Below are 56,280 nucleotides of genomic sequence, written 5' to 3' on the forward strand. Positions count from 1 at the left end.
ATCCGACTGTTCATCGAACGATGTTTGCTGGATCTCGCCAGTCAGGCGCTGGGCCAGCTGGGCGGCCCGCACCTGCTGCACCGGATCCACCGCCTGGGGAGCCTGATTGATCAACAGCCCCAGGATGCCGGTCAGCGCCACCGCCAGCAGCACTATGCCGACGATCAGCTCGATCAGGGTAAAACCGCGCTCAGGGGCTCTCATGGATATAGCCCTCGGACTCTATCTTGAGGCGGCCGGTTTCCCGGCCATCGCTCACCAGCAGGGTACAACCCGTGGCACAGCTGCCGAGCGGCCTGCCCATCTGATCAAAGCGGATCACGAAACTGCTGACGTTATTGAGGGAGACCGCCATACCGGTGGAAGGGGTCACAAGGCGGCCACGGGTGCGCTGATTGTCGCTCCAGCCGGTCATGGGGCCGGGAGCCGGGCATGCCGTACCGGCAACCGCCAGCGTGATATGGGCAAAACGGGACGCCTCCACCACCAGCTGGGTACAGCGGTCGGCGGGTTCATGCATGTTGATGGTCTGCACCAGCCGCAGCCGGGTCAGCAGCTCATCACGAAGGGTTTGGGTTTCAAAGCCACCTTTGCCCAGCAATTTGGGCATGGCAAAGGTGGCCAGAATCCCTAGCAACAGGATCACGATAACCAGTTCAATCAGGGTAAAGCCCTTGGTTGTGGGCATGGGGGTTCTCATCAAGGAAAAGAGAAAGCGAGGCCTAAGCCTCGCTCATCAACACAACATTACTTACAGTTTTTCAACTCGACTTTAAACGGTACGGTTTCCGAAGTCGCTGCGGTATAACTCACGTAGCACTCGTTGCCCTTGGTATTCTCTGGATAGAAATTAGAAGAAGTAGCTGATGCACCAGACACCTTCCAACCATCCAAGGTAAGAGCAGCAGAAACGGTATCAGCAGTTGGATAACCGTAAATGACTTTAACTCCAGCCATTCCGGTCAGTGCGGTACCACCCGCAGCAGATGCTTGTTCCTGACCTTCCAAAGCAGCCTTGCTGTACACCAGATTGGCAGCACTTTGCAGTGCAGATTGAACACCTTGCGCAGCAGACTTACGCGCATCATCCTGCAGATTCAGGAACTTGGGAGCAGCGGTCACTGCCAGGATACCCAGAATGATGATCACGATGACCAGTTCGATCAGGGTAAAACCCGCCTGTTTTTTCATATTACTTTCCTCTGTCAATTGATATTGGTGGTCACCTGACCGGAAGCCGGACGGTAACTGAAACTCATGAATGCATCAGTACTACCTTGCGGATCCTGATACTTGCCATCACTACCCTTACTCAAACTATTGACCAGATAGTAGCGGCAGACCGAGTCCAGGCCGTTATTGGTCACACTGACATAGTATTTCAGGTCATTGCCGCTACCACGCACCTCGCTGAAGCTGGCGGTAGCCTTGGGTGGATTCTGCAGCAGACCCTCCCAAATCTTGAGACAGCGCGGGGCCGTCAGGTTGGCCGGATCCACGTCGATACCGCCACCGGCCGAGGTATCCATGGGATAGCCGGGCGACAGCTCGCCGTTGCTGACCTGGGTGTCGGTCGGCGTGGTCAGATAAAAGCGTGAACCGTCATAGAGCACGGTGTTGAGGCTGTCCTGCTTGGCGCGCCCTTCGGCCTCCCATTGAGCCCGCACCAGCGACACGCCGGTGGCAAACCCGCCGGAAACCCCCTCCACGCTGGCTTTCTTGGCTTCGTCCGTGACATCGAGAAAACGGGGCAAGGCGGTGACCGCCAGGATCCCCAGGATGACGATGACGATCACCAGCTCGATCAACGAGAAACCCTCCGCCCGATGGGGACTCGCCACACCGGAATATCTTGGTACCAGTCGCGTTGTTGTCATGGACCCTCCGTAATAACCCACATTATTTCATGCAGATATAAAAAAATCATTTAGCTGAATCGCAAAACAAGCCTCATTCAGGGCTTTTGGTGCACTCTGCCGTCAGAAAATTGATAAATCAGCCAATTATTCTCCCAGCCGAACTGGCACCCTTCACCATCCAGGCTCGCCAAGGCCTGCACCGGCGGCTGGGTCGACGCTGCGGTACCGATGAGTTGCTCCCACAGCCAGCGGCAGTTTTCCGACGGCGTCATCACTGTGCCGGCACCCAGTGGCCAGCCCCGCTCATCAAACTGCCAGGCCATTCCATCGGCATGCAGCACGGCGGGACGCCGCTGATCGAGCCAGAGCCCATGCAACCTTTGTGCGCGCTCGGCAAATTGCTCCCCCAGCAGGGTCAGGCTGACGGCCAGCGCCTCCTCCCGGTGGACAAGATAGCTTCGGGCCAGGGTCGCCACCATGATCAGCAACAGGATCCCCACGGCCAGCCGCCGATAGCTCCCCAGCCAGTGCTCATCCTGTTGTGACTGTCGACTCACCCATCTCGCTCCACACTCTGCCGCTTATCCACACCGCCCGTATCATATTCCGCCTCGTTGACCGGTTATTTGCCACGCACCGCACGCATCATGTCCCACATCGGCGTAAAGATACCCAGCGCCAGGATCAATACCATGACCGCCACGATCCCGATCAGGATCGGCTCGATCCGGGCGGTGAGGCTCTTGAGGTCATAGTCCACCTCCCGCTCGTAATACTCGGCCGCCTCGTGCAGCAGATCATCGACCTGGCCGGTCTCTTCCCCCACCGCGATCATCTGCATCACCAGCGGGGTGAACAGGCCGCTGCTGCCGGCGGTGCGCAGCAGGCTCTCGCCCCGCTCGATGCCGGCCCGCATGTCGCGGATCCGGCCCGCCATCCAGGCGTTGTCCACCGCATCGGCCACCAGGCTCAGCGCAGTGTTGAGCGGCACCCCGGCCTTGAGCATCATGGAGAAGCTGCGGGCGAAACGTGCCAGCAGGGAGCGCTCTATGATGGTGCCGACGATAGGCAACTTGAGCTGCCATCTGTGCCAGGTCAGCTTGCCCTTGACCGTGTTCACCCAACGCCGCCAGCCAAACACCATGGCCAGCAACACGCCGAGCATCACCCACCAGTAGTGCACGAAGAAGTGGGAGGTGGCGAGCAGGATCCGGGTCGCCAGCGGCAGCTCGACGCCAAATTTGGCGAACATGCCGGCAAAGACCGGGATCACCATGATGTTGAGGATCACCATGGCGATGCCGATGGCAATCAGCACGAAGCTGGGGTAGCGCATGGCGGTCTTGATCCGCTTGCGGGTTTCCAGCTCCAGCTCGAAATAGTTGGCAAGCTGCAAGAACGCCTCTTCCAGCTGACCCGTGTTCTCCCCCACGTGGATGATGGCCACAAACAGGCTGCTGAACACCCTGGGGTGGGCCTGCATTGAGCTCGACAGCGGCCGACCGTTGCCCAGATCCTCTCCCAGCGCGTGCAGCGCCCGCTTGAGCGGCTTGCTGTGGGCGCTCTCCTCCAGCCCGGCGATGGCGCGCAGGATGGGGATGCCGGCCCGGGTCAGGGCATACATCTGGCGGCTGAACACCACCAGCTCGTCCAGCCGCACGCCCCGCTCCAGCAAGAGCGACCAGTCGAGGGCGGCCGCCTTCGCCTTGCCGGGCTTCAACTCGGTCGGCATCACGCCGCGGCGCATCAGCTGCTCGGCCGCGGCCATCTCGGTGGCCGCGTCCACCACCCCGCTGACGGCATTGCCCTGGCTGTCGCGCCCCTTGTAGGCGAAGCTGCTCATGGGGTGCCTCGCGCCAGCCGGCCGCGTTCATTGCCGATGAAGTTGGTCATCACTTACCCCAGGTCCTCAGCCAGCCGCAGCACCTCATCCACCGAGGTGATCCCCTGGCGGGCGTAATCGAGTGCGGTCAGCGCCAGCGGCCGGTAGTGCGGGTGCTGGCGGGCCGCCTTGGCGAACCCTTCGGCGTCGTTGCGGCGCAGGGAGTCCATCATGGGCTGATCCAGCTCCAGCAGCTCGTACACCCCGATCCGGCCGGCATAACCGGTGAAGTTGCAGCTCTGGCAGCCGCGCCCCTTGTGATAGACGTGCTGGCCCGGTGCTTCGCCGGAGAGCACGGTCAGCCAGGTGGCCTGGCCTTCATCCGGCGCCTTTTCCTCGACACAGTGCTCGCACACCCGCCGCACCAGCCGCTGGGCTACCACCGCCCGCAGCGCGCTCGCCACCAGATAGCCGGGAGCCCCCATGTCAATGAGGCGCAGGGCGCTGGTGACCGCATCGTTGGTGTGCAGCGTGGTCAGCACCAAGTGACCTGTGATGGCGCCGCGTAGGCCGATCTCCACCGTTTCGTTGTCCCGCATCTCGCCCACCAGCAGGATGTCGGGGTCCTGACGCAGGGTGGAGCGCAGCACATGGGAGAAGGTGAGCCCGATCTTGGGATTGACCTGTACCTGATTGACCCTGGGCAGCCGGTATTCCACCGGATCTTCCACCGTGATGATCTTCTGGCTGGCCTGGTTGAGCTCGGAGAGGGCGCCATAGAGGGTGGTGGTCTTGCCGCTGCCGGTCGGGCCCGTCACCAGGATCATGCCGTGGGGCCGCTTGAGCTGGCGCCGGAAGCGGGTCAGGATCTCCGGCGGCATGCCGGTCTCGGTCAGCGACAGAATGCCGGAGGATTGGTCCAGCAGCCGCATCACCACGGATTCGCCGTACTGCACCGGCATCGTCGACATCCGCACATCCACGTCGCGGCCGCGCACCTTCATGTTGAAGCGGCCATCCTGCGGCAGACGCTTCTCGGAGATATCGAGGCCGGCCACCAGCTTGAGACGCAGTACCAGCGCCTGGGCGATACGCACCTCGCTCAGGATGTTCTCGTGCAGGATGCCGTCGATACGCTGGCGAATGCGCAGCACTTTCTCGTCCGGCTCGATGTGAATATCGGAAGCCCCCACCTGCACCGCATCCTCGAACAGGGAGCGCAGCAGCTTGGCCACCGTCGCCTCCCCCTCGTCACCGGCCCCCAGATTGCTGGAGCCCAGCTCGAAGCCAGCGTCCTGATACTCCTCGTGCAGCTGTTCGGCGAAGCTCTCGATCTCGCGGGTGCGGCGATAGAGGCGGTCGAAATACTCCAGCAACTGGCCTTCCCGCGCCACCGCCAGCCCCATCTCCCGCGGGCGCAGCAGCGCCGCGATGGCATCGAGGGCGCTCAAATCGGCCGGATCCGACATGGCCACCGTCACCTTGTTGTCGGTGAGGTTGACCGCCAGCGCGCGATAGCGGCGCGCCTGCACTTCCGGCAGCAGCGGCACCGCCGACGCATCTATGGTGAGGTTGTTGAGATCGAAGAAGGGCACGTCCAGCTGACGGGCGAGGAACTGCAGCAGTTGCACCTCGCTGATGAAGCCGAGATCGATCAGGGTGGTGCCCAGCTTGCGACCGGTCTGACGCTGCTGCTGCAGGGCAAGCTGCAGCTGATCATCCGAGATGATCTGCTCTTGTACCAGCAGGTCGCCGAGGCGCATTTTCAGTCTGGGTTGTGCCATGCAAACTCCAAAAAAGTGATCCCGGCCGCCCGTCAGGGGGCAAGCTGGGCAATCCGCTGTTCGAGCCAGCTGGTCGAAGCCTCGCCCAGATTGCCGTGCAACTGGGCATTGCGATAGGCATCCAGCGCCCGCTGGCTGTGGCCCTGGCCATCTTCGGCCACGCCGAGTCCGAGCCACCAGCGGCCCTGATCCGGCTGCTGGCGCAATAATTTCACGTAAAGATCCGCCGCCTCGGCATGCTGACCCAGCTCCTGGCTGAGCCCGGCCCAGGTGGCGTAATAATCCAGATTGCTGGCCAGATCCGGTCGATGGCCGCTCAGCCAGCCGAGCGCCTTGAGCTGATCGCCGCCGCTGATGGCGAGCCGCGCCAGCAGCAGCCGGAAATCGGCCTGTTCGGGATCGAATCTGAGCCCCTCTTCCAGCAACTGGCTCGCCTCGCTCAGCCGACCCTCGCCGTACAGCAGGCCCGCCAGCTGTTCGCGCGCCCCCTGATTGCGCGGGTCGTGGGCCAGCACCTGATAGTAGTTGTCCTGGGCATCGCGCAGCTGCCCCTTGGCCATGGCGGTGGTGGCCTTGCGCTCGGCCAGGGTGGCCAGTTCGGCCTCGGAGAGGTTGACCGTCTCTATCTTGAGCACGCCAGGCTTGCGCGGCGCGGCCGCGGGGGCCTCCTGCTCCGCCGCGAGCTCGGCATAGAGGTCAGGTTGCAGCTCCTCGTCGCTCGGCCCCTCCTCATCGATGACGGCCACGTCGGCGTCATCGGCTGCGCGCTCCTGCGCCTGCTGCGGCTCGGCGGCAGGCGGGGCGGCAAGGTGGCGCGGGGTTGGCAGCGCCACCACCTGATCCACCGGCTCTTGTTCTGCACTGGCCGGCACCGCTGCGGGAACCGCGCGGGCGATGGCATCCGGTGTGAGCTCGCCGGCCGCCTGCAGCTGACGGGCCTCGACGACCCGCTGGCTCTGCTGCCAGTAGATCCAGGTACGCCAACCCAGAATGCCGAGCGCCAGCCCGCAGATCAGGGTCAACAGCAACATCCACCAACCCTGCTGGCGCACGGGTGGCACATAGACGGCCCCCTCGCCCCCCTGCTGGCGCTGCTCCAGATCCTTGAGCATCTGATTGATCACGCTCATTGCCAGACTCCATAGGCGAGGGCACAACCCAGCAGCAGCACGAGTGGCCACCAGCGTCGCGGCACGAAGCGGCGGGCATCGTCGGTGTCGCGCACGGCCAGCCGCACCAGCCGGCTGTCGATCTGGCGCGCCCCCTGGCCATAGGCCAGCATCAGGCACTTCTGTGCCAGTATGTTGATGAGTCGCGGAATGCCGCGCGACGCGCGCCACAGCAGGCGCAGCGCCCGGCCGCCAAACAGCGGGGCCCCGCGATAACCGGAAATCTGCAATCTGTGCTCCAGGTAGGCCCGGGTTTCATCGAAACGCAGCGGCCGCAGGCAGTAGGAGAAGCCGATCCGCTGGCGCAGCTGGCGCAGATGGGGCTTGGCCAGCCTGGCATCCAGCTCCGGCTGGCCGAACAGCACGATCTGCAGCAGCTTGCTCGATTCGGTCTCCAGGTTGCCGAACAGCCGGATCGCCTCCAGCGTCTCGTCCGGCAGTGCCTGCGCCTCGTCGATCAGCACCACCACCCGGCTCCCCTGCTGATGCAAGGCGATCAGGTGGCGATGGATGCGATCGGTCAGGTCCAGCTCGCTCTGATCCCGCACCGCCAGTCCCAGCTCCAGCGCCAGGGCGATACGCAGCTCGGCCGGGTTGAGATGGGGGTTGGGCAGCCAGGCCAGACGCACCGGCCGCTCCTCGGAGCCCAGTTCGCTCAGCAGCTTGCGGCAGAGCAGGGTCTTGCCGGTGCCGACCTCGCCGGTCACCTTGATGAAGCCCTCCCCCTGCGCCAGCGCCCAGTTGAGCACCTGCAGCGCCTCCTCGTGCGGGGGCAGCCCGTAATAGAAACCGGTGTTGGGGGTGAGGCCGAAGGGCGCCTCCTGCAAACCAAAGTGGTTCAGGTACATGGGCAATCCCCTGCCCTCTCTGCCAGGGAGCCCGTGATGGCCCCCGGCACGTGGTCAAACCGGTCCAGGATCATGACTCAGCCCTTGGGCGGATACCATTTGTCGAGCAGCTCGGAGGAGCGCTGCAGTTCGTTCTGCCAGGTGTCCTTCTCCACCACGGTCGGCTTGAGCAGGATCACCAGTTCCACCTTCTTGGTGCTTTCGCGACGGTTGGTGAAGGCCTCGCCGACCCAGGGAATGTCCCCCAGCAGCGGCACCTTGCTGACGATCTCCTGCTTGTCGGTCTTCATAAGGCCACCGATGACGATGATGTCGCCATTGTTGGCCTGCACCACGGTATCGGACTCGCGGATCGAGCTCTTGGCCAGCGGCAGTTGCAGCTTGCCGCCTGTGGTGCCCATGTCGATGGTCTTCTGTTGCTCTTCGGTGTCGATGACGGAGGGGTGGATATGCAGCAGCACCTTGCCCTCTTCGTCGATCTGCGGCGTCACGTCCAGCGCGATACCGGAGAAGAAGGGGGTCAGCTCCACATTGGGGGTCTTGTCGGACACCCCGGACGAGTTGGTGGTGATGGTGGTGGAGGCGTTGGTGACGAAATACTCGTCGGTCCCCACCTTGATCACCGCCTTCTGGTTGTTGGTCGCCGTCACCCGCGGGCTGGAGAGAGTATTCACGTCCCCCTGGGTCTTGAGCAGGTTGACCGCCACGTTGAAGTTGCCGTCAGAAATCTTGAAGCCGGCACCGCCGCCCAGGGCGCTGAAGATCTGGTTGGGGGTGGTGGGCAGTTTAGAAGGCGCGGCCGAACCACCGCCGGTAATGCCCTTGTTGCCATCCCAGCTGGCGGAAAGACCGCTCCAGTCCACACCCTGCTCGTAACCCTCGTTGAGGGCCACCTCCAAGATCCGCGCCTCCAGCACCACCTGACGCTTCAAGTGGCTCTCTGACTGATTGAGGAACTCGCGCACCGCCTTGAGCTCCTTCGGATAGGCCCGGATGGTCACCAGGCCCGCCTGCGGGCTGGTGATGACGGCGCGGCCGTCGCCGCTGCCGATTAAGGTCTGCAGGGTGTCGCGCAGATCGGTCCAGTAGTCGCTGCTGGTGTCGGTCTCGATGCGAGTGCCGTTGCTGTCGCTGTTCGAGCTGCCGTTAGAGGAGCGGTTGCTGGTGCTGTTGTTATTGGTGCTGTTGTTGGCATTGTCGAAGCTGTTGCTGTTGCCATTGTTGTCGTTGGCCGTCACCCCGCCGGTGCTGACCGAGGTGCGGGAGAGACCGCGCCGGGACATCATCAGGTAGTTGACCGGGATGGTCTCGGTGCGCAGCCCGGCCGGATAGACGTGGAACACGTTGCCCTTGCGCTGCACGTCGAAGCCGTACATGTCGCCCACCACCGCCAGCACTTCGGTCAGAGTCACGTCCTTGAGCTCGACCGAGATCTGGCCGGCCACCCCGGGGTGCACCGCCACGCTGTAGCGGGAGCCCTTGAACAGGGAGCCGAAAAACTCCACCGCATCTACGTCGTGGGCAGCAATGCGCAGCCGCGCTTCCGGCATGCTGATGGCCTGGGGCGGACGATTGAGCTGCAGCAGTTCGCTCTGTACCGACTTGGGTACGCTGGTCAGCGCCCCGCCCTTGTTCTGCTCGGTCATGGCATGCCTGAGTGCGTCCTTGGCCTGCACGGGTTCGGGGTGCCGGTAGCTAGTACAGCCTGCCGTCAGCACGGCGGCGGAGATCAGGCAGAGATGATGTTTTTTCATGTAATAAGTGCACCCTGACTTGCAATTAAACTCGACAAACCTGGCTCCGCCCATCCCGGGTGGAGCGCGTTCAGATCCGGACCTTGCTGGCAAACAGGGTCAGCGACTGGCGCTTGCCCCCCTTCTCCAGCACCACGGCATCTGCACCTATGGCCACCACGCGATAACCGTCGACCTGCTGGCCGACCCGATAACTGCTGCCGTTGAGCACCGCCAGTGCCGGGCCGTTGCCCAGCATGATGCTCTGCAGCCTGGGCAGACCGGCCTCGCGCTGGCCGGTTGCTCTGGCGCCGCTGGTCGCGCCGCTCAAAGGGGCGGTGGGGTCCTGCAACAGCTCGGGCTGCGCCTGGGCCAGCAGACTGAACAGACACGCCCACAGGGGAAACCATCTAGCCACGGATAAACTCCTTGCTGGTGCTGAGGGTGTAGATCTCCATCTCCACCACCGCCTTGGGATACTCCTGCACCTGGTAGTCAAACTGCTTCCAGTAGAAGTGGCGTGGCAGCCCCTCCAGCGCCTTGAGATACTGATACACATCGAAATAGCCGCCTTCCAGCTTGAGCCGGATGCCGTGCTTGAACAGGTTGATGCGCTGCTCGCCCGCCATCAGCGGCTCCGGCGTCAGCGAAGTGAGTGCCACCATGTGCAGATTGGCGGATCGCGACAGCAGGGCCTCCAGCACGGCCGGCATCTCGTGGGCCTGGATCAGATCCACCGTCTGGGCCTTGAGTTCGGCGTCCAGCTTGCCCAGCTCGCCATCCAGCTGTGCCAGCTGGGTACGCACGTGCAGATCCGGATCCCGCGCCAGTTTGGCCTGCTTGCCCTGGTTCTCGAGATCCATGATCTCCAGATCCCGCTGGGCAGTGCTCAGCGCCAGCCGCTCCTGCTCCAACCGCACCGCGGCCCCATCCAGCCAGCCATAAATGGCAACGGCGCCAACCACGACCACCCCGGTCAGCAGGATCAGTACTCGCTCGCGCTGGCTGAGGGCGGCGATCTTGTCGGCCCAGGCCTGCCACTGCTCTTTCAGGCTCATCAGGGCTTCTCCCGCTCGATGCCGCTGAGCTGGAAGGCCAGCCGGCCCTCCTTGTCACGGCTTAACGTCAGCTCACCAAACTGCTTGCCCGCCAGCGACGGGGTCTGCTTGAAACGGTTGACCCAGGCCGGCACATCCTGGCTGCGCCCGGCGAAGCCGGACAGGTTGACGTAGCCGTCGGCGATCTCGATCCGCTGCAAGGAGAGCTGCGGATCGCGAATGCGGGACAGATCGGCCATCAGCCCGGCATAGCCCTGGGATTTTTGCAGCGCCAGGCTGCCCAGCTGCCGCATCAAGCCCTGCTTGGCGGTCAGCTCCTCCTGCTTGGTGACAAGCTGTTGTTGCAGCAGGCCATCGGCCTGATGGCGGGCCAGCTCGGCATCCAGCCGCTGCGCCTCGCCACGCTTGATCTCCAGTGCAGCCCGCACCTGCACCAGCTCGCGCTCGACAGCGTGTTGCTGCCAGGCGATGACGCCGGCGGCGCACAGCAGCAACAGCACGCTGCCGCCCCATACCAGCGCCATCTGGTTGAGGCTGGCCCACTGCCGTCTGGGCCGAAACTCGGCGCCGTAGAGGTTGATCTGGCGTTTCATCAGGCATCCTCCCCCAGAGCAGCAGCATAAGCCGAGAGATATTCCACACCGGACAGGATCGCCTTGTTGGCCATGGCGGAGACGGCAAAGCCGAAGGTCTGCTCCATGTGGCGCACCAGGGTACCGATGAAGGGCGAGGCGATGGCGAGCTGCATCTGGCCGAGTTCCGGCAGCTTGAGCTGGCCCACCAGGTAATCGAGGGAGCGCTGGATCTCCAGCGCCAGCGAATCGAGCAGCATGGCGTCAGGCTCATGCTCGCCGGTGAGGGCGCCGAAACCGCGCAACTGGCGAGAGAAGCAGAGCCCCCCCTGATGGAACACCAGCAGTTGCAGATCCTGCCCCTTCGGCTGCCACAGCAGCATGCGCACCGTCTGATCCGGTTCGTACAGCGCGGTCATCGCCAGCTCGTCGCTGACGATGGCGTCCAGGCTGGCGATGCCGTTGACCGCATCCGCCAGCTGCTGCACCCGCACCTTGGGCACACAGATCACATTGATGCGCGGCCGGCCCGCCGGCGGGGTGGGCAGATCCACATAATCCATGGCGAGCTGCAGCACGGATTCACTGACATAATCCTTGATCGCCCAGGGCAGGGCACCGGCCATTTCGGCATCGGGGACGGCGGGCTTGTCGATCTGGACCTGTTGATAAAGGCTGGCGGCGAGGGCGACTCGCACCTTAGACTTGGCGAGGCCGTGGCGGCTGAACAGCTCGGCCATGGCCTGGGGCCACTCTTGCGGGCCATTGATGGCGCGGGTGGCGAAGATGGGCGGGTTGCCGAGCGAAGCCAGCATGATCCGATCGCTGGCCAGCAGGAGTCCTACCTGACGGCTGGGGGTCGAACGTCTGAAAAGTTGTTTCATTGAAACCCGTACCTGGCTGCCCAAAACGGATTAAACCTTAGCATAAACAGAGCATTAGCCTCCAGATAAATGACCGATTACTCATTGTCACCCCAATCACCCCCGATGGCGCTGCCGCCCCTGCCGCCCGCCCAGTTGCCCTCGCCGCTGCAAGCTGTCTCGCACCCGCTGTTGAGCGCCTATGGAGTCCAGCTCTGGTGCAAACGGGACGATCTGATCCACCCCGCCATCTCGGGCAACAAGTGGCGCAAGCTCAAGTACCACCTGCTGTATGCCAGAGAGCAGGGCAAGCGCCATCTGCTCTCGTTTGGCGGGGCCTACTCCAATCACATCCATGCCCTGGCGGCGGCGGGGTGCCAATCTGGCCTGCGCACTACCGGCATCATACGCGGGGAGCCGGAAGCCGTCAGCAACTGCACTCTGAGCGCTGCAAAAGGCTGGGGCATGGATCTCGTTTTTGTCGACCGCCAAAGCTACCGGCGGCGGCAGGAGCCCGCCTGGCTGGCCCAATTCGAGGATGAAGAGACCCTGATAGTGCCGGAAGGGGGCAGCAGCCCGCTGGCCATTCCCGGGGTGGCCGAGCTGGTCGATGAAGTGCCCTTCTCGCCGGATCTCTGGGTGCTGCCCTGTGCCAGCGGCGGCACCCTGGCCGGACTCATCGCCGGCAAGCGACCACCACAGCAGATCCTCGCCATCGCGGTGCTCAAGGGGGGCAGCTTCATTGCCGACGAGGTGCGTCGGCTCCATCCCGCCGCCGCCCACACGCCCGGCTGGCGGATCGCGCTGGATCACCACGACGGTGGCTATGCCAAATTCAGTCCGGCGCTCTGGCAGTGGGTGCAGGCCTTCAGCGCCGAGACGGGTCTGCCGCTGGAGCCCATCTACAGCGGCAAGGCGATGTGGGGGCTGTTTCGCGAGCTGGCGGCAGGCCGCATTCCGCGCGGCAGCAAGATCGTCTTCATCCACACCGGTGGCATGCAGGGGCTGGCGGGGCTGAGAGAGCAGGGGCGCCTGTGACTGCGGTCGGGCGCAATACCGGCGCTGAGCCACAAAAAGAGAGGGTCGCCCAGGCGACCCTCTCTTGCAACCATCAGGCGCCGGCCGGCTCCAGCACCAGCCGTTCCGGCTCGGCGAACCAGGGGCCCTGCCCGGCGTGCACCCCGAGGTGGCGCAGCATCTTCCACTCGTCGCCGCTCTCCACCCCCACGGCGATGACCCGGGTGCGGGTGTTGGCGCAGCCCCCCACCAGGCTGCGCACCGCCATCTGGTTGACCTGGCGGGTATGGATCTCGCGCACCAGGCTGGGGTGCAGCTTGAGGAAGTTGATCTCGAACTCCTTGATGTACTGGGTGCTCACCACATCCTGGCCGGCATGATCGATGGCCAGCTGGCAGCCCAGCATGCGCAGCGCCCGCAGCGGCCGCTTGAGCGCCTCGTAGTGGCGGGTGACCTGAGCCTCGGAGAGTTGCAGGATCAAGCGCTCGTTGGTGCTGCGCGGCAGCTGGAACAGATCGAAGAACAGCCAGCGCTGAAACTCCCGGTGCAGCAGGCTCTGGGCACAGAGGGTCAGGCTGATGGGGCAGCTCTGTTCGGAGCGCTGGCGCAACAGGCCGAGGGTCTGCTCCGCCACCAGCCGATCCAGCGGAAGCAACAGCCCCGCCTTCTCCGCCATCGGCATGAAGACGCCAGCCTGCAGCTCCCGCCCCTGCTCGTCGTGGATCCGGATCAGCAGATCCTGCTGCAATACCACCTGATCCCGCTCCTGCTGCACCGGTTGCACATAAAAATCGATGCCGTGTTCCTCGATGCGCCGGCCGATCAGGGTACGCCAGCGCACCGTGCCCTTGCTGCTCTGCTCCTCGTCCAGCTGTTTCTCGTAGAGGAACCAGCCGGTGTGGCCCTGCAGCCGCGCGCTCTTGAGCGCCAGCTCCGCCTCCTCCTGCACCTTGAGCAGGGAATCCTCGGCCTGATAACAGACCGCGCCGAGATAGACGGCGGTGTCTGGATTGACCGCCTCGGGCCAGTGCAGTCGCTGCAGGCTCTTGTGCAGCTGGCCGGCGCCATCCACCATCTCGCTTTCCGACATGTTGGGCAGCAGCACGGCAAACACCTGGCCGGCATAACGGGCCTGCAGGGCACCGTTGTGCTTGCGCACGAAGGCGGCGATGGAGGCGCTCGCCTCCATCAGCAGATCCTGGCTCTGGCGGCCGTTCAGCTCGGGATCCAGCTCCTCCAGGCCGGCCAGCTCGATCAGCAGCACGCCGCCGCTCATCACGCTCGCCTCCATGATGGCGCTCTCCAGCCGGTTGTCGAAGAACAGCCGGTTGCCGATGCCGGTCATCTTGTCGACGAAGGCGTTGCTGCGGATGAAGTTGTCGAAGCGGCTGCGCTCCTTGCGGGCATCCGCCAGCTCGGCCAGCAGATAGTCGAGGGCCTGGCTGGCCGGCTGCGGCCACTCGTCGGCCGGATCATGGGCCAGCTTGGTGAGCTTGTTGTCGAGGATCAGCTGGGCGCGCTCTGCCAGCAGCTCGGCCCCCCGCAACTGCAACCGCAGCCAGCGGATGGAGTACCAGAGGCCGAATACCACGATGAAGACGCCGAGGGAGATGCCGGACATCGCCTTGATGGAGTACTCGAACTCCTTGAACGGCCGCTCCAGCTTGAAGTCGGCCTGCATGCCCGGCTGATGGGGCATGGGCTGGTGATAGGGGATCAGCAGGCTCTCGTCGGTCGGCTGCTGCACGTCGCGAAACCAGTAGATCCGCTGCTTCTCCTGGCGGATCTCCAGCTCCACCACGTGGGCCGAGCGCAGCAGGGTCGGCAGCCAGCGGGTGAGATCCTGATGATCGTCGGCCACCTCCAGCTGCTTGTCGATGATCTCGACCAGCGAGTTGACCTTCTTCTGTTGCATCTCCATGCCCAGCTCACGAAAGCTGAACACCCCGCCAAGCAGCACCATGGCCATGGCCGCAATGACACACAGGGTAATAAACGAGACAAGCTGAGTGGTCAGTTTCATGTGCCTTTCCGTATGCCCGACAACATCCATGTGGCTTCATCGTATCAGCCAACCTCGAAGCGCGCCTATGGACGAAGATCCCGCTTCTGGAATTAAGCGGGCGAGCATACCCAAACCGGTACGAGAACACCAAGCCCCGGGCGGGGTGACGGCCAAAAAATGACGGATGACGAGAAGAAACGGGAGGGAACTCAGCGCACTGGCTGAACGGCGGGCAGAAAAATGGTCCCACAAAGGGGACCAAAAGAAACACTCATATCAAAACTAACACTCTGTGCTACTGACAAAAAAACAGATACAGGAGTATTGAACACACGGTGAGTCAAACCGCACGGCTACTCTAGCCACTTCAGATAAGCTGGACAATTGTCATTTATGACAGGTCAGCGATTGAATCTTCAGCAGCCGATTTTATAAAACCATTATTTATCAGCAGATTATAAATTCACTGCACAAGTGTGATCGGTTCCGCTCAAATCGATTCAGCTAATGCACTATGATGATGCCACCCATATGCATCCCATCCGCACATCAGGCAGGTGCACCTTGCGACCCATCTCCCCCCTCTGGCTCAGCCTGCTGCTGTTCTGCCTGCCCCTGCTGGCCAGTCTGCCCATCAGTCAGCTGCTCGGCGGCCCGCTGGCCCGTCAGTTGCTGCAAGATAAGAAGATGGAGGTCGAGACCGCGCTGGCGGAACGCCACCGTCTGCTGGACAACAACATCCGCCATCAGCTGACCCGCTTCCAGTTTGATTGCGGACGTCAGGACATGGCCCTGCTGCGGGATCCCCGTTACTACAACAGCCATATCCGCATCCAGGGGATCCTACTCGCCAGCGGTGGTGGCTGTTCCAGTCTGGGACTGGATCTGCCCTTCACCCCGGCCGAACTGCCGCCCTACGCCAATCAGGAGCAGTTCGGGATCGCCGCCACCCAGGCCCGCTTCCACACCGAGCAGGAGCTGGTCGCCTACTACCGCACCGGCGGCAACATCGTCTACTGGGTGCTGAACAACAGCTGGAGCCATGCCTTGTTGCAGACCCCTTGCACCAACTGCTTCTATCTGGAGTTCGGCCAGCAGCAGCCGGGAGCATCAAGCCCGATCTTTCCCCGCGGCGACAGCGCCATCAAGCAGGAGGAGGGCAGCCAGAGCCTGAGCTTTTTCGACCCCAATCAGGAGATCAGACAGACCCTGTGGGCGGGCGAGGCGCTCGAGCGCTACGCCCAGCAGCAGGCCCGCCACTACGGGCTCTGGGGCGGCGCGGCGGTCGGGGCCCTGCTGGTCACCGCCTACTGGGGGCTGCGCAACTACCGGCGTTCGCTCAAGGGGTTGCTGCAGGCCGGGCTGGCACGGCGGGAGTTCGTGCCTTTCTATCAGCCCGTGGTCGACAGCCGCAGCCAGCAGGTGGTGGGCTTCGAGGCGCTGCTGCGCTGGCAGCGGGGCGGCGGCCTGATCCCGCCCGGCGCCTTCATCGACTATGCAGAGGAGCAGCAGCTGATCCTGCCGATGACCAGCCAGCTGCTGGAAAAGGTGATCGCGGACCTGCCCAGACTCGCCCCCGGCCAGTGGGTCAGCGTCAACATAGTGGCCGCCCATCTCGAGCACCCGCACCTGCGCAACCTGCTGCTGCTGCACGGCTGGCCCTCCCCCGCCCAGCTCACCTTCGAGCTGACCGAGCGCAAGCCCATCACCGACATCGAGACCGCGATCGCAGAGATCGGCGCCCTGCAGCAGCAGGGCTACCACTTCAAGCTGGATGACTTCGGCACCGGTTACGGCGGCTTCGCCTACCTGCAGCGACTCGGCATCCGCCAGATCAAGATCGACAAGATGTTCGTCGACACCATAGGCACCGACGACCTCAAGCGCAGCGTGCTGGATGCCACCATCGCCTTCGGCCGCGAATCGGGCATGGAGATGATCGCCGAAGGGGTCGAGCGTCAGTCTCAAGTGGATTATCTAGGCCAACGCGGCGTCCACCTGATCCAGGGCTATGTCTATGCACAGCCCATGGCGCTGACCAAGCTGAAGATCTGGCTGCTGGCCTGGTATCAGAACCACACGGGTGAGCGCTGATCCACACTGCCGAGACCGGCCGCTCATATCTTGCAACAAAATGAGCAACAAAATGATTTTCCCTTGAGCGGACAACTCCCTTTATCATGAACAGGCGCGCCACCTCGTGTGGCGCCGCCACCCTGTTCCTTACCCGTCGGCTCACGCCGCCCTGATGATGAGAACCATTGCCTATGAAGTCATTTATCCGGCAAGAGATTGCCCTGCCCGTTGGCCTGCTCACCCTGCTCTTTTTCAAGACGCTCGGCAGCGACCTGCTGACAGAGGCCACTCCGCTCGGGATTTATCTTCCTGTCTCGGCGGTGCTGCTTGCCATTGTCACCTGGGCCATCTTCTCGGTGGTGCGCCACTCGGATGCCCTTGCCATCAAGCTTGGCGAGCCTTTTGGCACCCTTATCCTCACCCTGTCGGTCATCTCGCTGGAAGTGGTGATGATCTCCTCGGTCATGCTGACCGGTGAACCCAATCCGGTGATGGCCCGCGACACCATGTTTGCCGTGGTCATGCTGGTGACCAACGGCCTGGTGGGCTTCACCCTGCTGTTCGGCGGCTGGCGCTACCACACCCAGAGCTTCAATCTGGACGGGGTCAAATCCTATCTGGTGGCCATCATTCCGCTGGCGCTGCTCTGCCTGGTGCTGCCCAACTTCACCGAAGGGGGCAACATCGGCAGCATGTCGAGCGCCATGTCCTGGATGCTCATCATCATCTCGGTGCTGCTCTACGGCGTCTTCCTGCTGATCCAGACTCGCAGCCACAGCCACTTCTTCATCGACAGCGATCACGAAGATTACGAAGAGCACCACGGCCCGCTGCAGAGCAACGTCTACCACACCCTGTTGCTGCTCGCCTATCTGGTGGTGGTGATCCTGCTGGCCAAGACCCTGGCTATTCCCATCAACCACGGGGTCAAGGTACTGGCGGCGCCGCCGGCGCTGGGTGGCTTCATCGTCGCCTGTATCGTGCTGGCCCCCGAAGCGGTCGGCGCCATCAAGGCGGCCTTCAACAACCAGCTGCAGCGGGCCATGAACCTCTACTTCGGCTCGGTACTGGCCACCATCGCCCTCACCGTGCCTGCGGTGCTGTTCATCGGTGCCATGCTGGGGCAGGAGGTGCGCCTGGGCCTCTCCGCCGCCGACATGGTACTGCTGTTCACCACCCTCATGGTGTGCAAGGTGACCTTCAGCAGCGGCCGCACCAATGTGCTGCACGGGGCCACTCACCTAGTGCTGTTCGTGGTGTACCTGTTCCTGATGTTCGAGCACGAATAACCGCGTTCAACCAACGTCAGAAACGCAAAGACCGCCCGATTGGGCGGTCTTTTGTTATCTGCTCCGGGATCTCACGGACGCCAAAGAAGCGGCTTCCCCCTCATCCCCTACCCTTCTCCCGCCAGGGGAGAAGGGGGAGCAAGGCTTACAGGCTCGGCAGCACGCCGGCCGGGAGCAGGTCGTTGTAGCTGGCGCGGCCCAGCAGGGCGGCGGCCGCCTCGATATCCGGCGCGAAGTACCTGTCCTTGTCGTAGAAGCTGACCTCTTCCCGCAGCCGGCCCTTGGCCAGCTCGATGAGCTCGGTGCTGCGCAGGGGAGCACGAAAATCCAGCCCTTGCGCTGCCGCCAGCAGTTCCACCGCCAGAATGCCGCGGGTGTTCTCGGCCATGTCCGCCAGTCGACGGCCGGCGAAGGTGGCCATGGAGACATGATCCTCCTGGTTGGCAGACGTCGGCAGGCTGTCCACCGAGGCCGGATGGGCCAGCGTCTTGTTCTCGGAGGCGAGCGCCGCCGAGGTGACCTGGGCGATCATGAAACCGGAGTTGACGCCGCCGTTGTTGACCAGGAAGGCCGGCAGACCGGACATCCGCGAGTCGATCAGCAGCGCCATGCGCCGCTCGGACAGCGACCCGATCTCGGCGATGGCCAGCGCCAGGTTGTCAGCGGCGAAGGCCACGGGTTCTGCGTGGAAATTGCCGCCGGAGAGGATGTCTTCATCCTCGGCAAACACCAGCGGGTTGTCGGAGACCGCGTTGGCCTCGCACACCAGCACCTCGGCCGCCTGGCGGATCTGGGTCAGGCAGGCGCCCATCACCTGCGGCTGGCAGCGCAGGGAGTAGGGATCCTGCACCTTCTCGCAGTTGTGATGGGACATGCCGATCTCGCTGCCATCCACCAGCAGGTGGCGATAGCAGGCGGCCGCATCGATCTGGCCACGCTGACCGCGCACCGCGTGGATCCGCGCATCGAACGGCCGGCGGCTGCCAAGGGCCGCCTCCACGCTCATGGCACCTATGGTGATGGCACCGGCGTAGAGATCCTCGGCATGGAACAAGCCTTCCAGCGCAAAGGCGGTGCTCGCCTGGGTGCCGTTGAGCAGGGCCAGCCCCTCTTTCGGTGCCAGCGCGATGGGCTCGAGCCCGGCAATCTTCAGGGCCGTGGCGGCGTCGATGAGCTCGCCAGCGTGGCGGGCCTTGCCCTCCCCGATCAGCAGACAGCTCATGTGGGCCAGCGGCGCCAGATCGCCGGAGGCGCCGACGGAGCCCTTCTTCGGCACCACAGGATAGACTTCGGCGTTGATCAGCCGCATCAGGGCCTCCAGCACCACCAGCCGGATGCCGGAGAAGCCGCGCGCCAGCGAGTTGAGCTTGAGCACCATCATCAGCCGTACGGTGGCGTCATCCATGTACTCACCAATCCCTGCTGCGTGGGACAGCACGATGGAGCGCTGCAGCTCGTCCAGCTGCTCCACCGGAATGCGGGTGTTGGCCAACAGGCCAAAGCCGGTGTTGATGCCATACACCACCCGATTTTGCTCGATCACCTTGGTGACTACGGCGGCGGAGGCGTGGATCCCCGCCAGCGCGGCGGGATCCAGTGAAACGTGTACCGGCTCGCGGCTGACGCGGCGCAGGGTGGCAAGATCCAGCTCGCCCGGGGTAATAGTCAATTCAAACATGGTGTTACACCTTTCCTTTGACACCGTTGGCGCCGTCAATCATCGGCAGATCCAGTTTCGCCTCGTGGGCGCAGTTGATGGCAATCTCGTAGCCAGCGTCGGCGTGACGCATCACCCCGGTGGCCGGGTCGTTGCGCAGCACCCGACCGACCCGCTTGGCGGCGTCATCGGAGCCATCACAGACGATCACCACGCCGGAGTGCTGGGAGAAGCCCATGCCGACCCCGCCACCGTGGTGTAGGGAGACCCAGGTCGCGCCGCCGGCCGTGTTGAGCAGGGCGTTGAGCAACGGCCAGTCGGAGACGGCATCGGAGCCATCCATCATTGACTCGGTCTCGCGGTTCGGGCTCGCCACCGAGCCGGAATCCAGGTGATCGCGGCCGATGACGATGGGCGCTTTCAGCTCGCCATTCTTGACCATCTCGTTGAAGGCCAGGCCGAGGCGTACCCGATCCTTGACCCCGACCCAGCAGATCCGCGCCGGCAGGCCCTGGAAGGCAATGCGCTCGCGGGCCATGTCGAGCCAGTTGTGCAGGTGAGGATCATCGGGGATCAACTCCTTCACCTTCTGGTCAGTCTTGTAGATATCTTCCGGATCGCCGGAGAGCGCCACCCAGCGGAACGGGCCAATGCCCTCGCAGAACAGCGGGCGAATGTAGGCCGGGACGAAGCCGGGGAAGTCGAAGGCGTTTTTCACCCCCTCCTCCAGCGCCATCTGGCGGATGTTGTTGCCGTAATCCAGGGTCGCGGCACCGCGGCTTTGCAGGATCAGCATGGCTTCCACCTGCCGAGCCATGGAGTGGCGGGCGGCGACGTTCACCTCCTGGGGAGCGGATTTTTGCAGCGCGCGCCACTGGGCCACGCTCCAGCCCTGCGGCAGGTAGCCATGCACCGGGTCGTGGGCAGAGGTCTGGTCGGTCACCACGTCCGGGGTAATGCCACGGGCCACCAGCTCGGCGAACACGTCGGCGGCGTTGCCGAGCAGACCGACGGAGACGGCGCTGCCGCTCTGCCTGGCCTCTTCGATCATGGCCAGCGCCTCATCCAGGCTGTGGGCCTTCTTGTCCACATAGCGAGTACGCAGACGAAAATCGATGCGGGTCTCGTCGCACTCCACCGCGATCATCGAGAAGCCGGCCATGGTGGCGGCCAGCGGCTGGGCGCCACCCATGCCGCCGAGCCCGCCGGTCAGGATCCAGCGCCCCTTGGGTTCGCCGTTGAAGTGCTGGTTGGCCACCGCGAAGAAGGTTTCGTAGGTGCCCTGCACGATCCCCTGCGTACCAATGTAGATCCAGGAGCCGGCGGTCATCTGGCCGTACATCATCAGGCCCTTCTTATCGAGCTCGTTGAAGTGCTCCCAGTTGGCCCAGTGCGGCACCAGGTTGGAGTTGGCAATCAGCACTCGCGGTGCGTCCTTGTGGGTCTGGAACACCCCGACCGGCTTGCCGGATTGCACCAGCAGAGTCTGATCCTCCTCGAGCCGGGTCAGCACCTCAACGATCTTGTCGAAGCAGGCCCAGTTGCGGGCGGCGCGGCCGATGCCGCCATACACCACCAGCGACTGAGGATGCTCGGCCACCTCGGGATCCAGGTTGTTCATCAGCATCCGCAGCGGCGCTTCGGTGAGCCAGCTCTTGGCGGTCAGCGTGGTGCCGCGCGGGGCGCGGATCACGCGATTGGGATCGTGGCGGGGATCCTGGTGTTGCTGGGACATATACACTCCTTGTTTATCGATGCAGCAGGGTGGCGGCCGGCCGGTGGCAGACCGCTACTTGGTTAACTGATGGACCAGCCGCGCAGCCACGCGGGCACTGCGGTTGTCCTGATCCAGACTCGGGTTGTATTCGGCCAGATCGGCGAGCCGCAGCTTGCCGCTGGCCCGGATATGGGCGATCAGGGGTTCGATGACTGCCAGCTCCACGCCGCGGGCCGCGGGGGCACTCACTCCCGGCATCACGGCCGCCGGCAGCACGTCGAGATCGATAGTCAGATAGAGGTGATCGCAGCGGGCGATAAAGGCATCCAGCCCGCTGAGCAAGGCCGGCAGCTCGGCCGGCGTCATCGCCTCGTCCAGCACGTGCCACACCCCCAGCGCCTCGGCGCGCGCGAACAGCGCCTGGGTATTGGCGGTCTCGGCCACCCCGAGGCAGGCGTAGGTAAAGGGCGTGCCCTGGGCGGCGCACTGCTCGGCAATCTGGAAGAAGGGGGTGCCGGAGCTCGCCTGCTCCAGCTTCATGCGCAGGTCAAAGTGGGCGTCGAAGTTGATGATGCCGACCCGGCCACGACCAGCCAGATGCAGGTTGAGGCCGCTCCAGCTGCCGAAGGCCACCTCGTGGCCACCGCCCAATACCAGCGGGAAGTGCCCCTCGTCCAGCAAGCGGGCCACCCGTTCGGCCAGACGGCCGTGGGCGGCATCGAGATCGCCATCCTCGCAGTTCACGTCACCGCAGTCATAGACGGGCCGACCCAGATGCCAGGCGCTGTTGGCCAGCAGCTTGCGCACCGCCAGCGGCGCACCGGCGGCCCCGACCCGCCCCTTGTTGCGGCGCACCCCCTCGTCACAGGCAAAACCCACCAGGGCTACGCCCGGGGCGGCGCGGCCTGCTTGTGGCCAGGGTTGCACCTTGTCGTGCCAGCGCAGGGCCAGCTCGCCATCTTCCGGATCCTGGCGCCCCTGCCAGACCGACATGTCGACCGGGTTGAACTTATCCATGGAGCGTCTCCTCGCCGTTGACCACCCGGCTCACCAGCTGATCGACGCCGATGAGGTAGCTGAGCTCTGCCGGATGGCCGCAGTTCCAGACCAGGAAGTCCGCCAGCATGCCGACCCTGAGCTGCCCCAGCTGCTCCTGCTCGCCAAGCGCCCGGGCGGCGTGGCGGGTCACCCCGGCCATGGCCTCCACCGGGGTCAGGCCGAACAGGGTGCAAGCCATGTTCATGGCCATCCGCAGCGAGACGATGGGGGCCGTGCCCGGGTTGATGTCGGAGGAGACCGCCATCGGCACCCCCGCCTTGCGCAGCGCGGCGACCGGAGGCAGCTTGGTCTCCTTGAGGAAGTAGAAGGCGGTGGGCAGCAGGGTGGCCACCACGCCGCGGTGGGCCAGCGCCTGGATCCCTTCCGGATCCAGGTACTCCAGGTGATCCACCGAGAGGGCGCCGAAGTTGGCGGCCAGCGTGCTGCCGCCCAGGTTGGAGAGCTGATCCATGTGCCCTTTCACCGCCAGACCGTATTGATCTGCCGCCAGATAGACCTGTTCGGTCTGGGCCAGCGAGAAGCCGATGTGTTCACAGAAGACGTCCACCGCATCGGCCAGGCCCGCCTCGGCGGCGGCCGGGATGATCTCCTGACAGATGGTCTCGACCCAGGAGTCGGGATCGTCGCGATACTCCGGCGGCACCGCATGAGCCGCCAGCAGGGTGGTCTTGACCCGGATCGGCAGCGCCTCCCCCAGTCGGCGGGCGACCCGCAGCATCTTGAGCTCGTCTTCCAGGGTGAGGCCGTAGCCGGACTTGATCTCCACCGTGGTGACCCCTTCGCGGATCAGGGATTTCACCCTCGGCAGCGCCAGCTCAAACAGTTGATCCTCACTGGCGGCGCGGGTGGCGCGCACCGTGCTGATGATGCCGCCGCCCTTGCGGGCGATCTCCGCATAGGGCACCCCTTTCTGGCGCAGTTCGAACTCTTCGGCACGGCTGCCGGCGAAGATGAGGTGGGTGTGGCAATCGATGAGGCCGGGGGTGACCAGCTTGCCCTTCATGTCCTGCCAATGGGCGGGATAGGGGCCCTTGAGATCCTGCATCGGCACCAGGGCGTGGATCCGCCCCTCGTGAACGCCGAGGGCATGGGGTTCCAGCAGACCGTAGTCGGCCAGATCGGAGCGCAGGGTGGCGGGTGTCACGTTGAGCCAGACCCGCTCGCAGTTCAACAGTTCCTTGTTCATACCGACCTCTAAATGTATATACATTAACTTATATCCGATCTCTGACGGGAAAGAAAGGATCAAGTTCACATCTTGATAACAGCGTGTTCATTAGAGCTTAAACACAAAAAAGCCCGCCAGAGGCGGGCTTTGTCAAAAACAATATGTATATACAATCAACTGAGGCTGGTCTTGGAGCTCAACTTGTAGCGGGAGCCCGGCGAGAGCAAACGGGCATAGGAGACCAGATAACCATCGGACCAGGTACGCCGATGCAGCAGCAGGCAGGGGGTGTCGACCCGCACCTGTAACAAGCCGGCTTCGCCGGCACTTGGCAGCACCGCCTCCACCACGTGCTCCATCTCGGAGAGGGGGCAGACCTCCATCAGATAACGGTTGGGGGTCTGGCTGGCAAAATCCTGCTCGCCATACGCCGGCAGCCGCTCGGCATCGACAAAGCGCTCTTCCAGTTGCAGCGGCTCACCATCGGCCTGATGGACGATGAGACTGTGGAAGATGGGGGCGCCGACCCGCAGGCCCAGCTGCACCGCCACCTTCTCGTCGGCGGCCTGACGCTGCAGCCGGATCACCCGGCCGCTGTACTCGCTGCCCCGCTCGGCGATCTCGTCGGCGATATTGCGAATGGCCAGCAGCGGCGATTCGGTGCGCCTGTCCGCCACGAAGCTGCCGGAGCCGGCGGTGCGCACCAGCCAGCCCTCGGCCACCAGCTCGCGCAGCGCCTTGTTGACCGTCATCCGGCTCACGGCGAACTGCTCGCACAGGGCTGCCTCGGTCGGGATCCGGTCGCCCGCCTGATAGTGGCGTTCGCGGATCCCATCCAGGATGTGCTGCTTGATCTGCAGATAGAGGGCCGGTGCCAACGGGATGCTCCTCAGCGACGGCGGTGGGGCGGACGCATGTCCGGCCAGGCGCGATAGACGTCCGGGATCTGCTCGGGCCCGCTGATGCAGAGATCGAGATCGTGCAGCAGACCGTCCTTGATGCCGTAGATCCAGCCGTGTACCGCCAGCTCCTGCCCCTTGCGCCAGGCGTTCTGGATGATGGTGGTGTGACAGACGTTGGCCACCTGCTCGGCCACGTTCAGCTCGCACAGGTAGTCGAAGCGCTCGTGCTCATCCTCGATGGCATCCAGCTGCTCGCGATACTTGAAGTAGACATCCTTGATGTTGCGCAGCCAGTTGTCGATAAGCCCCAGCTCCTGGTTCTGCATCGCCGCCTTGACGCCGCCGCAGCCATAGTGGCCGCAGACGATGATGTGCTTCACCTTGAGCACCTCGACCGCGTATTGCAGCACCGAGAGGCAGTTGAAGTCGGTGTGTACCACCAGGTTGGCGACGTTGCGGTGGACGAACACGTCCCCCGGCAGCAGCCCCATCAGCTGGTTGGCGGGTACCCGGCTGTCGGAGCAGCCGATCCAGAGGTATTCGGGGGCCTGCTGGGCGGAGAGGGTAGCAAAGAATTCGGGATCCTCGGCCTTGATCCGTTCCGCCCACTCGCGGTTGTTGGTAAACAAGTCGTTCAAGAGTTTCACTATCTGCTCTCCCTACTGTGGCAGTGGCGGCAACATACCATACACAAGGGTAACCAAGGCAAGGCCGACCAGATCCCCGCCAAACAAAAACAGGGCCATCAGGCCCTGTTTTTGTGGGAGGAAGCATCAGGCTTCCATGGCATCTTTCAGCTTCTTGAGGGCGTTTTTCTCAAGCTGACGCACCCGCTCGGCGGAGACGCCGTAGGTATCGGCCAACTCCTGCAGGGTGGTCTTGCTGTCATCATCGAGCCAGCGGGCACGGATGATGTGCTGGCTGCGCTCGTCCAGGGTAGCCAGGGCCGAGCTCAGGCGACGGGTCGCGTGATCGTCCCAGTTGTCGTTCTCGATGGTCGCGGCCAGATCGGAGGATTTGTCCTCCAGATAGTGAACCGGTGCGAAACCGCCCTCTTCTTCATCATCGCCGACCAGATCGAACGCCTGATCGTAGTTGCTCATGCGCGCTTCCATCTCGGTGACGTCGGCGGCGGAGACGCCGAGGTCGGCAGCCACTGCCTGCACCTCTTCGTGGTTCAGCCAGCCCAGACGTTTCTTGGATTTGCGCAGATTGAAGAACAGCTTGCGCTGGGCCTTGGTGGTCGCCACCTTGACCATGCGCCAGTTGCGCAGAACGTATTCGTGAATTTCGGCCTTGATCCAGTGCACAGCAAAGGAGACCAGGCGCACGCCGACACTCGGGTCGAAGCGCTTGACCGCCTTCATCAGGCCGATGTTGCCTTCCTGCACCAGGTCGGCCTGGGGCAGACCGTAGCCGGCATAACTCTTGGCGACATGAACGACAAAGCGCAGGTGCGACATAACGAGCTGACGGGCAGCCTCGAGATCGCCACCCTGCTGCAAACGCTCAGCCAGTTCACGCTCTTCCTCTGCGCTCAGCACCGGAATCGAGTTTACTGCCTGGATATAGCCTTCCAGACTACCTTGCGGAATCAGAGCCATAGTGCGCTGCAATGAAGTTCCCATGTTCTACCTCTTACTTTTCAATCGAATCAGTCTAACACCCTGAGAGGGCCTGTCTACTGACCGGACGCCATTCTGCGGCCTGCATCAAACATGCTGAACATGTTTGAACCGGGGTTATCTTAGGCCGGCAGGATGAATCATGAATGAACAGTCAAAAAAAGGGGGTCACAATAAAGGACCCCCGAAAAGTAGCATGCTAAGTCCATTGTTGCGGAGCTCGCAACCTTCACATGCTTGCCAAGTCAGACGAGCAAGGCATAGGGGCCACACCCGTATAAATTCTTCAGCATTTGTAGACTGCTTATAAATCAGAAGGTTCACAGGATCCAGAGAAGATCCCGAAGATCGGCAATGTTCAGATTACTCCCAGAACGGCGGCCGTGCCAGAAACGGCCACTCTTTTACTTGATCCAGGTCGCAAAATCCAGCGCTTTAAAACGCTGATAAATTAATCAGGACGGTTCGATGTCGCGAATGTGACGATGGACCGAAAACCAGGAGGCAATCAGCCCCAGCAAGGCGCCCAGCAGGATCAGGTTGATCCCGTCCACCGCCCCCATCCCCACCAGCCGGAAGTTGCTGTTGTAGAGGCCGGCCAGCTCCTTCACCACCCCCTCGCTCCAGATCACCATCACCTCGGTCAACCACCAGGCCAGCATGCCGCCGATGACCCCGAACCAGATGCCGGTATAAAGGAAGGGACGATGAATGAAAGCATCGGTCGCCCCCACCAGCTTGAGCACCTCGATCTCGGAACGCTGGTTGAGAATATTCAGCCTGAGCGTGTTGCCGACGATCAGCAGCACGGCGGAGAGCAGCAGCACAGCGATGCCGGTGATGGTGTGACGCAGCAGGTTCATGATCCCCTGCAGCCGGGTCAGCCACTGCAGATCCAGCTTGCCCTGTTCCACCCCGTCTTCGTTGTTGAGCTTGTTGAGCAGCTCGGCCGCCCCTTCCGGGTTCTGCCAGCGCGGATCCGGGATCACGCTCAGCACCGGCGGCAGCGGGTTGCTGTCGAGGTAATCGAGCGCATCGCCAAACCCGGAGATCTCGCGAAACTCCTTGAGCGCCTCATCCCGGCTCATGTAGGTGACCGACTCCACCTCCGGGTAGAGCAGGATCCGCTGCTTCATGTCGAGGATGTTCTGCTCGGGCAGATCCTTGCGCAGATAGAGGGAGATCTGGGAGCTGGTCTGCCAGCTGCCCTCCACCACCTCGGCGTTTTTCAGCAGCACGTGGAAACAGGAGGGCAGCGCCAGGCTGACCCCCAGCACCGCCAGCGTCATCAGCGAGGCGAGCGGGTTGCGCCACAGCTCCCCCAGGCTGGAAAAAGCCTGCCGGGCGTGGTCGACCCAGTACATCATGAAGCGCCGTAGCGGTGGCTGTTTATGGCGAACGATAGCCATCAGAGCTCCTCCCCTGCCGAATACATGCGACCCGCCTTGAGGGTCAGGGTGCGATAGCGCATGCGGGCGATCAGCCCCAGATCGTGGGTGGCAATCAGCACGGAAACGCCGAAGCGGTTGAACTCTTCGAACAGTCGCATGATGTCCATGGAGAGCTGGGGATCCAGGTTGCCGGTCGGCTCATCCGCCAGCAGCAGCGGCGGCTTGTTGACGATGGCGCGGGCGATGCCGACCCGCTGCTGTTCACCGCCGGAGAGCATGCGCGGCTGGTAGCGTTCCTTGCCGAGCAACCCGACCTTGTCGAGCGCCGCCGCTACCCGTTTGTTGATGTCCGCATGGCTGTAGCCGTCGATCACCAGCGGCAACGCCACGTTGTCGAACACGGTGCGGTCCATCAGCAGCCGGTGATCCTGGAAGATCATGCCGATCTGGCGGCGCACGTAGGGGATCTCCCCCCGCTTGATATGGCTGACGTCGTCGCCATGAAAGAAAACACGGCCGTCGGTGGGCCGTTCCATCACGCTGATGAGTTTGAGGAGGGTACTCTTGCCTGCACCCGAGTGCCCGGTCAGGAAGGCCATCTCCCCCTTGCGCAGGTGAAAACTGACCTTCTGCAGCGCCTGATGGCCGCCGCTGTAGACCTTGCTGACCTTGTCAAAACGGATCATAACGGTTCCCTGACAGTGACCAACCCCGACCTGGGTCGGGGTTGGGGGCGCACGACTCGCGGCGCCCGAGCTTGCTCATCGCGAAGGAGATCACTCCTCGCGACTGAAAAGCGCCTCGATGAAGTCGTTGGCGACGAACGGACGCAGATCGTCGATCCCCTCGCCCACCCCGATGTAGCGGATCGGGATCTGGAACTTGTCGGCCACCGCGAAGATGACACCGCCCTTGGCAGTACCGTCCAGCTTGGTGAGGGTGATGCCGGTCAGGCCCACCGCCTCGCTGAACAGCTTGGCCTGGCTCAGGGCGTTCTGGCCGGTGCCGGCGTCCAGAGTCAGCATGATCTCGTGGGGCGCCGCATCGTCCAGCTTCTTCATCACCCGCACCACCTTCTTGAGCTCTTCCATCAGGTTGCTCTTGTTCTGCAGGCGGCCGGCGGTGTCGGCGATCAATACGTCGGCGCCACGGGAGCGGGCTGCCTCGATGGCGTCATAAATGACGGAGGCGGAGTCGGCGCCGGTGTGCTGGGCAATCACCGGAATGTTGTTGCGCTGACCCCACACCTGCAGCTGCTCGACGGCGGCGGCACGGAAGGTATCGCCGGCGGCCAGCATCACACTCTTGCCTTCGGCCTGGAACTGCTTGGCCAGCTTGCCGATGGTGGTGGTCTTGCCGACACCGTTCACGCCTACCATCAGGATCACGTAGGGTTTCTTGCTGGTGTCGATCACCAGTGGCTGCTCGACCTTGGCCAGCATCTCGCCCATGTCCTGCTTGAGCAGGCCGTAGAGCGCCTCGGCATCCTTGAGCTGCTTGCGATCCGCATGCTGCACCAGCCCCTCGATGATGCGGCTGGTGGTATCGACGCCGAGATCGGCGGTCAGCAGCTGGGTCTCCAGCTCTTCAAACAGCTCGTCATCGATCTTCTTGCCACGGAACAGGCCGAAGAAACCGGAGCCGATATTCTCCCGGGTACGCACCAGACTGCGCTTGAGGCGGGCGAAGAAACCCTCCCGTTGCGGCTTCTCCTGGGTGTCGTCATCCACCTTGGCGGCCAGCGGCAGGGCTGCCAGGGCAGCGGCCTCAGCCTCCATCGCGGCGACCAGGCGCAGATCTTCCGCTCGCTGGGCCTCTTTGGCGAGACGGACTTCCTCGGCAGCCTGGGCTTCGGCGGCAATACGCGCCTCTTCTGCGGCGCGGGCTTCGGCAGCAATACGAGCTTCTTCTGCGGCACGGGCCTCGGCAGCAATACGCGCTTCTTCTGCGGCGCGGGCCTCTGCGGCAATGCGAGCCTCTTCCATAGCGCGGGCTTCGGCAGCAATGCGCGCCTCTTCCGTAGCGCGGGCTTCGGCAGCAATACGCGCCTCTTCCGCAGCACGGGCTTCGGCGGCAATACGGGCCTCCTCTGCAGCCTGAGCTTCAGCAGCAATACGAGCCTCTTTTGCGGCACGGGCCTCGGCAGCAACACGAGCTTCTTCTGCGGCGCGAGCTTCGGCGGTAATACGGGCCTCTTCTGCGGCAAGGGCTTCAGCAGCAATGCGAGCCTCTTCTGCGGCACGGGCCTCGGCGGCAATGCGAGCCTCTTCTGCGGCACGGGCCTCGGCGGCAATACGCGCTTCTTCTACGGCGCGAGCCTCGGCGGCAATGCGAGTCTCTTCTGCAGCGCGGGCTTCGGCGGCAATACGAACTTCTTGCGCCGCCTTGAGCTCGGCAGCAACACGGGCAGCCTCTTGAGACTGCGCTTTCGCAGCGGCACGCTCCTCTTCGGCCAGCAGGGCTTCATTGACGATCACCGGCTCCAGATCGGAGGCACACTCCTCCACCACCAGCGGACCATGGTCGTCCAGCTCGGCAGGTGGGCAGCAATCATCGTGCAAAACAGAATTCTGTGCGCTGGCGGGCACTTCAGCCGCCACGGCAGGCGTAGGATCGGAAACGGGAGCGGGGGCAGCAGCGACCTCGGGCTCAGCGGTAATCGGGGTGGCTTGCGGTGTCTGTGGTTGGACAGCCTCAGCCTCTTCTTTCTTGCGGCCGAAACCCAGCCAGGAAAACAAACCTTTTGCCATCTAAAAATACTCACATCAAAGGCTGACTGCTAAGATAGCCGTCCCTCGGCGGGTCGGCATAAAAATGAACCGCCTTATACTACCACTTTATTTTCTGACGACGAAACGCGATGCCCAGAGTGAAATCCAGCCGTAACGGCCCGAGCAAGAGCCCAGCCCCGCAGGGGAAATCGGGCTTTGTAAGAATCATCAGCGGTCAGTGGCGAGGCCGCAAACTGCCGGTCAGGGATGTGGAAGGACTCAGACCCACTACGGATCGCGTCAAGGAGACCATCTTCAACTGGCTGGCTCCGCATGTCCGTGGCACCCGCTGTCTGGATCTGTTCGCCGGCAGCGGCGGCCTGGGGCTGGAGGCGCTGTCGCGCTATGCCGAGCAGGTCACCCTGATCGAGATGGACAAGGGCGCCGCCGACCAGATCAAGAAGAACCTAACCACCCTCGGCAGCAGCCAGGGCCAGGTGATCCAGTCCGATGCCGTCAGCTGGCTGCAGGGGCCGGCCACACCGTTCGATCTGGTGTTTCTCGATCCCCCCTTTCGCCGCGAACTGCTGCCTCAGGTGTGCGAGCTGCTTGAGCAGCGCGGCTGGCTGGCGCCGGACGCCCTCATCTATCTGGAGCGGGAGAAGGAGATGGCCGATCTGCCGCTGCCGGCCAGCTGGCAACTACTCAAGGACAAACAGGCAGGCCAGGTCTGCTATCAGCTCTATCTACGAGACACCAAGCATGACGCTGCTGTTTAAAAGAGGGAGGTGGGCGCGGCGCCCCTCCCCATCAATTTGGACAACGGCTCAAGGACAAGCAGGCCGATCAAATCAGGTCTGCTATCAGCTCTATCTGCGAGACACCAAGCATGACGCTGCAGTTTAAAGGGGGGAGATGGGCGCGGTGCCCCTCCCCGTCAATTTGGACAACGGCTCAAGGACAAGCAGGTCGATCAAATCCAGGTCTGCTATCAACTCTATCTGCGGGAGGTAAACGATGAAGCGGGTGTTTAATCTGTTGGCGATGGGCCTGATCCTGTTCTTCTGGTTCGGCGTGCTGGTCAGCCTGATCGCCCCGCTGCCGGGCAAGCTCAACGGCTTTCTGCCGGTGTGCGGCGTGATCGTGGCCCTGATGCACTGGGTGCAGGCCAGCATGGTCAAGGCGGCCTGCAAGCCCTACTTCGCGGTGAGCCGGCTCGAGTTCACCCAAGTGCTGGTGTTCGGGGTGTTCGGCATGGTGGAGATCCGCGCCAGGCTGCAGGACATCGTCGATGCCAAACAGCGCGGCACAGACAACAAAGCCGGGTGATCCCGGCTCTGTCATGGTGGTTCAGGAAGGAGTGCTGGTCACTCCTTCTCTTTTTTCCCCACGCTGATGCCGAGCTTGATGGAGAGCACCGCCAGCAGCAGCAACATCATGATCAGCGAGAAGAAGTTGCTGCCAAGCTCGGGGTACTGCACCTTGACCAGCGCCGAGTGGCCGAACACGCCGATGAAGAAGCAGAGCAGCATGCAAACGGGTGTGTTGCCCTCCAGCGAGACATGACGGTAGTGCTGGTAGAGCTGATAGGCAGCCAGTACCAGGGCGATCATCGGGAAGAAGGAGAAGGGCACCACCGACTCCGACAAGACCGTCAGAGAGGCATCACCACAGATGCCGATGAGCAGGGCCAGCAGCAGGGGTTTCTTCGGGATCGGGTTCTGATCATGCATGGAGCTGTCCATCCTTTGACTTAAGAGAGAGGTTCACGGCGCTTCTGGTTCTGGACCTCGGCGCCCATGGCGATCATGCGCAGCTGACGGATGGTGCGATCGGACAGGGCCCGGCACTCCTCGCTGGTCATGTCGAGGGCATCGGCACCGGCGCTGAAGACGATGGTCACCATGGCTTCGGCCTGGATGTAGGCCTCTTCCCGCGGTGCCCCCGTGGTGGCCTCGAGGTAATCGGTCAGTTCGGCGATGAAGTGCTGGATCTCCCGCGCCACCGCCTGCCGGAATGCCGCCGAAGTGCCGGAGCGCTCGCGCAGCAGCAGCCGGAAGATGTTCGGATTGTTCTCGACGAACTCCATGAAGGTCTGCACCGAGGTGCTGATGACGCTGCCGCCCCCGGCGATGCGCTGGCGCGCCTGGCGCATCAGCTGGCGCAGGGTCAGGCCGCCTTCATCCACCAGGGTCAGTCCCAGCTCCTCCATGTCGCGAAAGTGACGATAGAAGGAGGTGGGCGCGATGCCGGCCTCCCGCGCCACTTCCCGCAGGCTGAGGTTGGAAAAACTGCGGTTGGCGCACAGTTGGCTGAACGCCGCCTCGATCAGAGTACGCCGGGTTTTTTCTTTTTGTTGCGCGCGAATACCCACGAAAACAGTCACCTTCAGGTTATCGAGGCCAAATGATAACCCGAAGGCTGCGCCAGGATCAGGTTTGTCTCCTACTTTTTTACCATTGACCCGAATTCTGGCTGCATGGAGAATGGCGCACAGCTGTTCGCTGAAAGGAACCGAGTGAGATGGAACGCCCCCCGATCATCATGACCAACACCCTGCTGTTTGCCCTCTCCGGGCTGACCGCACTGATCGCCGTGCCCTGGTACGGCATGACCCATGGCTATGACCTCTGGCAGTGGGGCAGCTTCCTGCTGCTGTTCTGCTATTGCGGCATCTCCATCACCGCCGGCTACCATCGGCTCTGGTCCCACAAGGCCTACAAGGCCCACCCGATCCTGCAGTGGATCTTCGCCATCGGAGGTGCCCTCGCCCTGCAAAACTCGGCCCTGCACTGGTCTTCCGACCATCGCCGCCACCATCGACACGTGGATGACAACCAGCAGGATCCCTACAGTGCAGGACGCGGTTTCTGGTACTCCCACATCGGCTGGATGCTGCGTGAATATCAGGGCGACACCTATCACGACTACAGCAACGTGCGGGATCTGCAGAACAACCCCATCGTCGTTTTCCAGCACAAGCACTATCTGGCGCTGACCCTGGCCACCAACATCGGCATCCCGCTGCTGCTGGGGCTCATCCACGGCGATCTGCTCGGCATGTTGCTGCTGGCCGGGGTGCTGCGCATGGTGATGACTCATAACACCACCTTCTTCATCAACTCGCTGGCCCACATCTGGGGCAGCCAGCCCTTCACCGACCGCAACAGCGCACGGGACAACGGCATTCTGGCCTTCTTCACCTTCGGCGAGGGTTACCACAACTTTCATCACCTGTTCGAGAACGACTATCGCAACGGCATCCACTGGTGGCAGTTCGATCCCACCAAGTGGCTGATCCGCAGCGCCTCCTGGTGCGGGCTGACCCGGGATCTGCGCGCCTGTCCGGAAGAGCGGATCGAACAGGCCAGGCTGGAGATGCAGCTGAAACGGGCCCAGGCCAAGCTGCGCAAGCAGGATGACAGGGAGCTGTGGCAGGCCCTGCTGCAGGAGGAGTACGACAAGCTGAACCAGCAGTTGCAGCACTACTACGCCAGCCGCAAACGCCTGCTGGAGCAGCGCAAGCGCAAGGCGCTGGCCCGCTACGACCAACTGAAGCTGCAGCTGGAGTATCGCAACCTGCACGATGCCTTCATCGCCGCCAAACGCAACTGGAGCCGACTGCTGGCAGGCATCGCCTGACCCTGGAATGTCGGGCTGAACAAAGAAAAAGACCGCCAATCGGCGGTCTTTTTCTGGGCGCGGAGCAGCCAGCCAGCCATAAAAAATGGGGTGACACTCGCATGTCACCCCCTCGCAAATAGCATGTTCCATATTGGAATCCGGTCCTGTCGGGTTCTGCTGCTGCTTCCTGAGTTTCCGCTACCCATCTGAAGCAGGTGCCTGCTGGAGCAATCCAGTCGGCCAGTTCCCTTCACGACCCTCTTCCGCACGGCGGCAAGCCACCGTGTTGTCCTTGCAGTTGAAATATTACGCAGATAAATAAAATAAAAAACCGATTTATGCGCCCATGTATGCAAGTCGCAACCCTTCATGGAACTTCAGTCAGAAAACAATTCTATTAAAAACAATACGATAAACCAGTTCATCGCCATAGGATGGCAAACGTTATCCTCGAAGGCGCACAAGGCTTTGCGAGATCTCGCACACGCTCGCCCCGCTCACAACCAGCGCTGCAGCGGTAACCAGTCACTGACCCTGGCCAGCAGGCGGCGCAGGGTGGAGGGCGGGGCCGCCACCGAGTGGGAAGAGCGCTGCTGCCAGGTCGCCAGCCACTGCTGCAACTCGGCACACAACGCGGGACAGGCCAGATGCAGCACCAGCTCGGTGTTGAGCAGCAGAGAGCGCGGATCCAGATTGAAGCTGCCGAGCAGCGCCTCCTCCTCCCCCACCAGGATCAGCTTGGCGTGCAGACTGAGCGACTCCCCCTCCAGCTCCGACAGCGCGATACCCTGCCGTATCAGCCAGGGACGGTGACGGCGATAGGCGCCGTACACCAGCGGCACATCCGTGCTGGCCAGAGAGTTGGTCAGAATGTCAATGTTCACCCCCGCCTGCCGCTGCTGCCTGAGCCGGCGGCGCAGCCCCCGGGTCAGGATGAGATAAGGGGTGACCAGACTCAGCGTGCCTTGGTTGTCGGCCAGCTTGCGCCAGAGCAGGCGTGCGGTGGTGGGTCGAGACACCAGCCCCTTGCCGGGTCGATCAAACCACACTTCTGCCTCTCCGGCATGCCAGGGCAGGGGGACGGGTTCGGGATCGAACAGGCTGGCGGGCAGGTCGTAGACGGCCGCCACCTGCGGCTCATTCATCGTCAGCAGAAAGTCGTTCACCACCTGCACCTCGGCCCGCTGCAACGGGCGCCGCAGCAGACGGCGGATCGGGTGGCTCCAGCGGCTGCGCCAGAATTGATCGAAACCCTGCTCGGCCTGCTGGCAGAGCAGGCCGCGACAGGCGAGATCCAGATCGACGAACTGGGGCGCCCCACCGAGCCCGAAGTAACGGTCCCCGATGTTGCGACCGCCGATCACCGCCTGGCTGCCATCCACCAGCAACAGCTTGTTGTGCATGCGGTGATTGATGCGGCGAAAGCTGAGCAGCCCTTCCAGCAGCAGGGTCAGTGGCCGCCAGCCACGCAACCAGAAGGGATTGAACAGGCGCACCTCGATACCCGGCTGATGGGCCACCATCTCCAGGAAACGGTTGTCGCCGGCATAGAGGTCATCGATGAGCAGCTGCACCCGCACTCCGCGCCGGGCGGCATGCAGCAGCTCCGCCAGCAACAGCTTGCCGCTGCTGTCCTCCTCCCAGCTGTAGTACTGGGCCTGGATCCGGCTTCTGGCGCCGCGGATCAGCTGGCAGCGCAACTTGAGTGCCAGCTCGGGCTGGTCTATCAGGGCGAATTCAGCGGGGATCATGGCGTCATCCGCCTGTCATGAGGAAATGGCATAACGCTGGCTAAGGGCCTCGTAGCAACAGGATGAAGGAATTTACCATGGAACTCACGGATCGCCCCGCCATCAGTCACAGACCGCAGGCCAGTGAGCCGGATCCCTCGCCAAGCGGCCAGCTGGCCCCCTGGTATCTGCAGCACAGGGATCAGGCCTGGCAGCCCTTCGCCCCGCCCGCCCAACCGCACTAGCAGGACGTCAGGGCTGGGCTACCGCCTCGATGGCGGCCGCCTTGCCCTCCAGCTGGGGCAGGCTGAAGCGGTAGGCCACATAGTACTTGTAGATGGTGCTCACATAGTTGATGGGCCCCTGGCCCACCTCATTGGCCACCAGCTGCTCCACGTTGCCGAACCAGACATTGGGATCCAGCCCGGCGGCCTCGGCCTTGGCCCTGAGCGCCTGCACCCGGTTCGGACCGGCATTGTAGGCCGCCAGCGCAAACAGGTGGCGGTTGAGCACATCCAGCTTGGGATCATTGAAATAGGTGTCGAGGATCAACCGCATATAACGGCAGGCCGCCTCCACATTGCCCTCCAGACTGGCAAGCCGGGCACCGCGAATGCCCACCTCGCCGCCGGTGCTCGGCAACAGCTGCATGATCCCCACCGCCCCCCGTTCGGAACGGATATTGGCATTGAGGCCAGACTCCTTGTAGGCCAGCGCTGCCAGCATCAGCCAGTCCAGCCGGTACTTGTCGGCCTGCTGCTCCAGCACCTTACGGATGGTCGACAGCCTGCCCAGCGGATCCGGTGCCAGTATGTTGCTCATCTGGTCGTTGCGCGCCAGCAGACGGCGCAGAGCCATGTCGCTGTAAAGGGTGCGCTTGCCGGCATCGGCCAGATAGTCGTTGACCGCCTTGAGCAGTTCGGGACTGTTGTTGCGCAGGGCCCAGGCGCTGCGGCCGTTGTCTCGCAGCGGGATCAGCTTGTGGGCTCGCAGCCCGCTGATCATGCCGAGCCAGATCCGCCCCTTGAAGCTGTCGGTCACGGTGAGCGGTATGATGCCGGCCGCCACCATCTCCAGCAGATCCCCGTCCTGCAGATATTCAGGCACCGTCTCGATATAGATGGGCGGCAGCCCCAGCTCACGAAACAGCCAGTTGAGCTGGCGCAGGCTCTCGTAATAGCTGGAGCTGGCCCGCACCCAGACCCGCCGGCCGGAGAGCTGGGTAATGCGGTTGAAGGTCGGCAGGCTGTGCTGGCTCACCACCCACTCTTCGATGGGGGCGATCACCGGGTTGGAGAAGGTCACCTGTTCGCGCCGGGTCGGCGTCACCGTCATGTTGGCGGCCACCAGATCCCCCCGCCCCTCGGTGAGGTAGTCCAGCAGCTTGTCCTGGCGCACCGGGATGTAGATGATCTTGAGTTTGATCTTCTCCTTGGCCAGGTAGGTCTGATTCAGCCAGCGCTCGAACCCCTGCAGCTGGTTGACCAGGATGCCGTGTTGGGCCCCCTTGTCGAAGAAGAAGAAGCCCCGCTCATAGACCACCAGGGCCCTGAGCTCTTTCTTTTGCAATATGCTGGCGAGATCCCCGGGCTGGGGCAGCCGTTGCGGCTTGAGATCCGCCGCCAGCAGCGGCAGCGCACACAGAGCGAGCAGACCCCAGCACCAGCGCAGCCTCATGATGCAAGCGCCTGCGGTTGCTTCGCAGCGAGCGGGATCCCGTCAAACGGGTGGCGAACAAAGGTGGGGAAAATGGCGAAGAGCCAGCGCTGAACCATGATGAGATCGCCTTCTGTTGGCCGACTCGCGTCGGGCAAAACCGTCTGTGGGATAACTAACTATAGAACGCGGACCCACAGCAGAAGGGTCAACACGGCAGGCAAGCCTGCCGTGTCATCAGCAGGCTCAGATAGAGCGGGCACGCATCTCGAAAATGAGTTTTTCGGCGGTGCAGGTGAATTGCAGGCGGGCTTTCAGGATCACGCCGTTGGCGCCCTGACTCAGTTCGCTGCTGCTTGTTGCTTCGGCAGTGACCTGCTTGGCCAGCGCCTCGTAGGCGGCCAGCTTGGCGCGAGCGTCGGCTTCTGCAGCGGCCTCGATCACCAGCTCCATCACATCGTCACCTTCGCCGATGATGGTACCAATTTCGGCGAAACAGCCGCAGCTGTCACAGGTCTCGTTCAATTCCACTTTCTCTTCTACGGACATCATTCAACTCCCACTTATTTCGGCTGTGATTCATCGTCACGCAAGGCTTTGCGAAAATCCCTGATGGCGGTGCCCAGATCTTCCCCGGCGCCAGCCAGGCGTTTGCTGCCAAACACCACGACCACGACGACGAGCAGGATCAACAAATGCCAGATATGAATTCCACCGAGTCCCATAGGGATACTCCTGACTGATAGATACCGATTGTTTGTATCAAAAGAAGGCGCAAAGATTGTTGGGCAAAATCAAGACAGGTGCAAGTTTGCAAATAAATCACTCAAAAAAATACGGCGACCCAGGGTCGCCGTATTGCTTGATGCTACTTGTCCCCTCAACCACTACATCCTGTACCAGCCGCCATCGAAGGCGAGAGACGTTTCGAGCATAAATTCGCCTAGATATGAAAACAAATGGTATAAATTCATCTAAGAATTGAAGAGGATTCATATCATGTTGCTGGAACAGTTGGGGCGTATCGACCTCAATCTATTGATTATCCTGCAAGTATTGCTGGAAGAGCGAAACGGCAGCCGGGCGGCCCGTCGGCTGCACCTGAGCCAATCTGCCGTCAGCAAGGCGCTCGGCCGGCTGCGGGAAACCTTCGACGACCCCCTGTTCGTGCGCTCGGCCTACGGGCTGGAACCCACCGCCCGCGCTCTCAGCCTGCAGCAGCAACTGCAGCCCATCCTGCTGTCGCTCGACAACCTGATCCAGCCACCGGATTTTGACCCGACCACCACCGAGCGGGAGTTCGTCATCGCCAGCATGGACAGCGCCTTCACCCTGTTCGCCCCGCTCTACCTGAGCGAGCTGAAACGACAGGCCCCCGGCATCCGGCTGCGCTACGAGGAGTGGACCGAGAACAGCCTGACCGAGATGAGCCAGGGCCAGGTGGACATTGCCTTCACGGTGCGGGAGAACTGCATCAACTCGGACTTTCGGCTCGACACCCTGCCCAACGCCATCTGCCAGCGGCTGCTCGCCATCGACGATCTGACCTGCCTGGTGCAGCACGACCACCCCGCGCTGCACGAACCCGAGTGGGATCTCACCCGCTACCTGGCCTATCCCCACGTGCAGACCTATTGCGAAGGGCGCGATCGCTGGATGCTGGATCACAAGCTGGCGGAGCAGGATCTCTATCGTCGCATCGAGGCGACCGTGCCCTCCTTCGAGGCGGCGCTGCGGATGGGCATGCACTCGGACATGATAGTGACCCTCTCCCGGCTCTACGCCCGTCACGCCACCCAGGTCTATCCGCTGGTACCGCTGCCGCTGCCCATCGCCCTCGACAGCATCTCCCACCTGCTGATCTGGCATCAGCGTCACGAGGAGGATCCGGGCCACCGCTGGCTGCGGGAAACCCTGCTGACCCTCATCATGGGCAAGCTGGAGCCCACTGCGGCCGAACCGTCCTGATATCAGTACCGGGCCGAAAGACCCTGACGGTCACCACGCCGGATCTCAGGCAAAAAAACGGGGCTCGTCGAGCCCCGTGTCTTTTCTGTTGGCCTGTCGGCCGATCAGTTCTGACCGGTTACCGCCAGGTAGTGGTGCACCCCGTCGAGCAGCATCTGCACCGAGATCATCACCAGCAGCATGCCCATCAGACGCTCCACCGCGGTGAGTCCTCGCTCACCCAGCAGCTTGTTGAATACCTCGTAGAACATCAGGATCACCGCGCTGGCGCCCCAGGCCATCAACAACGCCAGCGACCAGTCCGCCATCCGGGTCGGCTCCTGGTTGGCCAGCAGCAGCAAGGACGCCAGGATCGAGGGACCGGCAATCATGGGGATGGCCATAGGCACCAGGAAGGGCTCCTCACCCGCAGCCAGCCCGGTTACTCCGCCTTCACTCGGGAAGATCATCTTGATGGCGATAAGGAACAGGATGATGCCGCCGGCGATGCTAACCGCCTCCTGCCGCAGGTTGAGGAAATTGAGGATCTGCTGGCCGACGAACAGGAAGGCCATCATGATCACCAGTGAAAACAGCAGCTCCCGCATCATCACCTTGCGCCGCCGCTTGGGATCGATATGACGCAGGATCGACAGGAAGACCGGCAGGTTGCCCAGCGGATCCATGATCAGAAACAACATGACGGCAGCGGAGAAAGTGTCCATACAACGCCCAGGCTAAGCCTTCAACAAAAGGAGGGGGAAAGAGGGCGAAATATAACAAAGGCGGCGGGATTCGGCGAGCGCGGCGGGCGCTCGCCGGCGGGGATCAACCGTGGTTGCAGATCTTGTCGGCGTGAGTCTGGAAACCCTGCTCCGATTCGATGAATTTGCCGCGCTTGGCCAGGAAGTCGATCAGCGCCTCGGCATCCATCTCGCTGGCGCTGCAGGTGTGGAAACGGGCCTCGGCGCCGAAGCGCTCGTCGATGGCCTGCTTGAGGCTGGCCCGGGTAAACTGACCGCCTTGCGCCAGCATCATCTCCATCACTTCGTGACCGTGTACCGATTGAGTCATTGCAAACCTCTTGAATGGACATATTTGATGCCTATTAAATCCTGCCCCACTGCCGACGACCTTGATATAGGCCAACAAATTGCCGATTTCCCTGCGTCCGTACTGGTGATGGCCGCGGCTTTGTCGATAATGTGGCAACCTGAGCAGGGGATGGCTACACTAACGCCCCTTTTTGCCACCGCAGACCGAATATAAGGACATTGGCGTCATGCTGTTCCATGGACTGGCTTTCAAGCCCTGGCGGATCTGGACCCGCCGCCCGCTCTGGTTGAAGACCCTGCTCGGCATGCTGACGGGGATCGGGCTCGGCGCCGGTTTCAGCGAGCAGGCGTTGCTGCTCAAGCCCATCGGCGTGCTGTTCGTCAACACCATCCAGATGCTGATGGTGCCCCTCATCTTCTGCTCGGTCATCGCCGGCCTCACCTCGCTGCTCAAGGGCAAGACCCTCGATCGGATCGCCGGCAAGGCCATCGGCCTCTACCTCTGCTCCACCGCGGTCGCCATCTGCATCGGCCTGATGATGGGCTGGTTGCTGGAGCCCGGCATGGGCGCCAACATGGGGCCCTATGAGCGGGTCGGCATGGCGGAATCCCCCACCCTGGCCAGCGTGCTGAGCCACCTGGTGCCGCGCAACCCGGTACAGGCCATGGTGGACGGCAAGATCCTGCAGGTGATCGTGTTCGCGGTGGCACTCGCCCTCGCCCTCAACGCCACCGGTCGGCGCGGCCGCCCCGCCATCCTGTTCTTCACCTCGCTGGCGGAGGGGATGTTCAAGCTGACCCAGATGGTGATGGCACTGGCCCCTTACGGCGTCTGCGCCCTGATGGCCTGGATGACCGGCAAGTACGGCATGAGCCTGCTGCTGCCGCTGCTCAAGGTGATCGGCGCCGTCTACCTCGGCTGTCTGCTGCACGTGCTCGGCGTCTACAGTAGCCTGCTGATCTTGCTGGCCCGCCTCAATCCTCTGCACTACTTCAAGAGCATCGTCGACGCCCAGGCGGTGGCCTTCACCAGCAGCTCCAGCAACAGCACCCTGCCCATCAGCCTGGCCTGCGCCGAGCGCCGGCTCGGGGTCTCTCCTGCCATCACCGCCAAGGTGCTGCCCATCGGCGCCACCATCAACATGGACGGCACCGCGCTCTATCAGGGGGTAACGGCCCTGTTCGTGGCCCAGGCCTTCGGGGTGGATCTGCACATGGTGGATTACCTGACCATCATCAGCATCGCGACCCTGGCCAGCATCGGTACGGCGGGTACGCCAGGCACCGGCCTGATGCTGCTGACGCTGACGCTGACCGCGGTGGGACTGCCGCTGGAAGGGGTGGCACTGATCGCCGGGATCGACCGGATCCTCGACATGGCGCGCACCACGGTCAACGTCTCCGGCGATATTCTGGTATCCGTGTTGATTGCCCGCAGCGAGCGGGAGCTGGATCTGGCGACCTATCACGACGCCAGCGCAGGCGAGGACATCGACTTCACCCTGCGCTGAGGCAGGGCGAGCGATTAATTTTCGTGGGGATCGTGGTGGCAGCGCCAGCAGACATCGAAGTTGGCGCCGTTCTCCTCCCCGCATTGACCACACAGCCAGCCGTTGCCCTGGCGCTGCTGATAGCGCTCGATGACCCGCCCTGCCTTGCTGCGATCCTGTTCGCGCACCATCAGGGTCACCTGCAGCAGGTCCACCGGCAGTTCGCCCAGGGCGCCCGACAGCGCCTCGCCATTGAGCCGCACCGGCACCCCCTCCACTTCCAGCGCCCCTTTCAGGGCATGGGCCTCCAGCGAATGGGAAGCCCGATACAGATTGATCCAGTGATCCATGTCTTCCCCCTCAGATCCACTCACGATGCCGTGACCACGGCAGCGCCTCTGACCGGCTACAGCAGAGTATCGATGCCGTAGTCGGCCCCCTTGGCCACGATGAAGTCGATGAACACCCGCAATTTTCGCGGCATCAGCCGCCGCTCCGGAAACAGCAGGTAAATCGGTACCCTGGGCTGCTGCCACTCGGGCAGAACGGACACCAGGGTCCCGCTCGCCAGCTCCTCGTGGCAGAGCATGGCAGGCAGGGAGGCGAGCCCCAGCCCAGCCTTCGCCGCCTCTCTGGCACAGGTTATATTATTAACCCGAAAGCGGGAGGGAGGGTCAACCAGCACCTCCTTGTCATCCCGCTCGAAGCACCAGTGCGACGCCAGAAAGCCGCTGGTCACCGCCACCCGCTCATGATGCACCAGATCCTCGGGATGGGTGATGGCGGGGCTGCGCGCCAGGTACGCCGGGCTGGCACAGATCAGGCGGGCGTTGCTCCACAGCCGCCGCGCCGCCAGGTTCGAATCGCTCATGTCACCGATCCGCACGATCGCATCCAGCCCCTCGTTGATGGGATCCACGATGCGATTGGTCAGCTCCAGCTCCACCTGCAGACCGGGATAGGCCTGCAAAAACTCCGCCACCAGCCTGCCCACCACCAGCTGCCCTGCCTCGATGGGTACCGCCAGCTTGAGGGTGCCGGTCACCTCCTGCTGGCTGGCGCTCACCATCAGCTCGGCCTGAGCCAGCTCGTCCACCGCCTTGCTGCAGCGCAGATAGTACTGCTCGCCGGCCTCGGTCAGGGTGAGCTGGCGGGTGGAGCGATAGAGCAGCCGCACGCCGAGGCGCTGCTCCAGCTCGGCGATGCGCCGGCTCACCGTCGCCTTGGTCATGCCCAGCTCCTGGGCGGCCGCGGTGAAGGAGCCCTTGTCGACGATCCGCACTAAAATCAATGCAGCATTCAGATCCATTGTTGCACCAGTGAAACTGTATATCTCATAAATGGATACTAATCGAAACAGTTGGCCGGTGTTAGCCTGCGTCTCTTAAGTTCAGGAATCCCCCCAAAATGAGTCAACACAAGAAGATCCCCCTGCTGGCCGCCATGGTGCTGGCCCTGCTCGGTCTGCTGTTCGCCGGTTACTGGTATCTGCATGGCCGCTATTTCGAGAGCACCGACAACGCCTACCTGCAGAGTGAGGTGACCGGCATCGGCTCCAAGCTGCCGGGCTACATCAGCGAGGTGCTGGTCACCGACAACCAGGCGGTGAAGGCCGGCCAGCTGATCGCCCGGCTGGACGATCGGGAGTACAAGACCAAGGTGGCCGAGGCCGAAGCCGACCTGCGCCTCAATCAGGCGACGGCGGAGAATCTGGCCGCGACCCGCACCCAGCAGTTGAGCCTGATCCGTCAGGCCGAGGCCAAGGTCAGCTCTGCCAACGCCGAGCAGGTGCGCGCCCGGCAACAGGTGCAGCGCGTCAGCCAGCTCAACCAGCGCCACTACAGCTCGCAGGACAGTCTGGACGAGGTGCGGGCCGGATTGCAGGTCAATCTGGCACAGGAGCAGGAGACCAAAGCCGCCCTGCAAGCCGCCCGTGAACGGCTGCTGGTGCTGGATGCCGAGGCCAAGCAGAACCAGGCCAGGCTGGCATTGAGCGCCGCCCAGCTGGAGCAGGCCAAACTTGAGCTGACCTATACCGAGTTGCGGGCACCGGCCGATGGCATCATAGGCAAGCGCAGCCTGCGTGCGGGTCTCTACGTCCAGTCTGGCATGCAGGTCGCCAGCCTGGTGCCGCTGCAACAGGTGTGGGTCGAGGCCAACTTCAAGGAAACCCAGCTGCTCCACATGCAGCCGGGCCAGAAGGTGAAGGTGATCCTGGATGCCTATCCGGATCAACCGGTCGAGGGGATCATCGACAGCCTGGCCCCCGCCACCGGCGCCAAGTTCGCCCTGCTGCCGCCGGAGAACGCCACCGGCAACTTCACCAAGATCGTGCAACGGGTACCGGTCAAGATCCGCATTCCGGAGCCGGGGCCGCTGGCGGGCAAGCTGTTGCCGGGCCTCTCCACCGAGGTGATCGTCGACACCCGCAGCCCTGATCCCGTGGTCGCGGCCCACTGATGGAACCCATCCCGCGTCGCAACTGGATCGCGGTCATGGGGGGCCTCATCGGCGCCTTCATGGCCATCCTCGACATCCAGATCACCAACGCCTCCCTGAAGGACATTCAGGGGGCCCTGTCGGCCACCTTGAGCGAAAGCTCCTGGATCTCCACCTCCTATCTGGTGGCGGAGATGATCGCCATCCCGCTGAGCGGCTGGCTGAGCCGGGGGCTGAGCGTGCGGCGCTACCTGCTGTGGACCACCGGCGCCTTCATCGTCGCCTCCGTGCTCTGCTCATTCAGCTGGAACCTCACCAGCATGATCGTCTTTCGGGCGCTGCAGGGCTTCACCGGCGGGGCGCTGATCCCGATGGCCTTCTCCCTCATCGTCAGTCTGCTGCCGCTGCACAAGCGGGCCACCGGCATGGCGTTGTTCGGCCTGTGCGCCACCTTCGCCCCCGCCATCGGGCCGACCCTGGGCGGCTGGCTGACCGAGCAGATGTCCTGGCACTACATCTTCTACATGAACGTGCCGCCGGGACTACTGGTGATGGCCATGCTGGCCCACGGGCTGGACAAGAAGCCGGTGGACTGGGAGGTGATCAAACGGGTGGATCTCATCGGCATCGTCACCATGGCGGTGGGACTGGGCCTGTTGGAAGTGGTGCTGGAAGAGGGCAACCGGGAGGACTGGTTCGGTTCCAGCTTCATCGTGCGGCTCACCGTCATCTCGGTGGTGGCGCTGGTGTTTTTCGTCATCAGCCAGCTGCTGCGGCGCCACCCGCTGGTCAACCTGCGGCTGCTGCACAACCCGCGCTTCGCGCTGGCCTGCTTCGCCTATCTGGTGCTCGGCATGGCGCTGATGGGTTCCATCTATGTGCTACCGCTCTACATGACCCAGATCCACAACTACAACGCGCTGGAAATCGGTGAGGTGCTGATGTGGATGGGGCTGCCGCAGTTGCTGGTACTGCCGCTGGTGCCCAGACTGACCCACAAGATAGATCCGCGCTATCTGGTGAGCTTCGGCTTTCTGGTGTTCGCCGTCAGCTGCTTCATGAACATGAACATGAGCGCGGATTACGCCGGGCCTCAGCTGATCCAGTCGCTCATCGTGCGGGCGCTGGGCCAGCCCTTCATCATGGTGCCGCTCTCCCTGGTGGCGACCGCCAGCCTGACCCACGACGAGATCCCCTCCTCCTCGACCCTGCTCAACGTGCTGCGCAACCTGGGCGGCGCCTTCGGCATCGCCATCATCGCCACCCTGATCGACAACGACACCCGCATCCATATCAGCCAGATCAGCAGTACCCTGGCCGCCAGCAGCATAGAGGGGCAGAGCTACCTGCTGCAGCTGGCCCAGACCATGATGGCGCAGGGCTCCGGCCCCGAACTGGCCCGTCAGCAGGCCCAGGCCATGCTGTCGAACACCATCAGCCGGGAGGCGGCCATCATGGCCTACAACCAGGTGTTCTTCGTGATGGGCATCTTCCTGCTGCTCGCCAGCGGCCTGATGCTGCTGCTCAAGCAGCCCGCCCCCAGGGCAGCCGATGCCGAACCGCTCGAGGCGTGAAAAACGGTGGGAATGGCATAGCAAAACGGGCCTGAGGGCCCGTTTTTTTGTCTGCACACGCCCCTTGGCGAGGGGACAACTCAGCCACAGTCACCCCGCCAGCGAGGCGGCAATCAGAAACTGGGCGGCGAAGTAGCTGGTCATCACCCAGGCGGTAGCATGGGGGAAGGGACGGCGGAAGCGGTCCAGCGCCAGCATGCTGTCGGAGAAGAGGAACATCAGCGCCCCCACCAGGGCGGCGGCACTGCCGGCGGTGAGGGAGGCATGCCAGGCGCCGGCGGCGACCCAGGCCATGCCGATGATCACCAGCATGTAGCAGAACACGGGCACCTTCATCTCCCCCAGCTTGCCCCACAGCAGGCCGAACACCATGCCGGCCACCAGCAGCAACAGCAGGCCATCCACCAGATTCAGCACCAGCGGCCCCTGGGCGAAGCCGACGATGTAGCAGAGGTGCGCGACAAAAAACGCCGCCAGCCCCTGGATGAAGCGGTCGCTCGGCAACATCAGCAGCACGTCACCGGCCAGCGACAGGCAGAGACCGAGCAGGATCCAGGCGTGGGAACCGTCGTGGTCATAGCTCTGATAGCCGAAGGCCAGCGCTATGATGAGCAGCATGGTCAATGGCTTGCTGATGTAGAACTGACGGGAGTCTGAGCCATAGGCCGCACGAATGTGCCACCAGCCCGATGCGATGATCAAGAAACTCAATAACATGCCCTGCTCCTCACGTGTTGCTCGCAGTCATACGGCAACATCTTCTTGCTGACAAGCAGAGTAACAAATTCCCCCGCCCAGTGGCAGAGGCGCTCAGCAAACGAGCAGTCTACGCCTAAAGTCTAATTGTCCCGCCCACCCTGTTCGGGCATAAGGGACGGGTCCGGAGGATCACCATGGAAGACGCAATGAAAAACTATCTGCCCGCTATCGATATCATGATGTGCCACCTTGGCATCAGCTTCGAGCAAGCCTGCGAACAGCTGGGCCTGAGCCAGGTGGAACAACAGACCCTGAGCCTGCTGCAGGAGCAGGAGCCGCAGGAATAATCCCTCCCGGTGATGGATATCATGATGTGCCGCCTTGGCATCAGCTTCGAGCAAGCCTGCGAGCAGCTTGGCCTGAGCCAGGTGGAACAACAGACCCTGAACCTGCTGCAGGAGCAGGATCCGCAAGAATAAGCCCCCCAGCGGGGAACATGAAAACGGCGCCATGATGGCGCCGTTTTTATTGACCCTGCTTATGCTCGCACCACCCGGCGCCGTTGCAGCCAGACGATCAGCGCAAACAGCAGGAAGCCGGGCAGCCACATCAGCTCCTTGCGCCAGCGCTCGGTGGGGGCCTTGACCACCAGGATCTCCTGATCAAACTCCATGCCGGCTGCCGCTGCCGGACTGCCGAAGGTGACGCTGTCGATCAGGGTCTTGCCATCCTGCTCATAGAGCGCGAGCCCCAGGCTGGCGAGGCGGGCTTCCCCATCCTCCCCTGCCGGCACCGCCAGCAGCACGGTCGACTGACGCAGCTTGCCCACCGCATCCTCACCCTGGATCCGCAGCCGCAGGGTGCTCTCCGCCTCCACTTCGCCCAGGGTCTGGGCCAGCTGGGCCGGCGGCGTCTCGCGATAGGGATCGTGCACCATGTCCATCCAGAAACCGGGGCGGAACAGGGTGAAGGCCACCAGCAACAGCAGCACGCTCTCGTACCAGCGACTCTTCACCAGGAAATGACCCTGGGTGGCGGCGGCGAAGATCAGCATGGCAACGGTGGCCACCATGAAGATCAGCACCCCGTGGGCAAAGTCCACGTCGATCAGCAGCAGGTCGGTGTTGAAGATGAACAGGAACGGCAGCGCCGCGGTCCGCAGGCTGTAGTAGAAGGCGGTGATGCCGGTCTTGATGGGATCACCCTTGGAGACGGCCGCCGCCGCGAACGAGGCGAGCCCCACCGGCGGCGTCACATCGGCCATGATGCCGAAGTAGAACACGAACAGATGCACCGCGATGAGCGGCACGATCAGCCCGTTCTGCTGCCCGAGCGTCACCACCACCGGCGCCAGCAGGCTCGAGACCACTATGTAGTTGGCGGTGGTGGGCAGCCCCATGCCGAGGATGAGGCTCAGCAAGGCGGTCAGCAGCAGCATCAGCAGCAGGTTGCCCATGGAGAGCATCTCCACCAGATCCGCCAGCACCAGACCAACCCCGGTCTGGGAGACAGCACCGACGATGATCCCCGCCGTGGCAGTGGCGATGCCGATGCCGATCATGTTGCGGGCACCGGCCACCAGCCCCTCTCGCAGATCGATCAAGCCGTCCTGCAGGGAGCCGTAATCGTGACGGCCATCGCTGCGCAGCCAGTTAAGCAGCGGGCGCTGGGTCAGCAGTATGATCACCAGCATCACGGTGCCCCAGAAGGCCGACAGCCCGGGCGAGAGCCGTTCCACCATCAGGCACCACACCAGCACCACCACCGGCAGCAGGAAGTGCAGGCCGGAGAGCAGCACGGTACGGGTGTTGGGCAGCTCGGTCAGCGGCTTGTCCGGATCCTCCGCCGCCAGCGGCTCATTGCTGGCGGCAATCTTCAGCAGCCCCAGATAGGTGGCAGCCAGCAGCAGGGCGATACCGGGCAGGGCATAGTCGCCCAGCGCCGGCTTGAGCCAGCCCAGGCCGTAGTAGACCGCCATCGACAGCCCGCTGATCAGGGCGGCGCCAAAGGCAAAGCCGGTCAACCGGCGCAGCCAGGGCTTGGGCTGATGGTCGCCGATGGGCTGCATGCCGAGCTTGAGCGCCTCCAGATGGACGATGTAGAGCAGCGCTATGTAGGAGATGGTCGCCGGCAGGAAGGCGTGCTTGATGATCTCGACGTAGGGAATGCCCACGTACTCCACCATCAGAAAGGCCGCAGCCCCCATCACCGGCGGCATGATCTGGCCGTTAACCGAGGAGGCCACTTCCACCGCCCCCGCCTTCTCCGAGCTGAACCCCACCTTCTTCATCATGGGAATGGTAAAGGTACCGGTGGTCACTACGTTGGCGATGGAGGAGCCGGAGATGAGGCCGGTCAGGCCGGAGGCCACCACCGCCGCCTTGGCCGGGCCACCGCGCAGGTGGCCGAGCAGGCTGAAGGCGAGCTGGATGAAGTAGTGGCCGGCACCGGCCCGCTCCAGCAGGGCACCGAACAGCACGAACAGGAACACGAAGCTGGTGGAAACGCCGAGGGCGATGCCGAACACCCCCTCAGTAGTGATCCACTGGTGGTTGGCCAGCGCGGTGAAGCTCACCCCGCGGTGGGCCAGCAGGCCCGGCATCCAGGGCCCCGCCAGGCTGTAGGCGAGAAATACCAGGGCGATCACCGCCAGGGCCGGCCCCAAGGCGCGGCGGGCGGCCTCCAGCAGCAGCGGGATGCCGATGCAGGCAGTCACCAGATCGGCGGTGGTGAGGTTGCCCGGCCGCTGGGCCAGCGCCTCGTACATCACGAACAGATAGGAAGCGGCGCCGGCGGCCACCAGCCCGAGCGCCAGATCGCCGAGCGGCACCCGGTCGCGCGGCGAGCGGCGAAAGGCCGGGAACACCAGATAGGCCAGCAGCAGGGCGAAGGTGAGGTGAATGGCACGGGTCTCGGTGTCATTGAGTACGCCGAAGCCCAGCATGAAGGGCAGCGGCGAGGCGATCCAGAGCTGGAACAGCGACCAGGCGAGCGCCAGGGTGGTGATGCACCCACCCATGATGCCGAGCGGCAGACGCGCCCCCACATCCTGTGCGATCAGTTCCTCGGTAGAGAGTTGTTTATCTTGCATAGGGGTTAACTTGTGCCAACGAGTACAACGACACGACACCCGCTGCCACGGGCTGCGGCAGGCGGGTGTCGAAGAGAGTGACAGCGGCCCTTGGGCCCGCTATCAGAGCCAGCCGCGCTCTTTGTAGTAGCGGGCAGCCCCTTCATGCAGCGGGGCGGAGAGACCCACCTTGATCATGTCGGCCTCTTTCAGGTCGGCGAAGGCCGGGTGCAGGCGCTTGAAACGATCCAGGTTGTCGAACACCGACTTCACCAGTTGATAGACCACTTCCGGATCGGCCTTGGCACTGGTGGAGAGTACCGCCTTGCCGCCGATGGACGGGGTCGGCTGGTCGCTGCCCTTGTAGATGCCGCCCGGGATCTCGGCCTTGCTGTAGTAGCTCTTCTCGGCCAGCAGCTTGTCGATGTCGGCACCGGTGACCGGGACCAGCACCGCGTCGGTGGTGGTGGAGGCTTCCTGGATGGCGCCGTTCGGATGGCCGACGAAGTAGCTCATGGCGTCGATGTTGTTGTCGCCGAGTGCTGAGGCCTGCTCGGCCGGCTTGAGCTCGGAGACCAGGCCGAAATCACCCTTCTTCCAGCCCTTCACCGCCATGATCTCTTCGAAGGTATCGCGCTGACCGGAACCAGGGTTGCCGATGTTGACCCGCTTGCCCTTGAGATCGTCGAAGCCGGCGATCTTGGCGTCCTTGCGGGCCAGGATGGTGAACACCTCGCTCTGCAGGGAGAAGACGGCGCGCATGTCGTCCATGGCCCCCTCGGCCTGGAATGGCGGCAGCCCCTTCATCGCCTTGTACTGATGGTCGGACTGCATGATGCCGAAGTTGAATTCACCGCTGCGGATGCCGTTGACGTTGGCCACCCCGCCACCGCTGGCCGGGGCGTTGCACTTGATCTGGTGATCGGCGGCGCCGCGATTGAGGAAGCGGCAGATGGACTGGCCCGCCACGTAGTAGACACCGGTCTGACCGCCGGTGCCTATGGTCACGAAGCGCTCCTGCGCCTGCACCGGGCCACCAAACGAGACGCCGGCCAGGACAGCCGACAGGGCACACGCCAGGGATAATCCTTTCATGTTGTTCATCCTTTTTGATTGATTCAGCTCGCCCGTTCCACGGGCGAATGCCGGACAAACCACCGTTCTGCGTCGGCGGTTGCCCATGACCTCGATATGAGGAATCGGGTGAACGGCGAACGTTCCCCAAAAAGCCACCAGCATCCTGTGGTGAGACAGTCGGCTTCATGCCAACCGAAGATAATTGGCCCCGAAGGGGCCAATTAAAGAGTCATAACGGCTTCGATTAAGCACACGGCGCCAACATAAATCAAACAAAAACACAAAATGATGGATATGGATGACGAGAAATTTGAAGCCGATCATTAATTTGCTGATCAGAGATTAATTGAATGTGCTACCGGTCGGCAGACAGAATGGGATGAGGGAGATTCTTTTGCAGCCCTTGACTGGCAAGGGCTGCAACTGTGGTGACTTATGCTTGTGGCTTGGCCAGATCCAGAATAAACGCGAACTCCAGCGCGATGTCCTCGTAGGCTTTGAAGCGACCCGACTTGCCGCCGTGACCGGCGTCCATGTCGGTGCTCAGCAACAACTTGTTATCATCCGTCTTCAGCTCGCGCAGCTTGGCCACCCACTTGGCCGGCTCCCAGTACTGCACCTGGGAGTCGTGCAACCCGGTGGTCACCAGCAGGTTGGGATAGGCCTGCGCCTTGACCTGATCGTAGGGGCTGTAGGCCTTCATGTAGTCGTAGTAGCGCTTCTGGTTCGGGTTGCCCCACTCGTCGTACTCCCCGGTGGTGAGGGGAATGGACTCGTCCAGCATGGTGGTGACCACGTCGACGAACGGCACCTGGGCCACCACGCCGCGATAGAGCTGGGGCGCCTGATTGATGACGGCCCCCATCAGCAGGCCGCCGGCGCTGCCGCCCATGGCGTAGACCTGATCCCTGGCGCCGTAGCCCTGTGCCACCAGCGCCTCGGTCACGTCGATGAAGTCGTTGAAGGTATTCTGCTTTTTCAGCAGCTTGCCATCTTCATACCAGTGGCGGCCCAGCTCCTCGCCACCACGGATGTGGGCGATGGCGTAGACGAAGCCGCGGTCCAGCAGGCTCAACCGGGCGCTGCTGAAGTCCGGGTCCATGCTGGCGCCGTAGGAGCCGTAGCCGTAGACCAGCAGCGGATTGGGGTGCGAGCCGGCCCCCTCTTGCTTGAACTTGTCCTTGCGATAGACCAGCGACACCGGCACGGCCACGCCGTCACGGGCGGTGATCCAGAGCCGCTCGCTGGCATACTGGTCGGCCTTGAAGCCCGCCACCGGCTGCTGCTTGAGCAGGGTGCGCTTGCCGCTGTCCAGATCGAGCTCGTAGGTGGACGAGGGGGTGGTCATGGAGGAGTAGCCATAGCGCAGGGCGCTGGTATCCGGCTCCGGGTTGTAGGCGAGCCAGGTGACATAGGCCGGATCGTCGAAGGCGATCTCCTTCTGCTCGCCGCTCTGCCAGTTGACCTGCCGCAGCCGGGTCAGCCCCTGACTGCGCTCCTCCAGCACCAGCCACTCCTTGAACAGGGCATAGCTCTCCAGCAGCACGTCCGGATTGGGGGCAATCACCGCCTTCCAGCGATCCACCGGGCTCTCCTTGGTCTCGTAGAGGCCGAAGTTCTTGCCGTCCTTGTTGGAGCGCACATAGAAGCGGCCGCGGTAGTGATCCAGGCTGTATTCGTGATCCACCTGGCGCGGCAGGAACAGCCGCGGCGCCTGGGTCGGCACGTTGGCATCGATGAGGCGCGCCTCGCCCGAGGTGGTGCTGGAGAGGGCGATGACGATGAAATCTTCCGAGGTGGTGGCGTAGAGGCTCACATAGAAGGAGTCGTCCTTCTCCTCATAGACCAGCTTATCCTTGGCCGGATCCGTGCCCAGCTCGTGGCGATAGACCTGATAGGGCAGCAGTGTCTTGGGGTGCTTGCGCACGTAGAACACCGTCTTGCTGTCGTTGGCCCACACCAGATTGCCGGAGGTGTTCTCCAGCGTGTCGGCGGCCCATTTGCCGCTCTCCAGGTCGAGGAACTGGATCTGGTACTGACGGCGGGAGAGGAAATCTTCCGCCACCGCCAGCCAGCGGTTGTTGCGGCTCACCTCGAGCGCCCCCAGGGCGTAGAACTCGTGGCCTTCGGCACGCTGGTTGCCGTCCAGCAGCAGGCTCGCAGCCTCTTCACCCAGCTTGCTGCGCGAATAGATGGCGTACTCCTTGCCCGGCTCGTAGCGGGTCTGGTAGCGATAGCCGTTCTTCACGTAGGGCACCGACTCGTCCTGCTGCGGAATGCGGGCCACCATCTCCTGATAGAGCTGGTCGCGCAGCGGCTTGATCGGTTTGAGCATGGCGTCGGTGTAGGCGTTTTCAGCCTCGAGGTAGGCCAGCACCTCGGGTTTCTGGCGCTCGTCATCGCGCAGCCAGTAGTAGTTGTCGACCCGGGTATCCCCGTGTTTCTTGATGGCGTGAGGGTGTTTGGCGGCCACGGGAGGCTGGATCAGGGTGTCGCTTGTGGGCATGGCGGACTCATCATTGGCATATGAACAGGGAACGGCGGCCAGACAAGCCAGCAGCAGAAGCCCTCGGGAAAAGGTGAACATGTCGCATCCTTTGCGCTGTAAAAGGGTTGGCGGACCTGAGCCTTGGCTCCTTGGACAGGGGATCAATCTGCCCCTTGTCGCCTTCAGTTGCAAGTTCTCCCGCGCCCTGATGTAAAAGGGCCGCCATCTCGCGATGGCGGCCCCCATACCTGACCGTGAGCGACACGGGCTCGCTCAGGTGTGCCTCACATGATGGAAGTGTGTCTGCTCACGGCCAGTTTTCATCAGCCGGGGTAGCTCGACCAGACCTTGGTCGCGCCCTCGTTGCTGATGCTCAGCACCTGATAGGGCTGACCCGGAATATCCATGCCTGGCGCACTCTGGGGCATGCCCGGAATGGTCAGGCCGCGGATCGCCGGTTTTTCCTTGAGCAGCTTCTGCACGTCGGCGGCGGGTACATGCCCCTCCACCACATAGCCGTTCACCACCCCGGTGTGGCAGGAAGCCAGCTGCGGAGTGATGCCGTACTGCTGCTTGACCGGTTCAAGCTGCTCGGTTTCGACGACCTTGACCTCAAAGCCGTTCTCTTCCATGTGCTTGATCCAGGTCTTGCAGCAGCCGCAATACTGGGACTTGTAGACGGTCATCTGCTCGGTTGCCAGAGCAGAAAAACTGACGGTACCGGCCAGCACGGCCAATAACAGGGACTTGTACATAACTCACCTCGGATAAGAAGAAATGCCCAAAAAAACGGGGGGACTCGACTCAACCGAGATGACGGGGTGGACGCTCCAGCCGGTCGGTCGGAACATCCGGCATGAACTGGGAAGGGGAAATGAAATCCGGGGTATCGGGTTCCAGCATGGCAACCGTCAGGCTGTCGCCGGTGAGCACCGTCATGGCGAGCGCCGAGGTGAAGCTGCCGCAGGGCATGGCCTTCTCCAGGGTACGTTCGCTCTGGCTGCAATGGGGCGTCAGGGTGCAGAGATCGGTCGCCGCCCGGCTGCCAAACGACATCAGCACCATCAGCAGACTCCACAGGGGGAGCCAGCGGCGGGCGCGAGCGAGTTGGCGACGGGTCAGAACCATGAGACGACTCATTGACGAAAGGTGGCCTATGGTAACCCTTGGCCCAGGGGGAGGGTCAAGCCCTCCCCCGCTTCCAGTCAGCCGCCATCAAGGTTGCTGACGGGTGGCCGCCAGCACGATCTCGCGCACGCAGACATTGGCCGGCTGGCTCCATGCATAGAGCACGGCGTCGGCGATCACCTCAGGCGCAATGACGCCTCCCATCTGATCCTTCCAGTCGTGGTAGCCGGCCTTGATGCTCTCGTCCGTGGTGTGGCTGAGCAGCTCGGTTTCCACCGCGCCCGGGGCTATGGTCACCATCCGCACGCCGACGTCGGCCACCTCTTCCCGGATGTTCTCGGTCAGGGCGTGCACCGCGAACTTGGTGGCGCAGTAGGCGGCATGGTTCGGGAAGGTCTTGCGACCAGCGATGGAGCTGATGTTGATGATGGTGCCGCTGCGGCGCGCCTTCATGCCGGCCAGCACGGCGTGAACACCGTTCAACACCCCCATCACGTTGATGTTGAGCATCTGCTGCCACTCCGCCGGGTCCTGCACATCGGCCTGTCCCAGCAGCATGACGCCGGCATTGTTGACCAGACAGCCAACCGGGCCGAATTGTGCCTCGGCCTGCTGGATGGCGGCCTTCATGGCGGCGGTGTCGGTCACATCAACCCCGATGCAGAGGGTATCGGGCAGCGCCAGTGCCTGCATGGGTTCGACCCGGCGGGCCAGCAGCAGCAGCGGATGGCCGGCGGCGGAGAAGGCGCGAACGATGGCGGCACCGATCCCGGCGGAGGCGCCGGTGATCACGACGAGAGGCTTGGACATGATGTTTTCCTTCTGATTCAAGAGTCGGTTTGAGCAAACAAGCGGCTGGCCAGCACGGAACGGGATCACTATAGTCACTGCATCCATCAGTGATAAATATTGTTTTCCGCTGGTTATCATCTGAAAAAACTATGGTTGGGCTTATGCTGGACTTGAGACTGCTGCGCTTCTTCATCGCCATCTATGAAGAGAAGAACATCACGGCGGCGGCCGAACGCTGCCACGTCAGCCAACCCTCCCTCTCGGCGGGGCTGCGCCAGCTGGAAGAGACCCTGGGTGACAGCCTGTTCATTCGGGGCAAGAAGGGGGTGGCGGCCAGGGATCAGGCCCATTACCTCTATCCCCACGCGGTCAAGCTGGTGGAAGAGGCGCGCCGCCTGCCGGCGCTGTTTCGCCAGAAGGCGACGCGTGCGCGGCTCAACATGGCCATCATGCCGGACCTGAGCCGGCGGCGGGTGGCGGGATTGCTGCAGCAGGTGCAGGCTGTGCTACCCGAGCTGGATCTCACCCTCTCCGATTACGGGACGCCTGCCGACTGTCGGCTGACCCTGGATGCCCTGCGCCGCGAAGACGAGATCTTCCTGCCGCTGTGGGAGGAGGATTATGTCTTGTGCGTGCCCCGCGACCATCCCCTCGCCAGCCGCCAGCAACTCGAGTTGGCCGAGCTGCAACATTATGATTTTATTGAGTGCCCTCCCTGCGAAGCCCATCAGCAGACCATAGGCCTGCTGGCCTGTGACCGACTGACCCTCAATCTGGTGGCCAAGGCCGAGAGCAAGGGGCTGGTGATGGCGCTGGTGCTGGCCGGGGTCGGCATCAGCTTTCTGCCAGACGGGCTGGTGGAGGACGAAGCGGGTCTGTGTACCGTGCCGGTGCGCGGGCCACGGATGTTCCGGCGCATCGGCCTCTGCTATCCCGCCCACCAGACCCTCAATCCGGCGCTGCGCGAGCTGATCCCGGAACTGGCGAGCCATGGCGCTTCTTGATAACGTCGCTGCTCAATGCATCTTTTTTTCGCCGGTCGCTTGCACCGGTATTTGGCCCCTCTTCAGATCAGGAACCCATGAAACGCATTCTGGTTATCTTTTCACACCCGGCGCTGCAGAGCTCCCGGGCCAACAAACAGCTGCTGCAGGCCATCGACGGCCTGGAAGGCGTCACCCTGCAC

Annotated in this window: 57 protein-coding genes (2 of these 57 running past the window's edge); 15 read left to right on the top strand and 42 right to left on the bottom strand. The window is 63.0% G+C overall.

All coding sequences use genetic code 11. The features are described from left to right. The 14 genes from mshD to mshI all read right to left on the bottom strand — a co-directional run. Positions 1-204 carry the start of an MSHA fimbrial minor subunit MshD gene (gene mshD / locus PG881_RS17220; RefSeq protein WP_270801609.1) on the bottom strand. 360 nt of this gene lie to the left of the window's left edge, so 204 of the gene's 564 nt are visible here — the first part of the coding sequence; it begins with the start codon at positions 202-204; the stop codon falls past the left edge of the window. Then, positions 191-688, bottom strand: coding sequence for an MSHA fimbrial minor subunit MshC (mshC, locus tag PG881_RS17225; RefSeq protein WP_270801611.1), 498 nt, complete (start codon positions 686-688; stop codon positions 191-193). The genes mshD and mshC overlap by 14 nt, the downstream gene beginning before the upstream one ends. Before the next feature lie 59 nt (positions 689-747). Beyond that, complete coding sequence (locus PG881_RS17230) at positions 748-1,191, bottom strand: prepilin-type N-terminal cleavage/methylation domain-containing protein (protein ID WP_016349163.1); 444 nt, start codon at positions 1,189-1,191, stop codon at positions 748-750. A 14-nt stretch (positions 1,192-1,205) separates the two neighbouring features. Next, positions 1,206-1,877, bottom strand: a complete 672-nt coding sequence (gene mshB, locus PG881_RS17235) for an MSHA fimbrial major subunit MshB (RefSeq protein WP_270697398.1) — start codon at positions 1,875-1,877, stop codon at positions 1,206-1,208. Positions 1,878-1,954: 77 nt separating this feature from the next. After that, positions 1,955-2,416 carry a hypothetical protein gene (locus PG881_RS17240; RefSeq protein ID WP_270801614.1) on the bottom strand — a complete coding sequence of 154 codons (462 nt, stop codon included), beginning with the start codon at positions 2,414-2,416 and terminating at the stop codon, positions 1,955-1,957. Between the two features lie 65 nt (positions 2,417-2,481). Continuing rightward, a complete protein-coding gene (gene mshG, locus PG881_RS17245) occupies positions 2,482-3,702 on the bottom strand; it encodes an MSHA fimbrial biogenesis protein MshG (protein ID WP_270801616.1) in 1,221 nt (406 codons plus the stop codon). A 53-nt stretch (positions 3,703-3,755) separates the two neighbouring features. Beyond that, positions 3,756-5,465 (bottom strand): MSHA fimbrial ATPase MshE, encoded by a 1,710-nt coding sequence (gene mshE / locus PG881_RS17250; protein ID WP_011704368.1) that lies wholly within the window; start codon positions 5,463-5,465, stop codon positions 3,756-3,758. A 32-nt stretch (positions 5,466-5,497) separates the two neighbouring features. Beyond that, positions 5,498-6,595, bottom strand: a complete 1,098-nt coding sequence (gene mshN / locus PG881_RS17255; RefSeq protein WP_270801618.1) for an MSHA fimbrial biogenesis protein MshN — start codon at positions 6,593-6,595, stop codon at positions 5,498-5,500. Next, positions 6,592-7,482, bottom strand: a complete 891-nt coding sequence (mshM, locus tag PG881_RS17260; RefSeq protein ID WP_017408807.1) for an MSHA fimbrial biogenesis protein MshM — start codon at positions 7,480-7,482, stop codon at positions 6,592-6,594. The genes mshN and mshM overlap by 4 nt, the downstream gene beginning before the upstream one ends. A gap of 77 nt (positions 7,483-7,559) precedes the next feature. Then, entirely contained in the window at positions 7,560-9,236 is a 1,677-nt protein-coding gene (gene mshL / locus PG881_RS17265) for a pilus (MSHA type) biogenesis protein MshL (protein ID WP_252450523.1), read from the bottom strand. A gap of 70 nt (positions 9,237-9,306) precedes the next feature. Then, positions 9,307-9,633, bottom strand: coding sequence for an MSHA fimbrial biogenesis protein MshK (gene mshK, locus PG881_RS17270; RefSeq protein WP_166464002.1), 327 nt, complete (start codon positions 9,631-9,633; stop codon positions 9,307-9,309). Further along, a complete protein-coding gene (gene mshJ, locus PG881_RS17275; protein WP_011704364.1) occupies positions 9,626-10,273 on the bottom strand; it encodes an MSHA fimbrial biogenesis protein MshJ in 648 nt (215 codons plus the stop codon). Before mshJ ends, mshK begins: the two co-directional genes overlap by 8 nt. Continuing rightward, positions 10,273-10,866 (bottom strand): MSHA fimbrial biogenesis protein MshI1, encoded by a 594-nt coding sequence (gene mshI1, locus PG881_RS17280; protein ID WP_045528781.1) that lies wholly within the window; start codon positions 10,864-10,866, stop codon positions 10,273-10,275. Before mshI1 ends, mshJ begins: the two co-directional genes overlap by 1 nt. Continuing rightward, a complete protein-coding gene (mshI, locus tag PG881_RS17285) occupies positions 10,866-11,729 on the bottom strand; it encodes an MSHA fimbrial biogenesis protein MshI (RefSeq protein ID WP_270801624.1) in 864 nt (287 codons plus the stop codon). The genes mshI1 and mshI overlap by 1 nt, the downstream gene beginning before the upstream one ends. Before the next feature lie 69 nt (positions 11,730-11,798). Here mshI and PG881_RS17290 point away from each other — a divergent pair, with 69 nt between their 5' ends. Next, complete coding sequence (locus PG881_RS17290) at positions 11,799-12,746, top strand: 1-aminocyclopropane-1-carboxylate deaminase/D-cysteine desulfhydrase (protein ID WP_408771059.1); 948 nt, start codon at positions 11,799-11,801, stop codon at positions 12,744-12,746. Positions 12,747-12,819: 73 nt separating this feature from the next. Here PG881_RS17290 and PG881_RS17295 read toward each other — a convergent pair whose 3' ends face one another. Further along, the gene (locus PG881_RS17295; RefSeq protein ID WP_270801628.1) at positions 12,820-14,748 is read right to left on the bottom strand and encodes an RNase E specificity factor CsrD; all 1,929 of its coding nucleotides are present in this window, start codon (positions 14,746-14,748) and stop codon (positions 12,820-12,822) included. A 546-nt stretch (positions 14,749-15,294) separates the two neighbouring features. Between PG881_RS17295 and PG881_RS17300 the strand changes: the two genes are divergently transcribed. Further along, positions 15,295-16,824 carry an EAL domain-containing protein gene (locus PG881_RS17300; RefSeq protein WP_270801630.1) on the top strand — a complete coding sequence of 510 codons (1,530 nt, stop codon included), beginning with the start codon at positions 15,295-15,297 and terminating at the stop codon, positions 16,822-16,824. A gap of 173 nt (positions 16,825-16,997) precedes the next feature. Then, positions 16,998-18,095 carry a calcium:proton antiporter gene (locus tag PG881_RS17305; RefSeq protein WP_017408799.1) on the top strand — a complete coding sequence of 366 codons (1,098 nt, stop codon included), beginning with the start codon at positions 16,998-17,000 and terminating at the stop codon, positions 18,093-18,095. Between the two features lie 145 nt (positions 18,096-18,240). On the opposite strand, the gene hutH is transcribed toward PG881_RS17305, so the two are convergent. From hutH to ftsY, 10 genes are all read right to left on the bottom strand, one after another. Continuing rightward, the gene (hutH, locus tag PG881_RS17310; protein WP_011704356.1) at positions 18,241-19,773 is read right to left on the bottom strand and encodes a histidine ammonia-lyase; all 1,533 of its coding nucleotides are present in this window, start codon (positions 19,771-19,773) and stop codon (positions 18,241-18,243) included. A gap of 4 nt (positions 19,774-19,777) precedes the next feature. Next, on the bottom strand, positions 19,778-21,487 hold the full coding sequence (hutU, locus tag PG881_RS17315; protein WP_270801633.1) for a urocanate hydratase: 1,710 nt from the start codon (positions 21,485-21,487) through the stop codon (positions 19,778-19,780). 54 nt (positions 21,488-21,541) lie between these two features. Next, positions 21,542-22,486, bottom strand: a complete 945-nt coding sequence (gene hutG, locus PG881_RS17320; protein ID WP_270801636.1) for a formimidoylglutamase — start codon at positions 22,484-22,486, stop codon at positions 21,542-21,544. After that, on the bottom strand, positions 22,479-23,714 hold the full coding sequence (gene hutI, locus PG881_RS17325; RefSeq protein WP_041216115.1) for an imidazolonepropionase: 1,236 nt from the start codon (positions 23,712-23,714) through the stop codon (positions 22,479-22,481). The genes hutG and hutI overlap by 8 nt, the downstream gene beginning before the upstream one ends. A gap of 155 nt (positions 23,715-23,869) precedes the next feature. Continuing rightward, positions 23,870-24,574 carry a histidine utilization repressor gene (gene hutC / locus PG881_RS17330; protein WP_017408794.1) on the bottom strand — a complete coding sequence of 235 codons (705 nt, stop codon included), beginning with the start codon at positions 24,572-24,574 and terminating at the stop codon, positions 23,870-23,872. 11 nt (positions 24,575-24,585) lie between these two features. After that, complete coding sequence (can, locus tag PG881_RS17335; protein ID WP_005308055.1) at positions 24,586-25,245, bottom strand: carbonate dehydratase; 660 nt, start codon at positions 25,243-25,245, stop codon at positions 24,586-24,588. Between the two features lie 126 nt (positions 25,246-25,371). Further along, entirely contained in the window at positions 25,372-26,226 is an 855-nt protein-coding gene (rpoH, locus tag PG881_RS17340; RefSeq protein WP_016349143.1) for an RNA polymerase sigma factor RpoH, read from the bottom strand. Positions 26,227-26,678: 452 nt separating this feature from the next. Then, a complete protein-coding gene (gene ftsX / locus PG881_RS17345; RefSeq protein ID WP_011704350.1) occupies positions 26,679-27,632 on the bottom strand; it encodes a permease-like cell division protein FtsX in 954 nt (317 codons plus the stop codon). After that, the gene (ftsE, locus tag PG881_RS17350; RefSeq protein ID WP_011704349.1) at positions 27,632-28,300 is read right to left on the bottom strand and encodes a cell division ATP-binding protein FtsE; all 669 of its coding nucleotides are present in this window, start codon (positions 28,298-28,300) and stop codon (positions 27,632-27,634) included. Before ftsE ends, ftsX begins: the two co-directional genes overlap by 1 nt. 90 nt (positions 28,301-28,390) lie before the next feature. After that, on the bottom strand, positions 28,391-30,364 hold the full coding sequence (gene ftsY / locus PG881_RS17355) for a signal recognition particle-docking protein FtsY (protein ID WP_270801638.1): 1,974 nt from the start codon (positions 30,362-30,364) through the stop codon (positions 28,391-28,393). A gap of 110 nt (positions 30,365-30,474) precedes the next feature. Between ftsY and rsmD the strand changes: the two genes are divergently transcribed. Together rsmD and PG881_RS17365 are read left to right on the top strand one after the other, a co-directional pair. Further along, positions 30,475-31,104 carry a 16S rRNA (guanine(966)-N(2))-methyltransferase RsmD gene (gene rsmD, locus PG881_RS17360; protein WP_011704347.1) on the top strand — a complete coding sequence of 210 codons (630 nt, stop codon included), beginning with the start codon at positions 30,475-30,477 and terminating at the stop codon, positions 31,102-31,104. A gap of 238 nt (positions 31,105-31,342) precedes the next feature. Then, complete coding sequence (locus PG881_RS17365) at positions 31,343-31,654, top strand: DUF1145 domain-containing protein (RefSeq protein WP_270801640.1); 312 nt, start codon at positions 31,343-31,345, stop codon at positions 31,652-31,654. Positions 31,655-31,692: 38 nt separating this feature from the next. On the opposite strand, the gene PG881_RS17370 is transcribed toward PG881_RS17365, so the two are convergent. Beyond that, positions 31,693-32,058 (bottom strand): YijD family membrane protein, encoded by a 366-nt coding sequence (locus tag PG881_RS17370; protein WP_113995426.1) that lies wholly within the window; start codon positions 32,056-32,058, stop codon positions 31,693-31,695. A 20-nt stretch (positions 32,059-32,078) separates the two neighbouring features. Beyond that, entirely contained in the window at positions 32,079-32,699 is a 621-nt protein-coding gene (gene fabR, locus PG881_RS17375; RefSeq protein ID WP_005308043.1) for an HTH-type transcriptional repressor FabR, read from the bottom strand. A 149-nt stretch (positions 32,700-32,848) separates the two neighbouring features. On the opposite strand from fabR, the gene PG881_RS17380 reads away from it, so the two are divergent. Continuing rightward, positions 32,849-33,967 (top strand): fatty acid desaturase, encoded by a 1,119-nt coding sequence (locus PG881_RS17380; RefSeq protein WP_270801642.1) that lies wholly within the window; start codon positions 32,849-32,851, stop codon positions 33,965-33,967. A gap of 479 nt (positions 33,968-34,446) precedes the next feature. Here PG881_RS17380 and PG881_RS17385 read toward each other — a convergent pair whose 3' ends face one another. Continuing rightward, positions 34,447-35,700 (bottom strand): phospholipase D family protein, encoded by a 1,254-nt coding sequence (locus PG881_RS17385; protein ID WP_270801645.1) that lies wholly within the window; start codon positions 35,698-35,700, stop codon positions 34,447-34,449. A gap of 77 nt (positions 35,701-35,777) precedes the next feature. On the opposite strand from PG881_RS17385, the gene PG881_RS17390 reads away from it, so the two are divergent. Beyond that, positions 35,778-35,924 (top strand): hypothetical protein, encoded by a 147-nt coding sequence (locus tag PG881_RS17390; protein WP_162847499.1) that lies wholly within the window; start codon positions 35,778-35,780, stop codon positions 35,922-35,924. A gap of 7 nt (positions 35,925-35,931) precedes the next feature. On the opposite strand, the gene PG881_RS17395 is transcribed toward PG881_RS17390, so the two are convergent. The 3 genes from PG881_RS17395 to tatA form a co-directional block, all read right to left on the bottom strand. Continuing rightward, positions 35,932-37,356, bottom strand: coding sequence for a lytic transglycosylase F (locus PG881_RS17395; RefSeq protein WP_039212845.1), 1,425 nt, complete (start codon positions 37,354-37,356; stop codon positions 35,932-35,934). A gap of 225 nt (positions 37,357-37,581) precedes the next feature. Next, positions 37,582-37,884: a DUF406 family protein gene (locus PG881_RS17400; protein ID WP_011704341.1), complete on the bottom strand. Its 303-nt coding sequence runs from the start codon at positions 37,882-37,884 to the stop codon at positions 37,582-37,584. Positions 37,885-37,898: 14 nt separating this feature from the next. Beyond that, positions 37,899-38,060 (bottom strand): twin-arginine translocase TatA/TatE family subunit, encoded by a 162-nt coding sequence (gene tatA, locus PG881_RS17405; RefSeq protein ID WP_005308036.1) that lies wholly within the window; start codon positions 38,058-38,060, stop codon positions 37,899-37,901. Between the two features lie 274 nt (positions 38,061-38,334). Here tatA and PG881_RS17410 point away from each other — a divergent pair, with 274 nt between their 5' ends. Continuing rightward, positions 38,335-39,303 (top strand): LysR substrate-binding domain-containing protein, encoded by a 969-nt coding sequence (locus tag PG881_RS17410; RefSeq protein WP_011704340.1) that lies wholly within the window; start codon positions 38,335-38,337, stop codon positions 39,301-39,303. 104 nt (positions 39,304-39,407) lie between these two features. Here the strand turns inward: PG881_RS17410 and PG881_RS17415 are convergent, their stop codons facing one another. Then, positions 39,408-40,007, bottom strand: coding sequence for a YhgN family NAAT transporter (locus PG881_RS17415; protein ID WP_010635400.1), 600 nt, complete (start codon positions 40,005-40,007; stop codon positions 39,408-39,410). Between the two features lie 103 nt (positions 40,008-40,110). After that, a complete protein-coding gene (locus PG881_RS17420; protein WP_016349130.1) occupies positions 40,111-40,356 on the bottom strand; it encodes a YecH family metal-binding protein in 246 nt (81 codons plus the stop codon). A 208-nt stretch (positions 40,357-40,564) separates the two neighbouring features. Here PG881_RS17420 and PG881_RS17425 point away from each other — a divergent pair, with 208 nt between their 5' ends. Then, positions 40,565-41,848, top strand: coding sequence for a dicarboxylate/amino acid:cation symporter (locus tag PG881_RS17425; RefSeq protein WP_026080178.1), 1,284 nt, complete (start codon positions 40,565-40,567; stop codon positions 41,846-41,848). Between the two features lie 14 nt (positions 41,849-41,862). Here PG881_RS17425 and PG881_RS17430 read toward each other — a convergent pair whose 3' ends face one another. Both PG881_RS17430 and PG881_RS17435 read right to left on the bottom strand, forming a co-directional pair. After that, complete coding sequence (locus tag PG881_RS17430; protein ID WP_011704337.1) at positions 41,863-42,177, bottom strand: putative signal transducing protein; 315 nt, start codon at positions 42,175-42,177, stop codon at positions 41,863-41,865. A gap of 56 nt (positions 42,178-42,233) precedes the next feature. Beyond that, a complete protein-coding gene (locus PG881_RS17435; protein WP_011704336.1) occupies positions 42,234-43,136 on the bottom strand; it encodes a LysR family transcriptional regulator in 903 nt (300 codons plus the stop codon). A 98-nt stretch (positions 43,137-43,234) separates the two neighbouring features. Here PG881_RS17435 and PG881_RS17440 point away from each other — a divergent pair, with 98 nt between their 5' ends. Further along, complete coding sequence (locus tag PG881_RS17440) at positions 43,235-44,287, top strand: HlyD family secretion protein (protein WP_270801649.1); 1,053 nt, start codon at positions 43,235-43,237, stop codon at positions 44,285-44,287. Then, complete coding sequence (locus PG881_RS17445) at positions 44,287-45,840, top strand: DHA2 family efflux MFS transporter permease subunit (RefSeq protein WP_270801651.1); 1,554 nt, start codon at positions 44,287-44,289, stop codon at positions 45,838-45,840. The genes PG881_RS17440 and PG881_RS17445 overlap by 1 nt, the downstream gene beginning before the upstream one ends. A gap of 90 nt (positions 45,841-45,930) precedes the next feature. Here the strand turns inward: PG881_RS17445 and PG881_RS17450 are convergent, their stop codons facing one another. Continuing rightward, complete coding sequence (locus tag PG881_RS17450; RefSeq protein ID WP_011704333.1) at positions 45,931-46,557, bottom strand: lysoplasmalogenase; 627 nt, start codon at positions 46,555-46,557, stop codon at positions 45,931-45,933. 188 nt (positions 46,558-46,745) lie between these two features. Between PG881_RS17450 and PG881_RS17455 the strand changes: the two genes are divergently transcribed. After that, complete coding sequence (locus PG881_RS17455; RefSeq protein WP_270801685.1) at positions 46,746-46,886, top strand: hypothetical protein; 141 nt, start codon at positions 46,746-46,748, stop codon at positions 46,884-46,886. A 9-nt stretch (positions 46,887-46,895) separates the two neighbouring features. Beyond that, positions 46,896-47,018, top strand: coding sequence for a hypothetical protein (locus PG881_RS17460; RefSeq protein ID WP_270801687.1), 123 nt, complete (start codon positions 46,896-46,898; stop codon positions 47,016-47,018). A gap of 59 nt (positions 47,019-47,077) precedes the next feature. Here the strand turns inward: PG881_RS17460 and PG881_RS17465 are convergent, their stop codons facing one another. The 6 genes from PG881_RS17465 to PG881_RS17490 form a co-directional block, all read right to left on the bottom strand. Next, the gene (locus tag PG881_RS17465; protein ID WP_135320798.1) at positions 47,078-49,630 is read right to left on the bottom strand and encodes a TRAP transporter permease; all 2,553 of its coding nucleotides are present in this window, start codon (positions 49,628-49,630) and stop codon (positions 47,078-47,080) included. Between the two features lie 102 nt (positions 49,631-49,732). Then, positions 49,733-50,704 carry a TAXI family TRAP transporter solute-binding subunit gene (locus PG881_RS17470; RefSeq protein WP_016349123.1) on the bottom strand — a complete coding sequence of 324 codons (972 nt, stop codon included), beginning with the start codon at positions 50,702-50,704 and terminating at the stop codon, positions 49,733-49,735. A gap of 415 nt (positions 50,705-51,119) precedes the next feature. Beyond that, positions 51,120-53,273, bottom strand: coding sequence for a S9 family peptidase (locus tag PG881_RS17475; protein ID WP_270801657.1), 2,154 nt, complete (start codon positions 53,271-53,273; stop codon positions 51,120-51,122). Between the two features lie 224 nt (positions 53,274-53,497). Continuing rightward, a complete protein-coding gene (locus PG881_RS17480) occupies positions 53,498-53,929 on the bottom strand; it encodes a DUF411 domain-containing protein (protein WP_011704327.1) in 432 nt (143 codons plus the stop codon). A 49-nt stretch (positions 53,930-53,978) separates the two neighbouring features. After that, positions 53,979-54,302 carry a hypothetical protein gene (locus PG881_RS17485; RefSeq protein ID WP_011704326.1) on the bottom strand — a complete coding sequence of 108 codons (324 nt, stop codon included), beginning with the start codon at positions 54,300-54,302 and terminating at the stop codon, positions 53,979-53,981. 87 nt (positions 54,303-54,389) lie between these two features. Continuing rightward, complete coding sequence (locus PG881_RS17490) at positions 54,390-55,112, bottom strand: SDR family oxidoreductase (RefSeq protein WP_270801663.1); 723 nt, start codon at positions 55,110-55,112, stop codon at positions 54,390-54,392. Positions 55,113-55,255: 143 nt separating this feature from the next. Here PG881_RS17490 and PG881_RS17495 point away from each other — a divergent pair, with 143 nt between their 5' ends. After that, on the top strand, positions 55,256-56,098 hold the full coding sequence (locus PG881_RS17495) for a LysR family transcriptional regulator (RefSeq protein WP_270801666.1): 843 nt from the start codon (positions 55,256-55,258) through the stop codon (positions 56,096-56,098). A gap of 77 nt (positions 56,099-56,175) precedes the next feature. After that, positions 56,176-56,280, top strand: partial view of a glutathione-regulated potassium-efflux system oxidoreductase KefF gene (gene kefF / locus PG881_RS17500; RefSeq protein ID WP_016349118.1) — the 5' end (the start) only. It continues 495 nt past the right edge of the window; the window shows 105 of its 600 coding nt (coding positions 1-105); its start codon is at positions 56,176-56,178; its stop codon lies off the right edge, out of view.

The sequence above is a fragment of the Aeromonas sp. QDB54 genome, from assembly GCF_027707385.1.
Lineage (GTDB): Bacteria > Pseudomonadota > Gammaproteobacteria > Enterobacterales > Aeromonadaceae > Aeromonas > Aeromonas hydrophila.

Coding starts and splice junctions, on each gene's coding strand:
- PG881_RS17365 (WP_270801640.1), top strand. CDS start 31,343: ATGAAGCGGGTGTTTAATCTGTTGGCGATGGGCCTGATCCTGTTCTTC.
- PG881_RS17415 (WP_010635400.1), bottom strand. CDS start 40,007: ATGGACACTTTCTCCGCTGCCGTCATGTTGTTTCTGATCATGGATCCG.
- PG881_RS17305 (WP_017408799.1), top strand. CDS start 16,998: ATGAAGTCATTTATCCGGCAAGAGATTGCCCTGCCCGTTGGCCTGCTC.
- ftsX (WP_011704350.1), bottom strand. CDS start 27,632: ATGGCTATCGTTCGCCATAAACAGCCACCGCTACGGCGCTTCATGATG.
- hutI (WP_041216115.1), bottom strand. CDS start 23,714: ATGAACAAGGAACTGTTGAACTGCGAGCGGGTCTGGCTCAACGTGACA.
- PG881_RS17430 (WP_011704337.1), bottom strand. CDS start 42,177: ATGGATCACTGGATCAATCTGTATCGGGCTTCCCATTCGCTGGAGGCC.
- rsmD (WP_011704347.1), top strand. CDS start 30,475: ATGCCCAGAGTGAAATCCAGCCGTAACGGCCCGAGCAAGAGCCCAGCC.
- hutG (WP_270801636.1), bottom strand. CDS start 22,486: ATGGATAAGTTCAACCCGGTCGACATGTCGGTCTGGCAGGGGCGCCAG.
- PG881_RS17455 (WP_270801685.1), top strand. CDS start 46,746: ATGAAAAACTATCTGCCCGCTATCGATATCATGATGTGCCACCTTGGC.
- mshN (WP_270801618.1), bottom strand. CDS start 6,595: ATGAGCGTGATCAATCAGATGCTCAAGGATCTGGAGCAGCGCCAGCAG.
- PG881_RS17230 (WP_016349163.1), bottom strand. CDS start 1,191: ATGAAAAAACAGGCGGGTTTTACCCTGATCGAACTGGTCATCGTGATC.
- hutU (WP_270801633.1), bottom strand. CDS start 21,487: ATGTCCCAGCAACACCAGGATCCCCGCCACGATCCCAATCGCGTGATC.
- PG881_RS17480 (WP_011704327.1), bottom strand. CDS start 53,929: ATGTACAAGTCCCTGTTATTGGCCGTGCTGGCCGGTACCGTCAGTTTT.
- mshB (WP_270697398.1), bottom strand. CDS start 1,877: ATGACAACAACGCGACTGGTACCAAGATATTCCGGTGTGGCGAGTCCC.
- PG881_RS17380 (WP_270801642.1), top strand. CDS start 32,849: ATGGAACGCCCCCCGATCATCATGACCAACACCCTGCTGTTTGCCCTC.
- mshI (WP_270801624.1), bottom strand. CDS start 11,729: ATGAAACAACTTTTCAGACGTTCGACCCCCAGCCGTCAGGTAGGACTC.
- mshE (WP_011704368.1), bottom strand. CDS start 5,465: ATGGCACAACCCAGACTGAAAATGCGCCTCGGCGACCTGCTGGTACAA.
- PG881_RS17420 (WP_016349130.1), bottom strand. CDS start 40,356: ATGACTCAATCGGTACACGGTCACGAAGTGATGGAGATGATGCTGGCG.
- ftsY (WP_270801638.1), bottom strand. CDS start 30,364: ATGGCAAAAGGTTTGTTTTCCTGGCTGGGTTTCGGCCGCAAGAAAGAA.
- mshL (WP_252450523.1), bottom strand. CDS start 9,236: ATGAAAAAACATCATCTCTGCCTGATCTCCGCCGCCGTGCTGACGGCA.
- PG881_RS17475 (WP_270801657.1), bottom strand. CDS start 53,273: ATGTTCACCTTTTCCCGAGGGCTTCTGCTGCTGGCTTGTCTGGCCGCC.
- PG881_RS17370 (WP_113995426.1), bottom strand. CDS start 32,058: ATGCATGATCAGAACCCGATCCCGAAGAAACCCCTGCTGCTGGCCCTG.
- PG881_RS17470 (WP_016349123.1), bottom strand. CDS start 50,704: ATGAAAGGATTATCCCTGGCGTGTGCCCTGTCGGCTGTCCTGGCCGGC.
- rpoH (WP_016349143.1), bottom strand. CDS start 26,226: ATGGGAACTTCATTGCAGCGCACTATGGCTCTGATTCCGCAAGGTAGT.
- PG881_RS17400 (WP_011704341.1), bottom strand. CDS start 37,884: ATGTCCGTAGAAGAGAAAGTGGAATTGAACGAGACCTGTGACAGCTGC.
- PG881_RS17490 (WP_270801663.1), bottom strand. CDS start 55,112: ATGTCCAAGCCTCTCGTCGTGATCACCGGCGCCTCCGCCGGGATCGGT.
- PG881_RS17440 (WP_270801649.1), top strand. CDS start 43,235: ATGAGTCAACACAAGAAGATCCCCCTGCTGGCCGCCATGGTGCTGGCC.
- PG881_RS17485 (WP_011704326.1), bottom strand. CDS start 54,302: ATGGTTCTGACCCGTCGCCAACTCGCTCGCGCCCGCCGCTGGCTCCCC.
- ftsE (WP_011704349.1), bottom strand. CDS start 28,300: ATGATCCGTTTTGACAAGGTCAGCAAGGTCTACAGCGGCGGCCATCAG.
- PG881_RS17390 (WP_162847499.1), top strand. CDS start 35,778: ATGGAACTCACGGATCGCCCCGCCATCAGTCACAGACCGCAGGCCAGT.
- hutH (WP_011704356.1), bottom strand. CDS start 19,773: ATGTTTGAATTGACTATTACCCCGGGCGAGCTGGATCTTGCCACCCTG.
- mshI1 (WP_045528781.1), bottom strand. CDS start 10,866: ATGAAACGCCAGATCAACCTCTACGGCGCCGAGTTTCGGCCCAGACGG.
- PG881_RS17395 (WP_039212845.1), bottom strand. CDS start 37,356: ATGAGGCTGCGCTGGTGCTGGGGTCTGCTCGCTCTGTGTGCGCTGCCG.
- mshC (WP_270801611.1), bottom strand. CDS start 688: ATGCCCACAACCAAGGGCTTTACCCTGATTGAACTGGTTATCGTGATC.
- mshM (WP_017408807.1), bottom strand. CDS start 7,482: ATGTACCTGAACCACTTTGGTTTGCAGGAGGCGCCCTTCGGCCTCACC.
- mshG (WP_270801616.1), bottom strand. CDS start 3,702: ATGAGCAGCTTCGCCTACAAGGGGCGCGACAGCCAGGGCAATGCCGTC.
- PG881_RS17450 (WP_011704333.1), bottom strand. CDS start 46,557: ATGTTATTGAGTTTCTTGATCATCGCATCGGGCTGGTGGCACATTCGT.
- PG881_RS17295 (WP_270801628.1), bottom strand. CDS start 14,748: ATGAAACTGACCACTCAGCTTGTCTCGTTTATTACCCTGTGTGTCATT.
- mshJ (WP_011704364.1), bottom strand. CDS start 10,273: ATGAGCCTGAAAGAGCAGTGGCAGGCCTGGGCCGACAAGATCGCCGCC.
- PG881_RS17410 (WP_011704340.1), top strand. CDS start 38,335: ATGTTGCTGGAACAGTTGGGGCGTATCGACCTCAATCTATTGATTATC.
- PG881_RS17290 (WP_408771059.1), top strand. CDS start 11,799: ATGACCGATTACTCATTGTCACCCCAATCACCCCCGATGGCGCTGCCG.
- PG881_RS17465 (WP_135320798.1), bottom strand. CDS start 49,630: ATGCAAGATAAACAACTCTCTACCGAGGAACTGATCGCACAGGATGTG.
- PG881_RS17445 (WP_270801651.1), top strand. CDS start 44,287: ATGGAACCCATCCCGCGTCGCAACTGGATCGCGGTCATGGGGGGCCTC.
- PG881_RS17425 (WP_026080178.1), top strand. CDS start 40,565: ATGCTGTTCCATGGACTGGCTTTCAAGCCCTGGCGGATCTGGACCCGC.
- PG881_RS17495 (WP_270801666.1), top strand. CDS start 55,256: ATGCTGGACTTGAGACTGCTGCGCTTCTTCATCGCCATCTATGAAGAG.
- PG881_RS17435 (WP_011704336.1), bottom strand. CDS start 43,136: ATGGATCTGAATGCTGCATTGATTTTAGTGCGGATCGTCGACAAGGGC.
- PG881_RS17385 (WP_270801645.1), bottom strand. CDS start 35,700: ATGATCCCCGCTGAATTCGCCCTGATAGACCAGCCCGAGCTGGCACTC.
- tatA (WP_005308036.1), bottom strand. CDS start 38,060: ATGGGACTCGGTGGAATTCATATCTGGCATTTGTTGATCCTGCTCGTC.